This window comes from Bacillota bacterium, from assembly GCA_040757205.1.
Classification (GTDB): Bacteria; Bacillota; Desulfotomaculia; order Desulfotomaculales; family Desulforudaceae; genus Desulforudis.
In genome coordinates, this window is record JBFLXL010000003.1 from 54,107 (window position 1) to 111,777 (window position 57,671).

Sequence of the window (57,671 nt, forward strand, 5' to 3'; positions counted from 1 at the left end):
CGCACCGTCTCCAGCACGACGTCATTCTTCATCAGATCCGCCTCGTCATAGACCAGGAGGCGGGGTTTTTGCTTCAGGCTTTTAACGATCCGCTTCAGTAGCATGGCCGAGGAACCGTAATCCTTCAGGCCCAGTGCTTCCGCGGTGTCCGCCAAGATGCTGCGCTTCGTGCTGGTGGTGTCGCACGTGATGCACACCATCGGCACGGCGGCCCGCTGCTCATACTCCTCAAGCGCGAAGCTTTTGCCCGCGCCCGGGTCCCCGGTGATGACGCCCATCTCAACAGAGTCGTGGCACTTCTTGCATACGCCCCAGATCCGCTCCATGTCCCGCGTGGGCACCAGCCCCAGCTCCCGGATTGACCTCATCCAACCATCCGCCGGGAGCCTGTCCGGCGCCGTCGCCGTCTCGTCGTCAACCGTCCCATCCGTAGCGATAGCGCTATCGCCCTCTTGCCAATAGCCAGTGCTTTTGAGATAATCCCGGATGAGAGGCTCCAGCGTGCGCGCGCTTGAGTACTTGCCGCTCAGGTACAGACTTACGGCGCTCCGGTGCTTGCCGATGGCCCGGGCGACATCCGCTACGCTGGTGCCCTCTTCTTTGACGACTTTGTGCAGCAACCGCCGCTCCGGGCTCCAGCCATCCTGCTGCTGATGGATCTCCAATACGGTTTGCTCCAGCGCCTGACCCACAACAACTCCCCCTTTGATAGAATTTGGAACCTAGATTTCACTGCCCGCCTTGCGCAAGAAGTCATCGAACCGGCTTCCGGCCGCCTTCTTCCGGGTCGCCTTGGCCTCATTGGCCGGCGGCTGCCCGCCCTCAGTCCTTGGCGCATTGGCCGCGCGGCGCTCGAACCCCGTGATGTAGCGAGTGTCGGGCTTCTTGTCGCCGTCGATTTCGCCGCTGGTCATCGCCGGCCCGGCCGCCCGCCGCGCCCTGGCCACCGCCTCGACGCTTTGCTTCCCGGACTCCTTAAGCCGCCGCTTCAAGTCCTTCTTCCGGGCGGCGTTGGCCTTGCGGATCGCCGCGATATCGTCTTTGGACGCATCCCAGCTTAAGAGTTCCGCGTTGGTCGCCGTGCAGATCTCGCGGCCGGTCTTCGGGTCAAAGACCCGTATCTCCCCGAGCCGGTTGGGATCGTAGCGGATGACCACCTTCCGGCCCACGTACTTGTCCATCAGCAGTTCGTGCTTGTAGTAGCGCGGCCGCCCCCGGATACCGAACCGCTGAATGCCGCTGGCGGAAACGGTGGCCTTCTCCACATCCATCAGGCAGATGTCCAAAGCGCGCAACTCCGGCATCCCGGCCCGAGCTTTGGGTGTTGACTCGTATTTTTGGATCGGGGTCATTCCCAGGGTGCTGTGTACCGCGTTGTGGTACCGGTGGATATACATCTCAACCAAAAAGGCCGCTTCCTCAACATCAAGCAATTCACCACGTGCCGCCATTTGTTTCTCATCAAGATCGTGCGGCCGCTGCTTGTTGTCCTTGCCGCAGTAACTCGGCAGGTCGCGGTCAAACTGGTTCGCCAGCGTACCATACCAGCGCTCCATATGGGCTTTGCCCCAGGGAGAGTATTTTGTGCAGAATTGGGGCTTGATGCCCAGTGATTCGCAGGCACCGCGAACCTCGCGGGAATACTCAAAACCTGGATGTGCCGTGCCCTTCTTCAGTTTTGCCTTGTAGTCTTCGCCATTGTCGATGTACAGCACAGAAGGCAGGCCGCTGAAGGGTAGCTCCTGGCCGGCACAGCCGGCGATTTCATCCCAGTCCCAGTCCAGGCTGTCCAGGTGCAACCGCAAGGCCGGGCTGATCTCCCGGTCCCAGCGCGGCAGCCGTTTGTGCCAGATACCGTGCCGCAGTGCCAGAGCAATGGTCCGGCCGTTCGCCTGAATAGAAAGAGACCAGCCAACGATCACCCGCGAGCAAACATCCATCCAGGTTGTCAGCCAAGGGCGCACCGGCCGGCCGTTGTAAATGACAAAGAAGTCCATCCGCCGGTGGTCGCCCATCCACACTTGGTTCACAAAGTCCGGCTCCTTGCGGATGACCTTCTCGCTAACCCTCTTGTTGTATTCCTCTTCGCCTTCCTCGATCAGGCAAATCAAGCCCGGGTCCTCGCCGCGTTTTTCGCTTATGAGCCGATAAACGGTCGCCCGGCTGGGGGGCTTGATCCCCTGTTGATCGCAGAACTTCACGCACTTGTCATACACTTTGCTGACCTTGAGCGTGCCCCGCCCCGGCCTGTCGCGCCGGAGGTGTGTAACCCAGGCGTACTCTTCCACTTCCGCCGGCACCGACCTGCGGACGGTGCCCACGTGCAACCTCGGGGGTGCCTCCATAAGTCCCACCGTCCCTGCTTCCTGATATGCGTCCACCCAGCGGTAAATCGTTTGCCACGTGACGCCGTGCCGTGCGGCGATTTCCACCGCCGCCTGCTTCTTCTGGCCGCGCATGTCAACCGCCAGCAGCCCCCGTGCTGCTTCGGCCTTCATCTCCGCTGCCGCCAAGAGCACCTGGAAGCGCTCTTCGCCCACGAGCGCCTTGACCTCGGCCAGGTTCACCGGCCGGGCCGCCGGGGAAGCCGGTGCCGGCACCGATTCCGGCCGGTTCTGACTTTCCGGTTCTTCCGCCGGTGCCGGCACCGGTCCGGCCCCGGCTGCCCGCTCGGGCTCTTTAGCGTACCGCTCATACCAGCGCTGCCGCGCCACCACCGAGAGAGAGGAGAGTGCAATCAGATAGCGCTGGCCGCCGTTACCGCCGCCCCGACCAGCCCTTTCGGTTTTGACTGTCCAGGCACCGGTCTTCGCCCTAGAGTGCGCAGCCTGGCGAGAGATCCCTTCAAGCTCCGCCGCCTGGCTGGTGGTCAGCCACGTCTCCCGCGCTGTCGGTTGCACCCATAACCCTCCTCTCCGCAGGTAAGTAGGTAAGTGCTGGCCTGATTAGTCTTCTAACCCGAAGTACAATTTGTTGATTTTAATTGCTGCGTAGAGGCTTTCAGCCAGTCGGGCCACAGCGTCTTCATCCAGCCCGATTGCGCATTGTTGGTCGATCTCGTGCAGTATCTCGTGAAGCAGTGATTGTTCCTGGCGGCTGTGACTCATAGCATCATTAATTCGTATCTTGTTTTCCAAATGATCTATCTCCGCCCGCCTCGGAACATGTTTGTTGACAATCTCCACTATAGACACCTGAAATGAATGACCGCCAATTCTTACATGTTGAGGAATTTTCATCCGCATTCCCCCGAAAAACATGTATAATTACTTCTAAGGAGGTGATTTCGTTGTCGAAGAAACCCGTGCACAAACCGGGAGAAAAAGTCCCGCGCTCCGGTCAAGCTGAGATCGTTGGGCCTCGTGGCCGTCGGACCGGAGTTGAAAGAACCGTGGTCAAGGGTGAGCCTTTCCCGCCTACCCCGAAGCCTGGCCAAGGATACCAGATCGTTGACCCGACAAAACATAAAAAACCGTGAACCTGAATTTGCACAACCTCGGCCCCGGCAACGGGGCTTTTTGTTTTGTCGGCAAAGGGATCGCCGCATTCTCATTGCCCCCTTAAAGTCGGTAACGGTCATTCTCACAGCTCCGCTGGTTCACTGCCGTTCCGCCTCACCCCCTTCCGGCGGGGGAACATACAGCCGCTTGCCCTGCCGCAGCTTCGCCACCAGCCTATAGATCGTCTGATACACCCCGATCCGCCAGCCCTGGGCGGCCGCTTCGCTCTGCAGCGCCCGGACCAACTGCGCCGTCTTCCACCCCGGATTGTCCGCGTACAACGACTCCAGGTAGGCCAGTGCTTCCGGATCGAAGCCGGGATGGCGGCTTTGCTGGCCGGCGCTGGCCTCCCGGATTACCTGTTCCAGCGCCAACAGGCTGTGCTCAAGGTTTCTGATCCGCCGCTGCATCCGCTGCAGTTCAGACAAAACCGGACGAGCGGGAATCAGTATTTCCCGCTGGCCGGAACCGACTTTGTCCGAATCAAACAAGCTGACCTGCACTGATTGTCACACCCTTTAAATCCGAGCCTGGGCTCACTGCCTTCTGGTCTTCGTGGGCAATTTTATCCCCAATTCCGTTGCGATCAGCTCTTTGTGTTTCTTGCCAGATACAGCTCCATAGAGTGCCTCAGAAACGCGGATTTCGCTAATGCCTAGCTTTTCGGCCAGTTGCTTCTGGGTCATGCCCCGCTCCAGTAGGCGTCTTTTCACCGCCAGGCCGAAGGATGTCAATGTTCGCCTGCCCATCCCGCGCTCCGCCGCCTCCTCCCGACAATTTCTCCTACTTGGAAGGCCGTTACGTTCGTGCTACAATCAAGTGTAAGTTATTACACAGTATACTGAATCTTTTCAGCAATGTCAATTGCAATCCTGAAAAAGTTCAGCACATGAACCCCTGGTAAACTTGGTTTTTATAGTGTATCCTGCGCAAGTGCTGATTCTATTCAGTGATTTGGGGAAGTGTTTACTTGGATACGATTGGGAAGCGAATACGCTACCTTCGGCGGCGAGAGGGTCTATCAACTGCAGCGCTAGAAGAGGCTATAGGTTCATCATCAGGCAGCGCCACAAAATGGGAAAAGGACCTGAGCATGCCGGGTGGGAAGTTCATCCTTGCGTTGGCGAACCTTTTCGATGTGAGCACAGATTGGCTGCTGACAGGCAAGGATCAACCAGCCACTGCATTGTTTTTGAGAGGACTGACTGATGAGGAAAGGTACGATGTGGAACGATATGCTGGGTACCTCGTGTGGAGACGCAAGCGAAGGGGCGTAGCGTTAAAGAAACGACACGCCGAACTAACCATCAAAACAGGGTATGGGGTCGCCGAGGAAAGAGAGCCTTGGGACTATAAAGATACTGATGTTTTTCTCCCTGTTCTGGGCAGCGCTCCTGCTGGTGTGCCTATATTTGTTGATGAGATTCTGGAAGGCTATATTCCAGTTAATCAGCGTATGGTCCGGGGTGCCGCCTTTTTGGTCAGAGCTAAGGGAGACAGCATGGTCGGTGCCGACATCGCAGATGGTGATCTAGTCCTTATACGCCGCCAGGCCCAAGTTGAGAGTGGCGACATAGCCCTCATCCGAATCGGCGAGGATCTAACTATTAAATATTGCCACTATCATGGCGATGCTCTAGTCTTAAAACCAGCAAACCCGCATTATTCCTCAATGACGGTTAAAGATGGAGCTGTGGTCATCGGCCGTGTGGTCGGCACCATTAAACGAGCGGATGCCGATCAGGGATTGCGCCACTTCATGGGAGATGAGTGAGTTTATGCCATGGCTTACATGGAAATGCGCAAAAAACTCTTTCCCAATACCTTTTATCACCCTCAAGCCCTTGTGCCACCTGACTTTAACGCCAGCCTTTACCACTTGACCACTTTACCAATACGGCTTTACCAATCCGGGGACGGTACTTCGCTACCACACCGTTCGGATCGCGCCCCCCGAACGCCTTATTCTCTTAAAGCGTTAAGTCTTCTAACGCCTGTTATTACTGGCTTGTAACGCCAACACCACTTTTCGTAACGCCTACAAAACGGCCCATCGTTACAAACCGTTATCTCCACCGTTGCACGCCGGCCAAAACCAAAAAACGGCCGCAAAAAATCTCACAGCCGTTCAGTTTCCATGTTGCCCGCCCGGGCCGCCCGCCCCCTGGTATGTCTCACTTTAACCGGGCTAACAGGGGGTTTTCCGTCGGTTTCCCGGGTAGTGGGTTATTCGCATTCCCTGTGAGAACTGACACCAGGATCGCCCGGTCGAGCGCCGCCAGGTAGTCCTCAACGGTCGCTTCCGGGTCGCGGACGCTCACGTCGTACCCGGCCTTGCCCCCGATTCTCCGCATAATGACGGCCACTTTGTTCCCCGGTGCGTTTTCGCTCATGTTGGTATTATAACGCTGCAGGTCGGCCACCGGCATCCCCGGCTTCCTCAGGTGCGCCCGGTGAAGATGGACTTGAGGAAGGCCGTGTTGCTGGTCAGGGCGAAGTACACGTGCCCGGCGATGGAGGCGGCGAGCAGGACGCTGCACAGGTAAATCATCCGGCGGATGTTGTTTAAGCCCCCGAAAAGGTTGATCCACCGGGCGAAGAACCGGGGGAAGTACAGGAACCAGCCCAGGAGCAGGGCGTAGGGGATCAGCACCAGCCAGAAGGTGTACAAAAATTTCTGGAACGGATTGTATTTGGGGAACTTCGGTTTCCGGGGGGTCAGGAAGAACTCGTAGGCCAGGAACTTCTTCAGCCGGGGGCCGAGGTCCTTAGGCTCCGGCACGATCTCGGTCTTGTCCCGCCCGTAGAGGTAGGCGGCGAAAAGCGCCGTCAGCAGGTAACCGGCCACAAAATGGATCTTTTTCGCCGGGCGCATGCTCCGGAAACCCCAGCGCCGCGACGGGTTGGTAAGGTAAAACCCGGTGGCCACCTCCAGGGCCAAGGTGGGCACCAGCAGCCAATGAAAGAGCCTTATCGGCAACGGATGCCGCAGTTTACCCACTATTCTTCACCCCTTTTTCGTCGACACTTTAAGCCCGACCTACCTCCCTTGAAAAATAGGGGACTGTCCCCCTTTTTCTTTTTCATCGAGGACAATCACGTGGGCCACGCACGACATGCAGGGATCGAAGGAATGGAGCACGCGTGCGATCTCGACCGGTTTTTCAGCGTCGGCCACCGGAGTGCCGATGAGGGCCTCCTCCACCGGGCCCAGGCCCCCTTGGTCGTCGTGGGGCGAGAAGTTCCAGGCCGTGGGGGTGATGATCTGGTAGTGTTTGATGCGGCCGCCCTCCACCTCGAGCCAGTGTCCCACCCCCCCGCGCATGGCCCCGGTCAATCCCACCCCGGCGCCGGATTCGGGAACCCGGTAGCGGTTGAACACCGGCTCGCCCGGGATCAAGGCCGTCAGCCATTTCCGCATCAGCACGGCCACCTCGCGGGAGATCAGGGACCGGGCAATCAGGCGGTCCATCACCGAAACGCCCCGGCGGTAGTCGCCCCGTGCCCAAAGCTGGGCCAGCGGCCCGCCTTCCAGCGCCCGGCCGCGGTAGCGGGGCGCCTTGCACCAGGAGTAGCCCCCTGGTTTGTCGGGGTCGGGCCGGGTTTCACCCCGGGCCGGGTGGGCGGCCTCTTCACCGTCGAAGTGGCTGTAGCGCAGGTGTTCGGTGATCTCCCCTAAATCAACCGCCTCCATGCGGCCATCGATCACGGCCGCCCCCGGGAAATAGTCTTCCGAAGTCTCCGGGTCCAGGGGAAACAGCCCGAAGCTCAAGAAATCGGCTCCCCGTACGCCGATCTCAAAATAATCGGGATAGTGCTCGGCCAGGGTGTGCACGTCCGGCAGCATCCGCTCCTCGATAAACTTCTGGATCGACTTTACGATCGAAAGCAGGTTCAAAACGGTGATGGCGGTCACCGGGACGCTTGAGCCCCCGGGGATGATGCCGTGCGGGTGAGGCGCCTTGCCGCCCAGCAGGGCGTTGATCTCGTACGCCTTCCGGCTCACGTCGACGGCCTGAAAGTAACTGTCGACCAGCCGCTCGTTTTTCGCCCGGGGCAGGCGGTAGTCGGTGGTCGGCGGGGGAACCAGGGGCCGGAGCTCCGGTAACCGGACGTAGTCCGGGACGGCAAACAGGTAGAAGTGCCGGATATGGTTCTGGAGCATGTCGCCGGCGAAGATGAGGTTTCGCAAGAGGTTGCCGTTGTGCGGCGGCCGTACCCCCGCCAGGTCCTCGACCGCAAAGGAGGCGGCGACGGCGTGCGCCGTGGGGCAGATGCCGCAGATGCGCTGAGTGATGTAGGCCGCGTCCCGCGGGTCCCGGTCCCGCAGGATCAATTCGAAACCCCGGAAGACGGTGGCGCCGCAGCGGGCGTGGATCACACGTCCCCCTTCGACCCGCGCCTCGATCTGACTGGCGCCCACGGTGCGGGTGGTGGGGTTGATCACGATCTTTTGCCCTTTTTCCGCGTCTGCCGCCAATGGACACGCCCCTTACTTCCGCTTCAGGCGAAAGGTTTTCCCCGCTTTTCCAAGGCTTTTCCCCCACTCTTTCTGCAGCCGGCCGGTGAGCAGTTTGCCGGCCAGGTGCAGGCCGATCCCCAGGGCGGCGGCCAGCCCGGCCCCCACCCCGATCCGGTCGGCCCCCACCCGCACCCCCGGCAGCCGCACATCCGGCAGGTGCTCAAAGAAAGGCGCGGTCCGTTCCAGGAACTCCGGGCTGGTGCAGCCGATGCAGGGCGTGTTGGCGCCCACCGGCCAGTTCAGGTGCTCGCCGCACCACTGGCGGCTGGGGCAGTCGGCGTAGGTCACCGGCCCCTTGCAGCCGATCTTGTACAGGCACCAGGGCTCCCCCACCTCTTCGGCGAAGATGCCGCTCTCGAAGTAGTGCCGCCGCTGGCACAGGTTGTGGATCGTCTCGCCGTAGAACACCACCGGCCGGTTCAGGGCGTCAAGCTCGGGCACCCCGTACCAGACCAGGTGGGCCAGCGTGCCCAGGATCCAATCGGGATGCGCCGGGCAGCCGGGGACGTTGATCACCGGCCGGTCCACGACGGCCGAGACGGGTTTACTGCCGGTCGGGTTGGGGTGCGCCCCGAAGGGCAGCCCCCAGGCGGCGCAGGAGCCGACGGCAACCACGTGCCTGGCGGCGGCGGCCAGTTCCACCACCGCGTCCCACGCCGTCCAGGGCTCTCCATTCCCGCGCAGACCGACATAGGCGTACCGGCCTCCGGCCGCGGTCGGCACCGTGCCCTCCACCACCAGGATGTACTCGCCCGCTCGCTCGACCACGACCTTTTCCAGGACGGCGACGGCCTGGTGCCCCTTGGCCCCCATCAGGGTGTTGGTCCAGTAAATATCCAGCAGTTCCCGCAAAACCGCCCCGAAATCCGGATGCCGGCCGTTCAGCGCGGACAGGATGTCCCCGTGGCAAGTGTTAGTCTCCAGCCAGACCAGGGGGTGTTTTCCCGGGCGCTCGGAAGCGGCGGCCGAAGGCTCGGGCGCACGGATGTCCCCGGCCCGCAGCCCGCCCAGGGCCTCGCCGGTCCCCGGAACACCAGTGTCCCGCATCAACAATCTTCCTTTCGGGGAAGAACATTTACCGAATCTAGTATTGTCTGAATCTCCCGGGCTATGCGAACCAGCTGGTTTGGGTGGTGGATTGCCGCGTTCGGATCTCTAATATTCCCCGGGTTCCCGGTGTTATGCACCCCCGGGCGGTTGGGGTTGGGCGGTGCATTGCCGCCGCAGGCCCGGGGAATGTTAACCGTATCCAGGATGGGGGGTTTGAAGGGGAAATGTGGTTCGGCAACCGTTTTCGGGGCGGGGTTTTTTATGTCTAGCGGGTCGCCGCGGGTGGGCTTCGGCGAGGCCGTGGCGCTCCTCGTTGTTTTCCTCAGCATGAAGGTCTTGATCTCGCACCTGGCCCTGATCTTTCCGCTCGGGCTTTCGGCCTCCTGGATGATTCCGCTCATGCACCTGCCGGTGGGCCTGGTGGGTGTCGCGGTTATCGTGTGGCTTTTAAACCGGTTTCCCGGCCGGACCATCGTCGAGATCGGCGAGGAACTGGTCGGCCCGGTGGTGAACGGCTTCTTCGTCCTGCTCTACTACGCTTTCTTCGTCGTCTTTACCGCCCTGGTCCTGCGCCAGTTCGCCGAATTCGTGCTGATTGGTTTCTTCCCCGAGACGCCGCTCAGCATCGTGGTGCTGGCCTTTGCGGCCAGCGCGACCGTGATCGTTTTTCTGGGGCTGGAAACCCTGGCCCGGACCGCCCGGGTGCTGTTCTACCTCTTGGGGTTTAGTTTCGTGCTCCTGCTCCTGCTGACCTCGAACGTGTGGAGCCAGCACGGGATCTTCCCGCTCTGGGGTCCAGGGGCGCCGGAATTATTCTGGGCCGCTTTTTCCACCCTGGGGGTGGGGGTGGAGATCTTCCTGTTGACTATGCTGGCGCCGTACCTGCCCCGGGGCCGGATGCTCGCGGTCGGCCTGGTTTCGGTCCTGGCGGCGGGCGCGGCCGTGGCGCTGGCGATATTGGTGTCCCTGCTGGTGTTCACCTACCCTGCGGTCCGTGAACCGGTGCTGCCGATGTTCGAGTTGGCGCGCATCGTGATGTGGGGACGGTTCTTCGTGCGGATGGAGACCCTGTTCTTACCGCTCTGGATCTTCTCAGCCCTGATCGGGCTCGCGGCGGCCCTGTACATTTGCACCGCCGTCGCCGCCCGGGCCCTGAAGCTACCCTACCACCGGCCGCTCATCCTGCCTACCATGGTGCTGATCCTAGCCGGGGCCTTCGCTCCGCCGAACTACTCCACCGCGGTGGAACTGGGCTTTGCCGTCACCGCCCGCTGGTCGTTCATCCCCCTGGGAGCGATTGTCGGCGTCCTGGTGGCGGCGGCTTGGCTGCGCGGGCGGAGGAGGCAGCGAGAATAGGAGTCAGAATTCAGGAGTCAGAATTCAGGAGTCAGGAGTCAGAATTCAGAATCCAGAATTCAGGAGTCAGGTACTGCCAAAGCCTTACCGGTGCCCTGTTTGCAGCAGCACGGACTGTCGGCCCCGGACCGTGAATTCCATTGGCGGCACATACTCGGCGCGGTGCGGGGAATGTTATCCTGAAAACCGCATGTAGCGCCGGCATCGGAGGGACCAACCGACGTGTCTTTGTTGGAGACGTTGAACCGGCTGCTCGTTTTCCGCGAGCCCCAAGAACCCCGGTACGAGTTTGAGTCCGGTCGTGAGGACCGGCCTGCGGCGGAAAAACGCGCGCCGTCCGGGACGGGCCAACAGGCCGCCGGCACCCCCGGGGACGCCTCTGCTTTTGAAAGAAAACAGGCCCAAAGCCGGCGTTTGGAGGCCATCCTGAAGGAAAACCGGCCGCTTTGCACCAACTTGGATGAGAACGAGCGCCTGCTCAAAGAGATTTTCCGTGAACCCGACAATAAGGACATCGTGTTCCGGCCCTTCTCCATCGGCACCGAGCGGCCCCGGCGGGCGCTTTTGGTCTTCTTCGACGGGTTGGTCGACACCAACCGGCAAAATCTGTCCATCCTGCAGCCCCTGATGCTCTTCGCCCGCCTGCGCCCGGACCGGGAACCGGCGCAGGAGAATGGACCCGGGACGGCCGGCATAGAGGCGCGGGAAGAGTTGGCCAAAAGAATCAGCGAAGCGCTCCTCCCCGGGAACGAGGTCAGTTCGGTGGGCACCGTCCGGGAGGTGGTGGAGGACGTGTTGAACGCCAACACCGCCCTCCTGGTCGACGGCCTGGACACCGCCCTCCTGATCGAGACCAAGGCCTGGGCCACCCGGGGGGTGGGCACGCCGCAGGTGGAGGCGGTGATCCGGGGACCCCAGGAGGCATTCACCGAGCAAGTCCGGATCAACGTCACCCTGGTGCGCAAGACCCTGCGCCGCTCGAGCCTGGTAACCGAGTTCCTCCCCGTGGGCCGGATGAGCCCGCTGCAGTGCGCCGTGATGTACCTGGACGACACCGCCAACCCCGCCCTGGTGGCCGAGGTGAAACGCCGCCTCAAATCGATCAAAGCAGACTACGTGAACGAGAGCGGGATCCTGGAGCAATTCATCGAGGACACGCCCGGCGCCCCGGCGCCGCAGACTCTGGCCACCGAACGTCCCGACCGGGTGGTCGCCGGCCTGGTGGAGGGCCGGGTGGCCGTCATGGTGGACGGCAACCCCTGGGCGCTGATCGTTCCCACTACCTTCTTCTCCCTGATGCAGGCGGCCGAGGACGCCTACGACCGGTGGCCGTTCGGAACTTACACGCGTTTCGTTCGCTACCTCGGCGCGGGGCTGGCCCTCCTGCTGCCGGGGAGCTACGTGGCGCTGGTTACCTATCACACCGAGTTTCTTCCCACCGAGCTGCTGCTGGCCTTCACCGGCGCGCGGGAGCCGGTGCCTTTCCCGACGGTGGTGGAGGTATTGTTGATGGAAACGGCGTTCGAACTGATCCGGGAGGCCGGGGTGCGCATCCCGGGCGCGGTGGGCACGACCCTGGGGATCGTGGGCGCCCTGATTCTGGGCCAAGCGGCGGTGGCCGCCAATATCGTCAGCCCCATCCTGATCATCATCGTCGCCCTTACCGCACTCGGATCGTTCACCATCCCGAACTATCCGTTCTCCAACACGGTCCGGATGTATCGTTTTTTCTACATTGCCCTGGGTGGGGTGCTCGGCCTGTTCGGGATCCTGATCGGGCTCTTCGTGCACCTGGCGCTGGTGGCGCGCATGACCTCCTTCGGGGTGCCCTTCCTGGCCCCGTTGGCCCCCGTGACCCGCGGCGCGCCCGACTACCTCCAGCGGGGGCCGGCCTGGGAACAGGAACAGCGCCCGGATTATCTCGACCCGCTACGCCGGCGCCGGCAACCGCGCATCAGCCGGGGCTGGACGCGGCGCCGGCGGAAGGATGACGACCGGCCCGGCGGCCGGTGATTTCCGGCCGCCGGGCAGCCGCGGAGGGAGTGTAAACGTGCGCTCGGTACTGACAATCACGTTCCTGATCCTGGCGGTCCTGTGCCTGCCGGGCTGCTGGGACTACCGCGAGCTGGACGAGACGGCCTGGGTGACGGCCGTCGGCGTGGACCGGGGCCGGGAAAACCTCCTCACGGTCACCCTGCAGATCGCCGTGGCGAGGAACATCGCCGGGGTGGGAGACGGAGCCAGCGGCGGCGCGAAGCAGACGATGCTGGTGACCTCCATGGAAGCGCCGAGCCTCATCAGCGCGCTGGAGTTCGCCCACGCCTGGATCGACCGCCGGGTGGACCTGTCGCACACCAAGGTGATCGTTATCGGCCGCGAACTGGCCGAGACCGATTTCGTCACCAATGTGAGGCCGTTAGTCCGGTTTAGCCAGTTCCGCCCGACCATTCGGGTGTTGGTGGCCAACGGCCGCGCCGAGGCTGTGCTGCGGGAGGCCGCCCCGGTTCTGGAGGCCAGCCCGGGCAAGTTCTGGGAGCTCCAAACCGGCGGCTGGGATGTCACCGAATTCATTCCCCGGGTCGACTTCCACGTGGTCCACCGCGACATCATTTCGCCAGGGTCGGCGGGCGTGGTCGGCCTGGTCGCCGTGCAACGGCGGGAGGAAGGGCCGCCTGACCCGTCAAAAAAGGCCAAGGGGGTCCATATGGCCGGGACCATCCCCCGGCGCGGCGGGCCGGGGATCGAGATGATGGGCGCGGCCGTGATCCGGGGTGGGCGGATGGTGGGAGTGCTGAACGGGGACGAGACCGGGATCAAGAAAATGGTGCGGGGGACCTTCCGGGAAATGATCAAGACGATCCGCGATCCCCAGCACCCCGGCCGGTTCTTCGTGGTCCGGGTTTTTCCGCAGGAGCCGCCGGCGGTGAACGTTCGGATCGGAGCGGACGGGATGCCCCGGGTGGCGGTGCTGATCCCGCTGGAGGGGGACGTCCTGGCCATCCAGAGCGGGGAGCGCTACGAGCGGCCGGAAAGGGTGCGCCAGGTGGAGCGGGCGGTGGAGGAAAGCTGCATGACCGACGCCCGCGCCGCCCTGGACAAGGCCCAGAACGAGTTCGGCGTCGACTTTTTTGCCCTGGGCTACCATGCCAAGCAGCACTTCCCCACCTGGCAGGCCTGGGAGGCTTACGCCTGGGACGAAAAATTCCCGGACGCCGAGGTCAGCATCGACTTCGACTTTCGGGTGCGCCGCTTCGGCATCACACGCGAGACGCCCCCCCAGCGCTAGCGAGATCAGAACCGGGGGGAATCCGGAACCGAGTGGCGATCGAAACGAAGGAGTGAACGTCTTGTTGATCAAGGTGATGATTATGCTGGTGGTACTTGGGATCGCCATGCACACGGCGAGCTACGGCCTGTGGGCCTGGCGCCGGGGAAACCGGCGGGGCGCTTTCGGGGCCTTCACCCTGGCGGCTGCGGCGGTGTCGGCGCCGCCCCTGGTCTGGCTCACCGCCGCGTAGGGGTGCCGGGAAAAGATAAAACCCCTTTTCGGGGTCTTATCAAGCTCAAGCCCTAGTGTGTTCGGACGCTAGTCGTCCAGCGAGAACAACCAACGGACGATCATATTTCCGGCGGCGAGGATCAGGCAGGTAAAAATACCTACCAGCAGGGACACCATGAAAGGCGGCGCGGCAAAGTCCTCCAGTGAACTGAAGTAAAGGAACGAAAACATGACGGCGCCGGCCGCAGTAATCCCGAAGAGCATGACGTAGGTCATTTCCCGGAAGCCGATGTCCGATTTCGCGAAGGGTTCCACCTTGGAGTCCTCGTGATGATGCGCCAAGTTTTCACCTCTCCCTGCCTTTTGCAGATTATTGTGGTTGGCTTTTCATATACCTTACCAAATAATCGACGGATAAGTCAACTCATCCCGGCAGACTTTTCTTCCAGAACCCGAGTTAACTTAATTCGTACTGCATTCGTACTGCCGGGAAGGCAGGATAAGTTGGGACGGCCCCGGGTTTTTCCCCGGGGCCGAAATCCGCTGCTACTTCACCAGCAGCACGGGGCAGGAGGCGCGACTGACCACCTTTTGGGCGACGCTGCCCACCACCCAGGCGCTAAAGGCTCCCGCGCCCCGGGTACCCATAATGATCAGATCGAAACCTTCCTCTTCGGCGTACCTGGCGATCTCCGCCCCGGCGTCACCGCCCCGGTAGACCACCTGGGCTTTCAGGTCGGCGTTCTCAAAGAGGGCAAGCGTCGTTGCCGTGATCTTCTCGGCCTCCCTATCCAGCATCTCCTGATAAGACTCCGCGGAAAAAAAGCCTTCGGGATTCACAGTGATCACCGGGTAGACGTTAATGATCTCCACTTCAACCGGCTGAACACCTCGGGCGAAGTCCACGGCCAGATTCGCGGCCTTCATAGCGTTGTCGGAACCGTCCGTCGGTACCAGGATCTTGTTGAACACGGCTATCCCTCCCCAATTAATTGAATAACCTTACGTCCCGTGGAATTCCGCGAAGCGCGAACACACCGTTAGTGGTCCCACCGCCCTTCTGTGTTCGGCATGCGCCGATCGTTGCAGGCAATGTCACTTGTGCTTATGTTAGCAAGATCACACTGTGATGTCAATTGCTTCCCGGATACTCACGACCGGGAAATCAAGTTCAATCAAAGGGCATTTGCGACTGTCGATCTATGTTGCAGAGCCTATTCGCCGGAGGCGCGGACTTATTCGCCAAAGAGAGGAAACGGCCCTTTTCTTGTCGAATTCTCGAAATACGAAAACCGGTTGGGGGGTGAGCGCATCGGGCCGATCGAACTGCCGCCGCCGGCGGCGTACGTGCTGGACGGGTTTTTAATCCTGCTGATCGCCTATAAGATCTTCACCCTGGTCCGCGGCACCCAGGCCGTCAGAGTGATCAAGGGCCTGGTGGTCCTGGCGGCGCTGACCGCGGTCGCCCAACTGCTGAAGCTGCCGCTCTTGTCCTGGACGCTGGAGAAAATCTGGACGATGGCCTTCGTGGCCCTGCCGGTCATCTTCTGGCCGGAATTGCGGCTGCTCCTGGACAAGCTGGGCCGGGGCCGCCCCTTCGGCCGACTGGTGCCGGGCAACTCGCCGCTGAAGGCGCTGGTGGGCGAAATCGCGGCCGCCGTGGAGACCATGTCGCGCGACCGCCTGGGCGCGCTGATCGTGATCGAGCGGGAAACGGGGCTGAAAGAGTACGTGCAGACGGGCACCTCCCTGGACGCCTTGGTCTCTCGGCTCCTCTTGCTCCAACTGTTCGCCAAGCATACTCCCCTGCACGACGGGGCGGTGATCATCAAGGGCAACCGGGTAGTGGCGGCCGGCTGTTACCTGCCGTTGAGCCTCGACGAAAGGTTGGCCCGGGAGCTGGGGACCCGCCACCGGGCCGGGATCGGCCTCAGCGAGCTGACCGACGCCCTGGTGGTAATCGTCTCCGAAGAGACCGGGACCATCTCCCTGGCCGAAAACGGCGCGCTGACCCGCTATCTGGATGCGGCGGCGCTGGCGGATTTGCTGGAAACACGCCTGGCGGTGGAACAGCGCTTCCCGTGGCGGGTTTGGGAATGGGAGACCCCAAAAATAAAGAAAGAAAAATGAAGAACCGACCTCGGTGTAGGCCGCCGGTCCATCTCCGTCTCTCCGTCATTTCCTGCGGTTCCCGCGCGGGCCGAAGCCGGCGGCGGCCATTCTGCGGCGGACGTAAGCCAGTTGGAGCTGCAGGGGCAGGTCTTTAGGGCAGTTGTCTTCGCAGCCCATGAGGCCCATGCAGCCGAAGATACCGTCCTCGGAACCCAGCACCTCGAAGTACTGCGCTGCGCTGCGCTCGTCCCGCGGGTCCAGCATGAAGCGGGCCAGGCGGTTGATGCCCGCGGCCCCGATGAAACCCGGCTGAATGTGAACCTTGGCGCAAGCCGCAAGGCAGCAGCCGCACTCGATGCACCGTTCGGCCTCGTAAATCTGCAGCGCCGTCTCGTTGTCCATGCGCTCCTCCGGGGCGCTTGACTCAAAGGCCCGGGAGGTGTGCAGCCAGGCCCCGGTTTTCAGGGTAACGTGCCGGAACCACCCCCCTGTATCCACAGACAGATCCCCGACGAGCCGGAAGACGGGCAGCGGGTACAGCGTGATCCGGTCGGGCAGCCGGCCGGTGAAAGTCTTGCAGGCCAACCGGGGCCGCCCGTTGATCAGCATGCCGCAGGAACCGCAGAGCGCCATCCGGCAGACAAAGTCGAACATCAGGGAGGGGTCCTGTTCTTCCCGGATCCTGGTGAGCGCCGCATAGATGTTCATTCCCGGCGTTTCACGCAAGTGAAAGGTCTGCATCCGGGGCTCCGTTCCGGCTGTAGACGGATGGTAGCGGAAGATGTCGAAAGTCAGGCGGCGACCCATACCTTATCCTCCTTGACCTTGACCGGCTAGGCCGGGGTGGCGCGTTTTCCGGGAGTCAGTTCGGTGATCCGCACCGGTTCGTATTTGAGCACAGGCTTCTCGGCTCCGGGCGGCCAGTAGGCCAGCGTGCGGTTCAGCCAGTTGACGTCGTCCCGGTTGGGATAGTCCTCACGATAGTGCGTACCCCGGCTTTCGGTTCGGGCCAGCGCGCCGCAGGCGATGCACAGGGCCAGGCGGACCATGCCCGGCAGCCGCATGGCGGCGCCCAGCTCCGGGTCGGCGCCGCGGCCGCTGGAAACCAACCCGACCCGCTGCGCCCGCTGGTGCAACTCTCCCAGTGCGGCCACCGCCGTCTTCAACCCGGAGCCGGTCCGGAATATACCTGTATGTTCCGTTAAGATTTGCCCCATTTGTTTCTTGAGGGCATAGACGTTTTCGCCGCCGTTTTGGCCCGCGATGAGGCGCCGGACGCGGTCTTCCTGGGCCGCCAGGTGTTGGGCGACCAGGGCGCTCGAGTAGTGGAGAGCCTCTCCGAGGGCGAACTCGGCGGCCTTTTTCCCGACGGCCATGCCGGCCACGATGGTTTCGGCCAGGGAATTGCCGCCCAGGCGGTTGAACCCGTGCAGATCCCAGCACGCCGCCTCGCCCACGGCAAAAAGCCCTTTTAAGCCGTAGGCCGCCCCGTCGATGTTTGTCCTCACCCCGCCCATGACGTAATGCTGGACGGAGCGCACCGGAATCAGTTCCCGGGCGGGATCGATTCCCGCGAAGTCCCGGCAGAACGCCGCCAGGCTCCGGAGCTGCCGTGCGATGTGTTCCGCCCCCAGATGGCGCACGTCCAGCCAAAGGTGCGGGCCGTGGGGGCTTTCCACTCCCAGGCCGGCGCGGATGCGTTCCTGCATAAGGCGGGCCGTTACGTCCCGGTACGGTTGCTTGTTGTTCTCCGGCTGGTAGTGGGGCATGAAGTAGTCCAGGTTGCGGTCCAGCAAATAGCCGCCTCCCTCGCTGACCGGAATCCAGGTTGGCGGCAGCGTCTGGGGATGAAACTGCACGGCCTCCATGTTGCCCAAACAGGCCAGCCCGGTGTCCAGGGCCAGGGAAAGACCCGTCCCCTCGTTGATCACGGAGTTGGTGGACAAGCCGTAGAGGCGTCCGCAGCCGCCGGTGGCGATGACGACGGCTTTGGCCAGGTAGGCCCGGAGCTCCCCGGTGCGCAGGCACCGGGCGACGGCGCCGAGGCATTTTTCGCCGTCACGGATGAGCGCGACTGCTTCCGTGCGGTCGTGAACGGTGATGCCCAAACTGAGCACCATCCCGTCCAGGGCGTACTGCAGGGCGTGCCCGGTACCGTCGGCGGCGTAGCAGGTGCGCCACTTGGTGGTGCCGCCGAACTTTTTGGCGTTGATCAGCCCGGCGGCGGCTTCCGGCTCCTCGACCACGGTAAGGTCGGGCAGGCGGCGCTCGCCGGCCGTAATGCGGCTCCACGGCACGCCCCAGCGCGCCATCTGGCGCACGGCCGCCGGTGCGGTGTTCACGAACAGGCGGACCACGTGCTGATCGCAGCCCCAGTCGGCCCCCATCACGGTGTCCGCGAAGTGAAGGTCCGGGCTGTCTCCCTGGCTCATGACGGAGTTCCCCAGGGCGGCCTGCAGCCCGCCCTGCGCCACCGTGCTGTGGGAGCGCCTGGGCGGCACCAGGCTGAGGATGACCACCTCCAGTCCCCGGGCGGCGGCCTCAATGGCCGTGCGTTCGCCCGCCAACCCGGCCCCCAGGACCAGGACGTCGGTGATGTGGGTGCGGCCGGCGCTCACCGGACGCCTCCCAGATGGAGAAGCGCCCACAAAGCCGCCAGGTTCACCGACAGGATGAAGACCGCGGCTGTGCCCACGGCGTACGCCAGGGACCGGCGCCGGAACCGGGCCCACTTGACCAGCAGGCGGTAGATGCCGGCGGCGGCGTGGTATTCCGCGACCAGCAACAGGATGAGGTAGAAGACCAAATAGTCCGTCTGGACGCGCAGGGCGCTCTTCGCCGCCTGGAGGGGCCAGTCGGCCAGCACGACCCAGAGGTGGACGGCGGCCGCAACGAGAATGACCGGTCCGGTGACCGCCTGGAAGGCCCAGACATAGGTATCGGTGTGCCGCATCCTTCCGGCCGTCCGCCACACCGCACGCTGTTCCCGGTAACCGGTCGGAATCCGGCGGGCCACGCTAGCCACGTGGACCAGGCCGATCAAGAGACCCAAGCCGATGCCCGCGTAAGAAAGGTAATGCTTTTCGAGGAACCGGGCCGTGCCGTCGAAGGCGGCGGGGCCGAAAACGACAATGGCCACCAGAAACGCGTGAATCCACAGGAAGGCCACCAGCAGGATACCGGTGACCAGCCCGGCAGCTTCCAGGTACAGGTCGGTCCTGGGACTATGGCCCGGGACTTTCGCGTTTTTCATCTTTTGCGGTCACCTCCGACCACCGGATGGACCGGTTTCAGGTATGGGGTCGAGTCCCTTCCGGGCCTAGGGGGAAGGGGGATTGTCCCCTTTGGGCCTTAGGGGGCAAGGGGACATAGGGGGAGAAAGGGGACAGTCCCCTTTGGGCCTTAGGGGGACTGTCCCCCTAGGTTACCCTGTCCCCCTACTAGGGTACCCTGTCCCCCCCCCCTGGGGTACCCCTTTAGCCGGCCGGCGGGTCGGCGCGCCGGGTTTCTCAAGTAGCCTGGTTGAGCGCGTAGACTCGCCGGCCCTCCTGGTGGAGGTCCCCCCCGTGGATATCGTTGATGACCACCACCGGAAAATCGGCCACCGTGTACTCGTAGACGGCCTCCGCGCCCAACCCGGGGAAGGCCGCCAAGCGTACGCTGGTTACGTACCGGCTGAGCAGGGCGGCCGCGCCGCAGACGGCGCCGAAATAGACGGCCCGGTGTTCTCGCATGGCCTGGGCCACCTCGGCGGAACGGTAGCCCTTGGCGACAACGCCCTTCAAACCCTGGGCGAGCAGGGCCGGGGTGTAGCAATCCATACGTGTTGCCGTCGTGGGGCCGACCGAACCCACAATGCGTCCCGGGGGCGGTGGCGTGGCCACGGCGTAGTAGATGACCTGGTTCGCCAGGCTAAAAGGCGGCTGCTTTCCCTGTCCGATGCGCTGTACCAGTTTCTGGTGGGCGGCATCGCCCACCGTGTACAGCTTGCCGCTGAGCAAGGCCCGGTCGCCGGCACGCAGGCCGTCGACCGCCTCGTCGGTTAGAGGCACGTTGATCTGTTTCATATACACTTGCCGCCCTCCAATCCGGGGAGAATGCTGCAAAACCAGAAACTGAACAAGTAACTCAGTATGAGGCACTTTGATGGCTAACGTTCCAAAACCCTACCCTGAAAATCCCCTCTCCCTCTGGGAGAGGGTCAGGGTGAGGGGTATTTTCATCCATCCGATGGTGCCGCAAGCGGTATGGTTGTCTAAAGAAAAAAGACAATCTCAAGGGGACAGTCCCCCGGGACCCCAGGAGGACAGTCCCCCGGGACCCCAGGGGGACAGTCCCCCTAAGGCCCAAAGGGGACTGTCCCCTTTTGTCCCTAGATTTCCATGGTTTTGTAACGTGCGGCGCAGCACAGCAGATTGACCGCCACCGGCAGAGACGACATATGAGTCGGAAAGACTTCGATGTGTACGGCCAGCGCGGTAATCCGGCCCCCGCGGCCCATCGGGCCGATGCCCAGCCTATTGACGGCGTCCAGCAGCTCTTCTTCCAGGTGCGCGAGAATCTCCGCCCGGTTTCTTTGTCCCACGGGGCGGAACAAGGCTTCCTTGGCCAGCAGCGCCGCCTTCTCCAAGGTGCCGCCTATGCCGACCCCGACGATCACCGGGGGGCACGGATTAGAGCCGGCTTGATCGACCGTATCCAGTACGAAGCTTTTGATTCCCTCCCACCCGTCGGCCGGATTGAGCATCAGGGCGGTGCTCATGTTTTCGCTCCCGGCGCTCTTGGGCATGAGCGAAATCCTGATTCTCTCCCCGTCCACGATCCGGCAGTGAATTACGGCCGGTGTGTTGTCCTTGGTGTTGGTCCGTTCGATGGGGTCGTTGACCACCGATTTGCGCAGGTAGCCGCGCTGGTAGGCCTGACGCACTCCCTGGTCGATCGCCGCGTAGAGGCCGCCCCCCGTGACGTGCACATCCTGTCCCAGTTCGACCAGCACGAGCACGATGCCCGTGTCCTGGCAGATGGGCAACCTGTTTTCCGCGGCCAGGGCGGCATTGGCCAGGATTTGGGCGAACACGTCCTTCCCAAGGGGTGAAACCTCCTCCATCAACGCCTTTTGCATGGCGGAATGCACACTCGGTTCGAGAATGAAATTGGCCTCCTCGCAGAGTCCGGCCACCACCTCGGTGATCTTGGCCGCGTCGATGGTGCGCAAAAGAAAAGACCTCCTGAAGTGTGCGTGATGCTCAATCCTAGTCTTTTCTACGGAGGCGAGGCATTATGCACCGGTTTCGAAAACGGGCGAAGCGCCCGGGAGATCAGCCGCCGGGCCGAAAACGGCGGCGCCCCCGGACGATCCGGGAACGCCCTTTCAACACCCCAGGGGGACAATCCCCCGGGACACCAGGGGGACAGTCCCTCTAAGGCCCAAAAGGGACTGTCCCCTTTTGTCGCGGTGTGCGGCCTCTTTGCGTCTTCGGCGGCGGCCTACTTGGTTCCGTAGTCCTTTTGAACCAGACCTTCGATGAGCACCCGGGCCTGCGCCGCGGCCAGGCGGGCGATCGGCACCCGGTAGGGGGAACAACTGACGTAGTTCATCCCGACCTGGTGGCAAAACTCGATGGACCGGGGCTCTCCCCCGTGCTCGCCGCAAATCCCGACCAGGAGGTCCGGACGGGTGGAACGCCCCAGTTCAATGCCCATGGCGATCAACCGGCCCACGCCCTTGCGGTCCAGGACGGCGAACGGGTTGTCGGGCAAAAGTTTCAATTCCAGGTAGCGGTGCAGGAACTTGCCCTCGGCGTCGTCCCGGGAGAAACCGAGGGTGGTCTGGGTGAGGTCGTTGGTGCCGAAGGAGAAAAACTCGGCCTCCCGTGCGATTTCGTCGGCCAGGAGGGCCGCCCGGGGCAGCTCGATCATCGTGCCCACGCTGTACTCGAAATCGACCCCGGTTTCCGCCCGCACCTCGGCCGCCGCCTGGTCCACCTGCTGTTTCAGGAACACGAATTCACCCGGGTCGATGACCAGGGGGATTTCCACCTCGGGAATCGGGTTGTACCCTTCCCGGAGCAGGTCGGTGGCGGCCAGGAAGACGGCGCGGGCCTGCATGGCGTAGACCTCGGGGTAGGTGATGCCCAGCCGGCAGCCCCGGTGCCCCAGCATCGGGTTCGACTCCGCGAGAGCGCGGACCTTGCGCAGGAGTTCCTCTTTCTTGCGCAGCTCGGGGGTGTCGCCCACCGTGAACTGTAGCCGGGTGATGTCTGCGTGCAGTTCCTCGAGGTCGGGCAAAAATTCGTGCAGCGGGGGGTCCAAGAGCCGGATGCAGACCGGCAGGCCGTCCATGGCCTTCAGGATGCCGTAAAAGTCTTCCCGCTGCATTGGCAGGAGCTTTTCCAGAGCCTCGCGCCGGGTGTCCGCGTCGTCGGCCAGGATCATCTGCTGCATAATGGGCAGCCGGTCGGCGCCCATGAACATGTGCTCGGTGCGGCAAAGCCCGATGCCCAAAGCCCCGAACTCGCGGGCCTTGGCGGCGTCTGCGGGGGTGTCCGCGTTGCCGCGGACCGCCAGCGTTCGGATTTCGTCCGCCCAATCCAGCAGCCGTTGAAACTCCGGAGACAGTTCCGGGTTGATCATCGGCGCCTCGCCGAGGATCACCCGGCCGGTGCCGCCGTCGATGGAAATCAGGTCGCCCTCCCGGACGGTGATGCCGTTCACGTTGAACACCGGTTCCCGGCCCCTGATGCGGATGGCTTCGCAGCCGCAGACGCAGGGCTTGCCCATGCCGCGGGCGACCACCGCGGCGTGGCTGGTCATTCCACCCCGGGAGGTCAGAATTCCCTGGGCGGCCACGATGCCGTGGATGTCGTCCGGGGTGGTCTCGTTTCGGACCAGGATCACCTTTTCCCCTTCCTGGGCCATCTTTTCGGCCGTGTCGGCGTCGAACACCGCTTTCCCGGCGGCCGAGCCGGGTGAGGCCGGGAGGCCGGTGGCGATCACAAAAAGTTTCGCTTGCGGGTCGATGTGCCGGTGAAGCAGGTGGTCGAGCTGTTCGGGTTCGACGCGGACCACCGCGTCCTCCCGGGAGATGAGCCCCTCTTCGACCATGTCCACGGCGATCCGGATGGCGGCTTGAGCGGTCCGCTTGCCGTTCCGGGTCTGGAGGATGTACAGGCGGCCCCGTTCGATGGTGAACTCGATATCCTGCATATTCCGGTAGTGCCGGTCCAGAAGCTCGCAAATGTCCCGGAACCGCGCGTACACTTCCGGCAGGTCGGCGGCCAGGTCCTCGATCGGCTTAGGCGTGCGGATGCCGCCCACCACGTCCTCGCCCTGGGCGTTGGTGAGGTACTCGCCGTAGACCTCGCGCGCCCCGGTCGAGGGGTTGCGGGTGAAGGCCACGCCCGAGCCGGAGTCCTCGCCCATGTTCCCGAACACCATGGCCTGGATGTTCACCGCCGTGCCCAGGTCGTCCGGAATCCGGTGGACCTTGCGGTACACGATCGCCCGGTCGTTGTACCAGGAATCGAACACGGCCCGGACGGACATGGTGAGTTGCTCCAGGGGGTCCTGGGGGAAGGGCCGGCGGGTTTCGGTCTCGATCAGGCCCTTGTAGCGGGCGATGACCTCCTGCCAATCGGCGGCGGTCAACTGGTGGTCGTGCCGGACCCCGCGCCGGTCCTTCTGGGCCTGGAGAACGCTCTCGAACTGGTAGTGCTCCACGTGCATGACCACGTCGCCGAACATACCGATGAAACGCCGGTAGCAGTCCAGGGCGAACCGCTCGTCACCGGTGGATCGGGCCAGTCCCTCCACGGTGTGGTTGTTCAGTCCCAGGTTCAGGACGGTGTCCATCATCCCGGGCATGGAAACCGGGGCGCCGGACCGGACCGAGACCAGCAGGGGATTCTCTTTGTCCCCCAGGACCTTCCCCAGTTTTTGCTCCAGCAACTGGACGTGCTCCCGGATTTCGTCCATCAGACCGTCCGGCAACCGGCGTCCCTGCCGGTAAAACTCCTTGCAGGCCTCCGTCGTTACGATGAACCCCGGGGGCACCGGCAGGCCGATGTTGGTCATCTCGGCCAGGTTGGCGCCCTTCCCGCCCAACAGGTTCTTCATCCCGGCGTTGCCTTCGTCAAAGCGGTAGACGTACTTCGTCGGCATTGTATTCCTTCCTCCCGGATTCAAAGTGGCGAACACGTCGCCCGGTACGGCCCGTTTTTCCTTGAGTGACCGAAAACGGTCCCCGGAGACGAACCGTTTCATAAACTGGTTTTCTGCAAAAGGATGGAGATTCCTGCCCGTTAAGGCCGCGGGAGCGAAATATACGGGAGTACAAGCAACCGGACCGCCGAAAAGACGGTACCGGGGCGCGAAAGCCAAACGTCAAAGGATACAGAGCAGCGGTTTAGGTGATTTTCATAGCCGTTTGGCAAGATAGAACCGCACATCGCCTCGGGCGCGGGAAGGCCGGAGGGACCCTGGTTACGGGTCCCTCCGGCGTCACTCCCGCTGCCCGGCCCGGATGTTTATCCGGGTGGTCGGGGGCTATCCACCGGACGCCCCCCGATCGACCAAAACAGAAGATTTTCCGCCGGCCGCTTTTCCCCGGCTTTCACCTCCCGGCTCCCGAGACTCGTGTCGTATCTTAGTAGATACTTACGGCCCCGCAGGGCACAATATTTCTGAAATCGGCGTGGAAGTTTCACCCTCGGTTGGGATTGAGGCGAGCCTCCGGCGCTAAGGCTTCGCGGCACGTTATTGCGGAATCGGGATCCTGTTCGGAGATTTGCCGTCACACACCGAAGGCGCGTCGGTCGAAACCGCCCCGCCGCCCGCATTGCGGGAACCGCAGCGGGGAAGGCTAGGATTCATGAACGCGGAAGAACGCAACTACCTGGTGCTGGACAAAATCATCGAGCGGTACGGCGAACGGCCGGGCGGGTTGGTCCGCGTGCTCTACAAGGCCCAGGAGCTCTTCGGGTATCTCTCGCCCGACGTGCAGACCCACGTGGCCGAGAAGATGTGCCTTTCGGTGGGGCACGTCCACGGCGTGGCCACTTTCTACGCGCAGTTCGTCACCGCCCCGCAGGGCAAAAACGTGGTCCGGGTGTGCATGGGCACGGCCTGCTACGTGAAAAACGCCGAGGACATCCTGGACCGGTTCCGGGAGCTTTTGGGGGTGGAGACGGACGCGACCACCGCGGACGGCCGGTTCACGCTTTCGACCACCCGCTGCATCGGGGCCTGCAGCCTGGCCCCGCTCCTGACGGTGAACGAGAAGGTGCACGGCCACCTCTCGGTGGAGGGCGTGGCCCGGCTGGTGGAGCTTTACCGGGAAGACGATCTGGACACAGACGAGGAGGTGAGCCCGGTTGAGCGTGAGCGTGAACGTGAGCGTCAGCGACCTGCAAGCGATCAGGGAGCGGCACCGCCCCCGCATTGAAGAACGGCTCCAGGACGGGCGGCTGGCCCCGCCCACCCAGGTCCTGGTCTGCGACAGCACCGCCTGCCGGTCGTCCGGCGGCGAGCAGCTTTTCAAAGTGCTGCGGGGGGAAATCAAGGACCTCGGCCTGGACGTGCGGGTGGTCAAAACCGGGTGTTACGGTTTTTGCGGCCTCGGGCCGGTCGCCGTCGTCCACCCGGGCGCGGTGCTTTACTGCCATGTCGACGAAGACGGCGCGGGCGAGATTGCCCGCACCCACCTGCGCGGCGGGCGGCTGGTGCAAAGGTTGCTCTACCGTTCGATGAACGGCGAGGGCCGGCGGAACTTTTTGCATGAGATTCCCTTTTTCGAAAAGCAGCAGCGGGTGGTGCTGGAGAACTCCGGCTTGATTGATCCCGAGGACATCAACGAGTACATCGCCCGCGACGGCTATTTCGCGCTGGCCGAAGCGCTTCGCTCGCGCGCCGGTCCGGCGGGCGTGGTGGACGCGGTGCTGCGGTCCGGCCTGCGCGGCCGGGGCGGCGCCGGCTTTCCGACCGGCCGGAAGTGGTCTTTCGCGGCGGCCCAGGAAAGCCCGGAAAAATACATCATCTGCAACGCTGACGAGGGCGACCCCGGCGCTTTCATGGACCGGAGCATCCTGGAGGGGAACCCGCACGCCGTGCTCGAGGGCATGCTCATCGCGGGCTACGCCGTCGGGGCGCGGGAGGGCTACGTGTACGTCCGGGCCGAGTACCCCCTGGCGGTGAAGCGCCTGGAAATCGCCATCCGCCAGGCACAGAAGCTGGGCCTGCTGGGCAAGAACATCCTCGGCTCCGGCTTCAACTTCGACGTCGACATCGCCCTGGGGGCGGGGGCCTTCGTGTGCGGCGAGGAGACGGCGCTTTTGCGCTCCGCCATGGGCTTTCGCGGCGAGCCGCGGGTCCGCCCCCCCTACCCGGTGGAAAAGGGGCTCTACGACAAGCCGACCATCATCAACAACGTCGAGACCCTGGCCAACGTCCCCGTGATCATCCGGTGCGGGCCGGAATGGTATGCGGCTTTGGGCACCGGGGGCAGCAAGGGTACCAAGATCTTCTCGCTGGCCGGACAGATCAGGAACACCGGACTCATCGAGGTGCCGATGGGCATCAGCCTGGCCGACATCGTGTACGACATCGGGGGCGGACCGCCGCCCGGGCGCCGGATCAAGGCGGTGCAGACCGGGGGGCCTTCCGGGGGCGCGGTGCCCGCCGAACTTTTAGACGTGCCGGTCGACTACGAATCGCTGCAAGCCGTCGGGACAATTATGGGTTCAGGGGGCTTGATCGTCCTGGACGACACCGACTGCATGGTCGACCTAGCCAAGTTCTACATGCAGTTCGCGGCCCACGAGTCCTGCGGCGCCTGCACGCCCTGCCGGGTCGGCGTGGTGCACGTGGTCGACATCCTGGAGCGGATCACCCGGGGCGAGGGGACCATGGACGACCTGCACGAGCTCGGGGAGTTGGCCGACGACGTGCGGGAGGCCTCGCTTTGCGGGCTCGGCCAGACGGCGGCCAACCCGGTGCTGTCGACCATGAAATACTTCTGGGACGAGTACCTGGCCCACGTCAAGGAGCGCCGTTGCGCGGCCGGAGTCTGCAAAGCGCTTTCCCACTGACATGACAAGGCTGTTTATTGGTTGGGGTTTCTAAGCGCCCGGAGTCTGCAAAGCGCTCTCCCACTGACCCCGCCCCTTTGGTTCATTCGGCGCCTTCGGCGCATGCACCGTTGACGGCCTGGGCCGCCGGCCATATTATCTAACTAGAGACAGGATTTTACGGGAGGGTTTTGCCATGAGCATGTGGGACCGGTTGCGCAAAGGGACCCAGACCGTCTCCGAGAAGTCCGGGGAACTCCTGGAGATGGCCCAAACCCGGGCGGCGATCACCAAGCTCGAGACCGAAAAGATCAGGAAGTTCACCGAACTCGGCGAACTCACCTACCGGGTCTACAACCGGGAAGACGTGGCGGACGCCGAAATGGAGCGGCTGTGCGACGAGATCCGGGAGCTGGACCGCGAGCTGGAAGCGCACCGCGAGCGGCTGGAGGGCGACGCCCTGGTCTGCCCGGGCTGCTCCCGGCCGGTGAAGCCGGAGGCCAGGTACTGTTCCGAGTGCGGTCAGTCCCTCCGCCCCGTGCGGCCTTAGTAGCGGGGGAAATTATCGCGCACCAGCCCCTGGAAACCTTGATATGGCTCTCGTTATAAAGGCCATGCGTCAGTTCTGGGCGCCGAAAGCTGGGTACACGGCGTAGAAAATTCGGCGCGGCCCTAGCAGTCCTTTTTTAGGAGCCGGGTGAATGAGTGATGGATGAGGCCGGGCGGTTCATTTTGTTTTTGTTGGTCGGACTGGCCGTTGGGGCGGCCGGGGTGTGGCTGGCTTTGCGCGGGCGGGCGGCGGCGGCCGCGGCTGAAGCCCGGTCGGCCGGCGAGGCCGAGCGGTCGGTGCTGGCGGCCCGCCTGGAGGGCGCGGAGCGGCGGAGCGCGGAGCTCGCCGCCGGCATCGCGGAGCGGGAGGCGCGTCTCGGCGGGCTGCAGCAGGAATTGTCTGCCGAGTCGGCGCGGCGGGCGGCCGCCGAGGAGTCGTCCCGGCGGATACCGGCCCTGGAGGCGGAGATCGAGGCGCGCGAGGCCCGGCTTGCGGCGGCGAACCAGTCAATCAGCGAGCTAAAGGCCCGGGTGGCGGAACTGGAGACCACGGTGGCCAAAGAGCGCCAGGCGGCGGCGGAGAAGCTCGCGCTTTTGGACGAGGCGCGCGCAAAACTCGCCGACGCCTTCAAGGCCATGTCGGCCGAGGCGTTGGCCGGCAACAGCCGGGCCTTTTTGGACCTGGCCCGGACCAGCCTGGAAAAGTACCAGGAGGCCGCCCGGGGCGATTTGGAAAAACGGCAGCAGGCGATCAACGAGCTGGTCAAGCCCGTCCGGGAGTCCCTGGACAAGGTGGACACCGAGATCCGCCAGCTTGAGAAGGCGCGGGTGGGGGCCTACGAGGCGCTGCAGGAGCAGGTCCGTTCCCTGCTCGAGACCCAGCACCAGTTGCGTTCGGAGACCTCGAACCTGGTGCGCGCCCTGCGCACGCCCACGGCGCGTGGCCGCTGGGGCGAGATCCAGCTCAAGCGGGTGGTGGAAATGGCCGGGATGCTTGAGTACTGTGATTTTTACGAGCAGGAGAGCGTAGATACCGGCGAGGGGCGGCTGCGTGCGGACTTGCTGGTGCGGCTGCCCGGCGGCAAAAACATCGTGGTGGACGCCAAGGCGCCGCTCGGGGAGTACCTGGAGGCCGTGGGCACGGAAGACGACGCGGCGCGCCGGGAAAAGCTCCAGAACTACGCCCGCCTGGTGCGCAAGCACATGGCCGAACTCGGGAAGAAGTCCTATTGGGACCAGTTCCAGCCTGCTCCCGAATTCGTGGTGCTTTTTTTGCCGGGGGAGATGTTTTTCAGCGCGGCGCTCCAGCACGACCCGTCGCTCATCGAGTTCGGGGTGGACCAACACGTGATTCCGGCGACCCCCACCACCCTGATCGCGCTCCTGCGGGCGGTGGCCTACGGCTGGCGGCAGGAGCGGCTGGCCCGAAACGCCAAGGAGATCAGCGACCTGGGGCGCGAGCTGTATAAGCGGCTCGCCGACATGGGCGGCCACATGGCGCGGCTCGGCAAGAACCTGGGGAGCGCCGTGGAAGCCTACAACCGGACGGTCGGCTCGCTGGAATCCCGGGTGCTGGTCCAGGCCCGCCGGTTCAAGGACCTGGACGCGGCCTCCGTGGGGGTGGAACTGGGCGAATTGAGCCCGGTCGAGCAGTCGGCCCGCGCCGTTCAGGCGCAGGAACTTTTGGCCCTCGCCGACGGTGTGGACGGAAAAAAAAAGGGGGACAGTCCCCTATTTTCCAGTGGTGTGGACAGTGGCGCGGACGAGGTGGCCGCGGCCGGGGAGGACGACTAACCCGGACGTCCCCTGACGCCGAACCGCCGAACGCCGCCGAACCGGGATTATTGACCGCGCCCCGCGCCGGGTAGTATAATAAAGTACGGCGCACTTTTGGAGTGCGCCCCTCTGTATCACTTGCCGGAGTGGCGGAATAGGCAGACGCAAGGGACTTAAAATCCCTCGGGTGTTTCACCCGTGCCGGTTCGACCCCGGCCTCCGGCACCAATAATGAAATCAATATGCTGACCCAATGGATCCATCCCTTTCGCGGCCTGTGGCGAGGGGCTTTTTTGTTTGCGGTCCTTTGGGTTTGACAATCCAGCCGCCCGGCAGGGAATTAGCAGTTTCTGGCGAAGTTGCCGGTGAGGACGAAATGAGGCACGACCACAAAGCAAGGAGAGGGCGGGGGAACTTGGGAAAGTACAGGCGTCTGCTGCCGGTTGTCTGTGTGGTGTTGGTGCTGACGGCCTTTTGGGCCGCTCCGGGCAATGCGCAGACCGGGACGGGAACGCTGCGTGAAACCGTTGAGCACGCCCTGCGGCTGGACGGTATCGCCGAGCCTTTTCGAACCATCATCTTGTACGGACTTCTGGGACTGGCGGCGGGCGGCCTTTATGGGGTGATCAAGACCCTGATTGCCCAGCAGAGGAAATAGGTCCGGGACTCAGAACTTCGGGCTCGAGGAATTCCAGCGCCGGATTTTGGGCTAGCGGGAGCGGACGGGGGCCGGTCCGGCGGCACTGGGTGAGGCCGTGTCGCGCCGGCGCCCCTGGGGGCAAGCCCCCACGCAGATGCCGCACACCGGCAGAATTGGGCTCCGGTCCGGCCGTTTTGCCGCTTCACGGCAGCGGGTGGTGTCCAGGAGTGCCCGGCGTGGCAGGCCGGCCTTCCAGGCAGTGCCGGTTAGGGCCCCGGTTGGACAGGCCTGGACGCATTCGGTGCAGCGGCCGCAGCGGGAGGCCTTGAAGGGGTTGCCCGCCGGCAGGTCCAGGTCGGTGAGGACGGTCACCAGGCGCACGCGGGGTCCGTAGGCGGGGGTGATCAGAAGGACGTTTTTGCCGATCCAGCCCAGCCCGGCCCGGGTGGCCGCCGTCTTGTGCGGAAAGAGCCCTCGCAGTTCCTCGGCGCTGGCCCGGACCGAGGCGGGCACGACCAGGGCGCGGCCGCCGGCGCGCCGCAGGTGCTGGGCGGCCAGGCCGGCTGTTTCATCCAGCTTCTCATTCGCCCGCCGGTAGAACCTTAAATACGCCGGGGTCGGGCCGGAGACAATCTCCCGGGCGACCTCGTCCGGCAGCCGAACGGCAATGGAGACGGCGTGCGGGTACGGTTCCAGGCCCGGAGGCAGGAGCCCCGTCAAATCGGCGAACCCGACGAGGCATGCTCCGGCCGCTTCCAGGCGTCGGCTTAGGCGGTCGGGATTCAGGCCGGACACTGCGTCCACCCCCTGTCGCAGGAATGCTGTCCCTGGCGCACGGCAGTTATTCTTGGCCGGTGCGGAGCACCGGGCGGACCCGGTCCATCAGGTTGCCGCCGAAGGCGGTTCCGGGTTCGGCTTCACTCACCTGTTTGGCTCGCGGGCCGTACCCCAGGACCGCGGCCAGGTCGGTCAGGACCACCTTCACCGCCAGCAGCCGGCGCCGGTAAAACTCCTCGTGGTCCACCGCGCTTTCCGGGATGTTTAAGCGGACGCGCAGGATTTCAGGAGCAAAAAGGAACGGGATGATCATTCTGGCGGTGTCCTCGTGCAGCCATTCCCGGGAACGCAGGGTGTCCGCCGCGTAGTGGACCAGTTCCAGGTGCAGGTCGGAGAGTTGGTGGTAGGGCTCGAGTTCCGAATCAGCGATCCACTCATCCATGGTCCAGCGCCGCTCGCCGCCGTGGCACAGGCATCCGGGGTTCGGCGGGAGCAGAAAAAGCCGCTCCTCTTTCCGGGGCGGGTAACCGGGCGTGAACCGGACGGCCCGGCCTACGGGGTGCGCCCGGCAGTTTCGGGGCCGGGCCGGATACACCCGGCACAGGTTGTCGTCCTTAAGGAAAGCGCAAGGCCCTTCCGCCGCGTGCCGGAACTTGACCACCGGCCAGTTCCACTCGGGCACCATTTCCAGTAGACAGTACGTACGCACGAACTCCTGCCCGGCAACCCCGAGGTGGCGGCTGAGCGTCTCCACATCCCAGGGATCAAGGAAGATCTCGATCTCCTGGCAGCAAAGGCCCATACACTCTTCCCGGCACTCGAAGTTGAAAACGTGGTCCTGGCCGACGCCCCGCAGGGCGCCGGCCTCGAGCTTTTGCAGGTATTCACGGTGCACCTTCCCGATGAACGCAAACCAGCTCCCTTCCTTAACAGATCGATGAGTCGGCAAGTGTGACACTCCTAATCCCCTGAAGGGGATGGGCTTCTAGGCGATTCCCGCAGCGGAATTGTTTTTGGTCAATCAGTTCGGCAGGCTTTCGACGAGAATCAGGCCGTGAAGCCGTCCCTAGCGCCGGGGGCCGTCACCGCCGAACTGGCCCCGCAGCCAGCGGAATTCGCAACTGCGGCAGTAGTACATTTCGAGCCGCTCCGCAGGCACCAGAAGGACCACGCCGATAACCGCCAGTCCGCCCAGCCAAACGTACAAGGCCCCGGTCATCAAGGCCGGAGACAGGAAATAGCCCAGGAAGAAGAGCAGGGCGGTCAGAATGCCGGTCACCATAACCAGCCCCTTGGTCAGGATGCGTTTCCCGCGGACCGTCACTCTGGCGGACCGGCAGTTGGGGCACTCAAGTTTCTCTTTCCCCATGGAGGCACTCCTTCCGGCGGAATTCCGCCAGCAATACTATACCCTTTTGATCACGTTTGTTACAACCCCGACAATTTCGATCTCCCCGGCCTCCAGCCGGAGCGGGTGAAACCGCCGGTTGGCCGGTTCCAGGGAAATCATCCGGCCGGTGTGGTAGTACCGCTTGCAGGTAACCTCGCCCTCCACCCTGGCGATAACGACCTGCCCGTTTTCGGCGGTGGGCTGGACCCGCACCAGCACATAGTCCCCGCTGTCGATGCCCAGGTCCTGCATGCTTTCTCCCCGCACCTCCAGGCAGAAGGTGTCCTCCGAGGCCAGCTTGCGGGGCAGCGGCAGGTAACCCAGGATCACTTCTTCGGAAACGACGGGGCCTCCGGCCGGGACGCGCCCCAGGACCGGGACCTGAACCACCTGGCTGGAGAACTGGTCCTGCCCCTGCAGCAACCGCCCTGGTGCGGTCTGCAGGGCGCCGGCCAGTTTCTCCAGGCTTTTCAGGCTGGGCGAGGTGCGGCCGACCTCAATATCACTAAGGTACTGGGACGAGAGCCCGGCCTTCCGCGCGAGCGCGCGCTGGCTCAGCCCTGCTTCCTCCCGCAGGCGCCGGATGGTTTCCCCCACTCCCTGCATCGGCTCAAACGCCTCCTTCCGAAAATTACGTATTATTACCAGCATACCAGACAAAAGGGTTCCTGCCAAGCGCCTTGGAGCAGTTATTTACAGATGTTTGGGGAAAAGCGTGCGCCAGCGGATCGGCGCCCCGGGAGCGCTGGGGGTCCCGTACAACCGCGAGGAACGTTAACGACTCTCGACCCAATGCTCATACGGCTGAAACACCAGCTCTTCCGCCATTCTTCGATCTTTTCTCCTAAAGGAATTATGTAGGTTTTAGTCCAATAGACTAAAAGTTACAGAATCGACCTGACATGAGGAGGCATTGCCGAATGCCGGAGTACACCCCGGGACTCATGGACCTGCCCCCGGGCAGCCATACGGTCCTTTTGACTTCCCGCTCCAACTTCAATTACGAGCCGATCGCTGATTTCGTCGCGGCCGGCCTGGCCGGCGGAGAGCGGTGCCTGGTGCTCACCGGCGACAGGCGGTTTGCGGACCGTTTCTCCCACCGGTTTCAACAAGTACGCGAACGGGGAGTCCTCGGCCTGAAACCTCTTTACCAGTACGTTGCGCGGGAGCAGTTCGGCTTTCGGGCGTCTGACGGCTTTTACCTGCAGGAGGGAACCTTCCGGGCCGATGTGGTGCTCCAGCAGTGGCGGGACTTGCTGGCCGAGGCCCGGGTGGCGGGCTACCGGGGGCTGCGGGTGGTCGGGGAGGTCGGTTGGCTGCGGCACAGCCTGAATATCCGGGACTTCCTGCGCTACGAAGAAGAAGTGTCCCGGCGGTTTTCCGACGGGGACTTCACGGCCCTGTGCGTGTACTATGCCGAGGACTTGCAGCCGGCAGACCTTGAACAGCTGATCCAGTCTCATACCGGCGGCTTCTTCCAGACTCGGGAGGGGTTGGTGCCGGTGCCGGCCGAAGAGCGTTTGCGGTCGGTGGTCCACAGCAGCCTGACCAACACCGCCCGCCTGGAGGAGGCCAACCGGCAAATAACCTTTCTCAGCCGGCTCGCCCGGGCTATTTCCTACAGGCACGAGCCGTCGGAGATTGCGCGGATCTCGTTGGACCTGCTGGTGCGGTACCTGGAGGCGCGGGCCGGTTTCCTGGTGGAGGTCGACCTCACCGCCGGCGGGTTCGGGGAAGTGGTGTCGGTCGGCCTGAAGCCTGCCGAGGTGGACAGCATCCGGAAGCTCAAACCCCCGGACTTGGGCCGGAGCTGCTACTACCAGGCGGTGGTGAACGGCCTGCCGGTGATTCGAAGCCGCAGCGAGTGTCCCTTGTGTTACCGGTTCTTCGGGTGTGACGGCGGACGGCTTTGCCTGGTTGTTCCGTTGAAGCACCAGCAGGAGAGGATCGGGGCGTTGGCGATCGTCTGTGACAACACGGCGGATCTGGTGAACCTGGGGGCGGATTGGCTGCTCGCGGTCGGGGACACCATCGGCACGGCCTACGAGTATCAGAAGCAGCACAGCAGATGGAACCAGGAAAACTCCCGGGCCGAAAGACTGCGCTCCCTGGGGATTCTGACCAGCGGCATCGCCCACGACTTCAACAACCTGCTGGCGGTTATTATCGGCAACCTCCAGTTGGCTCAAGCAAAAACCACTGACCGGTTTTTGCAGGCCAACCTGGACCAGGCGCACGCGGCGGCCCGGGACGCGTCCGCGCTGGTGCGCCGGGTGCAGGAGTTCTACCGCCCGGCGGCGCGTGAATTCCGTTTGGTGCGGATTTCGGAACTGGTGCAGGGCACGGTGAACCTCACCCGCAACCGTTGGCACAACGCCGCGCCCGCCGCGGGGGTCCACATCGAGGTCGTTCAGGATTTGCGTTCCGCGGCTTGTGTCTCCGGGAACGCGGCCGCCCTGCGTGACGCCTTGGTGAATATCCTGATCAACGCTTTTGACGCGGTGAACGACCGGGGTGGCACGGTCACTATCCGGATCTGGGATAACGGATCCTCGGTGAATGTTTCGGTTAGTGACGACGGTTGCGGGATACCGCCGGCCGCCCTGCCGCATGTCTTTGACCCCTTTTTCACCACCAAGGGGGAACGGAGAAGCGGTCTCGGCCTAGGGATCACCCACAACATCATTACCGCCCACGGGGGGAGCATCAGGGTACAGAGCACACTGGGACACGGCACCACCTTCGACATCGTCCTGCCGGTGGCCCGGCCGGAATCCCAAGCCCCGGAAGAGTCCGGGGAGCCGTCCGAATCCTGTGCTCATGCTGAGGTGCTGCTCATCGACGATGAGCCGACGGTGCTGGATACTTTAAAGAGCCTTCTGTCCACGCTCGGCTGCCGGGTGCAGGCGGTGTCCGGCGGGAATGAGGCCCTGGAACTGCTGGCGCACAACCGGTTTGACGCCGTCTTCTGCGACCTGGCCATGCCCGGTTTGAGCGGGCTGGAGGTCGGCGTCAGGGTTAAGTCGGCGTATCCGAACCTGCCGTTCGTGCTGGTGACCGGTTGGGTGGATTCCACCCTGGACGAGGTGATTAAGGACAACGTGGACCTAGTGCTGCGTAAGCCGGTTGTGCTGAGCGACCTGCGCGACGCCCTTCAGGGTGTGGTGCGCCTGCCCGCCCCCGGGGGGGGGGGGGGGGGGGGCTAGACGTCCCGCGGCCCGTTGCGCATAAAAGCCCGGCAGGTGCAAAACGCCGGCCCGGCGATGAAAAGCCCCAGAGCGCCGCCGCCCAGGATGTCCAACGGGTAGTGCACGCCCACGTAGACCCGCGAACAGCTGATCAGCACCGCCAGTGCCGTGAAGGTCGCCCGGGCCGCCGATACAAAAAGCTAAAGGCCCGGGAGCACTTACGGCGGCATATTTGGGCTTTTAGGAACGTGTTTTCTTAGCCCGGCCTGTGCTATGGCGCTTCGCGGCAGGGGCCGGCCGGGCAAGCGGTATAAATGCGCCGCGTCCGGGTCAGCGGTCGTACTTCAACACCTGTTCCGGTTTCCGGGGGTTCCACAGGTGGTCGCAGTCGTCGCAGCCAAGGAGCGGCCGGGAGAGGTAAAACCACAGGCTGATCAACCAGAAGAACGGCAGGACGATCCAGAATACGGGGTAGGCGATGGCGGCCGCAATCAGAAGGACGCAGCCGGTCAGGCTGACCTTTATGAACTTGGCGTACTGGCCGACCCGGACCACGCGGAACGAACGGCACTTCGGGCACTGCCTATGCAAATGGGAGCCCCCCTTCTAGATATGGTCACCGGGTGCTTGTCCAGTTAATTATACGCCAAACAAAAAAATTTTGCGAATCGGGTGGGAATTCGGCAATTAGCCGGGCGAGCCGGACGTGCCGGACGTTTTCCGGTTGACAACAGGCTTAAGTCCTGGTATGCTGTTTTCCAGCAACTTGATCACGCAAAGGCCGTGACGGGGAAAAGTAAGCGGTGTTTCAGCCCTCCAGGGAGAAGGCGTCGTCGACTGGAAGCGCTTTCAGGGTCTGGTCCGTTGAAGTTCTCCCCCGAGCCGCCCGGTTGAAAACCGCCGCAGGCGGGCAAGTAGGCCGGAACGGGTTTCCCGCCGTTAAAAGGGAGGGGTATCGGGCGCGTGCGTCCCGTACCCGGCGCAGAGAGCGGGTCCCTTGACCAACCAGGGTGGTACCGCGGAAGGCCCAAAAGCCTTTCGTCCCTTGTGGGATGAAAGGCTTTTTATTTGCGCCGGTTTTGGGAAAGCGCTCCCGTGCCTTATCGAGCGGACTCACGTCGTGGGTCTATTGGGGTGGTACCGCGGAAGCCCGGCTTTCGTCCTGAGAGGGAGGCCGGGCTTTTTAATTTTATACAAAGGAGATGCTTAGGAATGATGGGGACGGAAATGGTGGCCGGAACGCTTCCGGCCGGGGCGGCGGGGCGGCCGTACCGGCTGGCCGGCAGGGGGCGCGGCGGCGCGAACACGGTGGTCCGGGTGGGCCGGGCGGAGTTCGGCTCCGGTGCGGTGAACGTGATCGCCGGACCGTGCGCCGTGGAGAGCCGGGGACAGATGGCGGCGGCGGCCCGGGCGGCGGCGGGGTTTGGGGCGAAGGTCCTGCGGGGCGGCGCCTACAAGCCCCGGACTTCTCCGTACAGTTTCCAGGGTCTGGAGCGCGAGGGGCTCGAGTTGCTGGCCGAGGCCGCGGCGGCGGCGGGCCTGGCTTCCGTAACCGAAGTGATTGACGAGGAAAGCCTGGCGGCGGCGCTGGAATGCGTGGATATGCTCCAGGTCGGCTCGCGGAACATGCAAAACTTCCACCTGCTGCGGGCCGTGGGGCGGACGAACAAGCCGGTGCTTTTGAAGCGCGGGTTCTCCGCCACGATCGAGGAGTGGCTGATGGCGGCCGAGTACATCCTGGCCGGCGGGAACAGCCAGGTGGTGCTGTGCGAGAGGGGTATCCGCACTTTCGAGACCTACACCCGGAACACGCTGGACTTGAGCGCCGTGTCCCTGGTCAAAGAATTGAGCCATCTGCCGGTGATCGTCGACCCGAGTCACGCCACCGGAAGACCGGAGCTGGTGGCCCCGATGTCCCTGGCGGCGGTGGCGGCCGGGGCGGACGGAATCATCGTCGAGATGCACCCGGAGCCCGACAAAGCCCTCTGTGACGGCAAACAGTCCCTGGACCCGGCCGGGTTCGGCCGGCTGATGCGGGAAGTGGAAATCATCGCCCGGGCGTTGAACCGGGGCCTTATGGATTGAGACAGCCATACCGTACGCGGCACCACTTAGGATGAAAATCACCTAAACCGCCGCTATGTATTTTCGGAGTAGGGGTGACAACAAATGGAAACCATCGCTTATCTTGGGCCGGAGGGCACCCATTCGGAGGAGGCTGCTTCCCGCTGGGCGGGCGGGCGGCCGATGCTGCTCCGCCCACTGCGGTCCCTAGTCGAGGTGTTCAAAGCGGTGGACGGCGGGGATGTGGAGTGGGGGTTGGTGCCGGCGGAAAACTCAGGCGAGGGTTCGCTGGGGCTGACTCTGGATCTTCTGGCCCATGAGGCCGGCCAGGTCCGGATTTGCGGGGAGGTGGTGCTGCCTATCCGGCACCATCTGCTGGCCCGCCCGGGGGTGAGCCCGGAGCGGGTCACGCGGATCATCTCCCATTCCCAGGCGCTGGCGCAGTGCCGGGCGTACCTGGCCGAGGGCTTTCCCGGGGCCGAGCTGGTGGAGGCCACCAGTACCGCCGAGGCGGCGCGGGTGGTGGCGGAATCGGGCGAACCGTGGGCGGCGTTGGGCACCCGGAAAGCGGCGAAACGGCACGGCCTTTCGGTGTTGGCGGATGACGCGGCCGACTACAAGGAAAACGCCACCCGCTTTTTGGTGATCGGGCGGCGGGGTTGCCGGACCGGGCCCGATGACAAGACCTCGGTCCTGGTCGCGGTCGACGGCCGCCGCCCGGGTTCCCTGTACCGCCTGCTGGGCGAGTTCGCACGCCGGGGCATCAACCTGACGCGCATTGAATCACGGCCGGCGAAGACCCGGCTGGGGGAATACGTGTTCTTTATCGACCTGGAGGGACATCCCGGCGAACCGGAAGTTGAGGCGGCACTGGCGGGTGTGCGGGCGCAAAGCAGCTCTTACAAGATCCTGGGTTCCTACCCGGCGGACGGCGCCCCCCGGGGGCCGCGGGACCCGTTGTCTTCGGGCCTGGAATCGATCCGGGCCGAAATCGACGTGACGGACAGCCAGATTGTGGCTCTCTTGGCCGAGCGGGCCGAACTGGCGCGTCAGGCAGGCAAATACAAGAACGGCAGGCCGGTGCGCGACCCGGAACGGGAAGCGGAAATCAAGGAACGCCTGCGGGCGCTGGCCGTCAAAAAAGGACTCGACCCCGGTATGGTGACTGGAGTCTATGACTTGTTGCTGCCTTATTTCGTGGAGCTGCAGGGCGGTCCCGGTTAGTAGCCTGTGTGAGAAATCAGGCTTCTCAAAAGCGTTCCCCACGGAGGCCCTTCTGGATATGTTGTTTGTGCAATGGTTACATCGCTCGGGTGGCATTTTGAACCGGCATTCACCACTTGCGGCACACAATCGCTGTAGAAAAGTATATTCCCAAAGGCGGCTAGTCCTTGCGGCCCCGCAGCACCGGCTTGGGTGCACTAGCGGCCCTTGCGCCCCCGGGGGCGCCCGTACGCGCCGGCCCGGAACATCGCGAACGCGAGTCCGACCAACAACCCGAGCGACAAACCGATGAGAATCGGCCCGATGCCGACATCCATGACGAAGATCCCGTAAACAGCCAGCGCCATAATGGCGAAAACCACGACGATGGTTCTGGACATTCGGAATTACCCCCCCTCTCTCCCCCACGATTCCGGGCGGATCTTCTTTCCTCAAAGCATATGCTAACACAACGAGTTGGAGACGGGCAAACTCATTTGCCCCGCTTTGCGGCTGTGCAGATTGAATGCTGAACTGCGTAACACAACGAGTCGGGGGCGGGCAAACTCATTTGCCCGCCCCCGTTCATCCACCCTGATAATCCCCTCTCCCTCTGGGAGAGGGTTAGGGTGAGGGGTATTTTCATCCTTCCGATGGTGCTGCCAGGGCGGCATGGTTGTCTGCTTTACACTTACCTACCGCCCGCCCCCGGGGCCGAAACACCCGAGCCTATCCAGGCGACCGGGCGGAAAAGCCGGTCAGTCCTGCACGTCCCCGGCATTTGGTTGCCCGGCCGGCGGTTGGGGCTGGGCCGGCGGTTGGGGCTGGGGCTGCGGTTGGGGCTGCGCCGGGGCCCGGGGTACTTGCACCGCGGGCTGTCCGATCTCGGCCAGGATGAGCGGCCGCAGGCGCGGGTCGCGGGCCATATCCCGGATCAGGTCCCTCATCTGATTCTGGGCCATCATGTCCAGCACTCCCTGGCGGGATTCGGATTGCCTGAGGATGTTGCCGGCCGCCGATTGGAACCGGGGCAGGGTGAACAAGCGGTGCGTGGCGTTGACCGTGTTGGTGTTCACCATAATGTCGGTCACGTTGTCCTGCATTCGGGGTTCGTCGAGCATCGCGGCGAAAGCGGCCTGCATCCGGGCCGTGGACATGATGCCCATCCAGGGCTCGCGCATCTGCGGTGAACTGAGGATGTCGGCCACGCGGTCCCGGTTGGCGGGATCGGTCAGGTACGCGGCCACCTGCGCCTGGGTTGGCTGCCGGTCGGCCGGGGGGCCGGGGCGCGCTTCGGGCCCGGGGCCAAAGCGCGCACCGGACCAGAAACCGATTAGCAACGCGACCGCGATGGTGCCGACCAGGAGCACGATCCACCAGCGGGTGTCGAGACCTCCGGGCAATCTCGGCCGCCTGGTCCGCTCAAATCTTTCATCCTGCTCTTCGGGCATTATTGGACCCACCTTTCCTGCTTTTTAAGGCTATGGTTCCTCTCCCTTCCCACACTTATACCACCCCAAAAAGGGGAACAAGAGGGACAATCCCTCAGCGGGAAAAAGGTGGTGAAAAAGGTGTCTAACACCTTTTTCTCGTCCTGGGGGGTGGGGGTTGACTTTCGCCGGGCCGGGCAAAATGATAACCTGATAGGGTGAAAGCGGGGCGTATTTCTTTGAATTGGCGCCGGGTGCTGGTCATAACCTTGATACTGGCCGCAGCCGGGGCAGGCGGCGGGCTAATCTTTAAGGAGGGGCGGCCGACGATGGCGGATGTCCGGGTGCCGGAAGTAACGGCGGAACCCGGCGGCTTGGCGCGCGCCTTTGAGGTTTTGCCGGGCGAACGGTTGCGGCAGCAGGATGTCCGGGAGATCGAGCTGGCCTTTGGGCTGGGGGCCGTGCATTACCCGGAGGCTCCCGCGGACATGTTCATCCTGGGGGGCACGGCTTACGTCGCCGGCCTGGGAGAGTCGGCCCGCACGGCCGGTGTGCTGGTGAACACCAAACACGCCCTGGGATTGTACCGGGGTGCCGCACCGAGCACAATTCTCCACCTGCCGGAGGGCGGGTCCGGCGTGCCGCTGGAGACAGTTCTAGATCACGCGGCGGGCGATTTCGAGGGAGCGGTGCTTATTTTCGGAGTGGGCCGCTTCCCGGCCGGTCCGCCGGAGCGGATCCGGCCCGCGCTCCCTGACGAAGGGCTTGTTTTTCTGGCCTTCCGGCCAGGGCCAGGTGCGCCGGCGGAGTCCTGGCGGCTGCAAGGGATGCGCACCACGCATCTCCCCGGAAGGGGTCCCGCCGGTACGGCGGGCGAAGTGCTGGCGCGGGCCCGGGAAGCGGAACCGCAGGCTTTTACCGGGCTGTCCGCGGACCGCCGGGCGGTGGAGTCGGTCTTAATCGTCTACCGGCTGGAGGCCGTGGAACCGGCCGGCGGCTTTATTGAGCCGCCCCTGGTGGACCTGGCCGCCCTCGACCCCACGATCCACCTGGACATCCGCTACGCTGGAACGCGCAATTTCGCAGGCTTCCCCATATACAGCGCCCCGCGGGCCTACCTGGTACTGCCGGAGGCCCAGCGCTTGACGCGGGTCAACGCCCGGCTGCGGGAACAGGGGTTCGGATTGAAAATATACGACGCCTACCGTCCGCTTTCCGCGCACGCCAAGCTGTGGGAACTGGCTCCGGACAAGAGGTTCTGGGCCGATCCGGAACGCGGGTCCCGGCACAGCCGGGGGGGAGCGGTGGACTGCACCCTGGCGACCCTGGACGGCCGCGAACTGGAAATGCCGAGCGATTTTGACGATTTTACCCCCCGGGCCCACCGGGATTACCGGGACGCGCCGGAGGCGGCGCTCCATCACCGGGCCGTTCTGGAACAGGCCATGTCCGCGGAGGGTTTTGTGCCGCTGGCCAAGGAATGGTGGCACTTTGACAGCCCGGTCTGGTGGAAGTATCCGCTGCGGGACGTGCCATTGGCCTCTAGTAGTGCCCATTCGGTTTGACACCGGCGGCCGGGTGAAAATATACTTTTGTGGTAGTGTTTTGTTGAGCAACAGGCAGCCGTTCCCGCGAGCTGCTTTTTCCATGACTCCGGACACGGAAAAAGGGGCCAGGCCCCTTTTTCCCAGCGCTTATGCGGGGATGAAAATATCATCCAAGATTCTATTTTCGGAGGAGTCACTCACGACGATTCATCGTCGCTCATGCGGGGATGAAAATATCATCCAAGATTCTATTTTCGGAGGAGGGACGGCGTGGTGGAGGCCTGGACCGGCATACTGCTGGGGTACCTTCTAATCTTTTTCGCCCGGGTGGCCGATATGTCCCTGGGCGTCATCCGGATTCTCCTGTTGACCAGGGGGGGCAAGTGGCAAGCCAGTTTGATCGGCTTTCTGGAAGTCACCATTTTCATCATGGTCCTGAACTTTGTTTTACAAGATGGACTGACCGATCCGGGGAAGATCGTCGCCTACGCCGCCGGGTTCGCCACCGGGAACCTGGTGGGTGCCTTCGTAGAGGAACGGTTGGCGATGGGCTTTGTGAGCCTGCAGGTCTTTCCACCGGTGACGCAGGTGGACGAACTGACCGCATTGTTCCGCAAGGAGGGGTTCGGGGTTACCCTGGTGACCGGTGAGGGCCGCGACGGCCACCGCAAGATCCTGTTTCTCTTCATGCAGCGCAAGAACCTGCCCCGCGCCTTGAAGGTTTTGAACGGGCACGATCCCAAGTGCTTTTTCAGTGTTTCCGACGCCCGGAGCATGCGCGGGGGGGTCATTCCGGGCAAAAGCGTCATCCCGGGGCGGTAGCGGCCGGGAGACCGTGCGGGTATGGACGCAAAATGCCTGTAATCAGCCGGACAACAACGCCCCGCGTGGCACTTATTATAAGTTATGGCCCTGGCCCTTCGTTTTCCGCGGCCGGGAGGGTGAAGGAAAAACTCGCGCCTTCACCCGGGCTGCTTTCAACCGCCACCTCGCCGCCTTGCGCCTCGACGATCTGCCTGACGATCGCGAGTCCCAGACCGGTGCCTCCGGACTCCCGGGCGCGGGATTTCTCGACCCGGTAGAAACGCTCCCAAACGTGGGGCAAGTCTTCCGGCGGGATGCCCGGCCCTTGGTCCCGGACGGTGACCGTGATCCGGTTATCCGGCCGCCGCTCGGCCGTGACCGTGATCACCCCGCCCGGCGGGGAGAAACGGGCGGCGTTTTCCACCAGGTTGGTCAGCACCTGCTCCAGCCGGCTCTCGTTCGCCGGGAGCGGCGGCAGGTCCGGCGGCACCTCCCGCCTGACGGCGAGCCCTTTTTCGGACAGCGGGGCCTGGAGCCGGGTCTCCAGCCGGTCCAGGATTTCCGGAAGCTCCACGGCGTGCAGTTCCCAGTCGGTGCGGCCGGCCTCCAGCGCCGCCAGGTCGAGCAGGTCCTGCACCAGCCGGTTCATCCGCAGGCTCTCCCCGTGCGCGACCCGCAGGTAGCGGCCGGCCTCGGCTTCCGAAATTACCCCGTCGATCAGCCCTTCGATGATCCCCTGGATGGCGGTCAGCGGCGTGCGCAGTTCGTGGGAAACGTTGGCCACGAAATCGCGGCGCATCTGTTCCAGCCGGCGCAGGGCGGTAATATCTTGGATTACGGCCACAGCGCCGAAGACCGCGCCGTCTCCATGGCGGAGCGGCGTGCACTGGGCCAGCAGGTGAACTCCGTCCAACTCCATTTCAAGTGCGCTCCGTTCGCCCTTGGCGAGCACTGCTTCGAAAAGGGCGGTCAGTTCGGGGACGGTGCCGTTTTTCAGGTAGCTCCGGGCGGGAGCATTGGTCAGGATCACTTCGCCGCCGCTGTCCACGGCCACCACGCCCTCGGCCATGTTGGCCACCACGCTCTCCAGTTTCCCTTTCTCGCGGGCCAGTTCGCCGATTGAGCGGTCCAGGGAGCCGGCCAGCAGGTTCAGGTTTTCCGCCAGTTGCCCGATTTCGTCCCTTCTTTGCAGCGGCACCCGCCGGTCGAAACGACCCCGGGCCATGTCCACCGAGACCCGGCTCATTTCCAGGATCGGTTCCGACAGGGAGCGGGACAGCCGGAAGCTTAAGCCCATGGCCAGGAGCACGGCCACCCCGGCCGCGGAAAGGGTGATCCGGCGCACGGCCGTGACCGTGGCGTCCAGGTCGGACACGGGCGCGAACACCAGCACCGCCCCGGTGACCTCGCCGTCGTGGCGGATGGGTGCCGCCACCGCCAGGACTTCCTTGTCGATGTGGGGCACGTACCTTCGGGTGGCCGTGGTCTCACCCGCCAGGAGCCGGGAGCACTCCTCGGGGCCGAGCCAGGAACGGGGACCCGGGCCGCGGCCGGGGTGCCGGGCTTCAATCTGCCGGCGGTCGAGCACCACCAGCCGTTCTTCGAGCATACTCAGCAGATGCCCGCCGGGACGCAGGCGCTGCCGGTCCTCCTCCGCGGCCAGGATCCCGGCCCGGGCTTGCGCCTCCCGGAGCAATTCCGTTTCCCGGGCGGCGAAGTAGTAGTCGGCGAACAGGTACGCGGTCGCCAGGTAAACTACGACGAGCGTAACGACGATTACGGCCAGGTACGAGCCGAAGAGCCGGCCAAAAATGCTGGACACTTGTCTTACACCTCAAATTTGTAGCCGAGTCCCCAAACCGTCTTGAGGTAGCTCCGCCCGGTGCCCCGGAGCTTTTCCCGCAGCCGCTTGACGTGGGTGTCCACGGTGCGCGTGTCTCCCGGGTAGTCATAATCCCAGACGCCGGCCAGCAGGTGCTCCCGGCTGAAAACGCGGCGGGGCCGGGCGGCCAGGAAAACCAGCAGCTCGAATTCCTTGGGTGTGAGCGCGACCGGCTGCCCTTCGACCTCGACTCGATGGGCCTCAGTGTCGATAGTCAGTCCGGGGAAGCGCAGCGCCGGTCCGGTCCCTGCGCCCGCCGGGGCGCTGCTCCGGCGCAGGACGGCTTTGACGCGGGCCACCAACTCCCGCGGGCTGAATGGTTTGGTGACGTAGTCGTCGGCGCCGAGCTCCAGCCCGAGCACCCGGTCGTACTCCTCGCCCTTGGCCGAAAGCATGATAATCGGTACGGCCGTTTGCCGCCGGATCTCGCGGCAGACGCTCCAGCCGTCTTTTTTGGGCAGCATGATGTCCAGGAGCACCAGGTCCGGGTTCACTGCGGCCAGTTGCTCCAGGGCCTGTTCCCCGTCGAGGGCCGGCACCACCCGGAATCCCTCCTTCTCCAGGTACAGCCGGGCTACGTCCCGGACCGCCGCCTCGTCCTCAACCATCAAAATCACGCCGGCGTGCAAGTCGGATCACCTCGAAAAGCGTATTCTTTCGCAGTCACGCGAAGCCGAACCCCGTTTTATTACGTTTCAGTGTACATTATTAGGCTCCTTAGCACAAAACGCGACAAGGTCCTGCGACAGGGGACGGTTCTCTGTCGCACCAACTGTCAGTCAAGAACTCGGCCTTGAACCGTTCCAAAAAAATGTCCAAACACAAAGCGAGCGGGACCAGGCGCTTGGGGCCTGGTCCCGTCTGTGTCGGATGCGATCCCTATTGCGCGGGGCCGCCCCGACCACCCGGCATCTTCGAGAGGCCACGCGGGCCGTCCGGGTTCGGGCAGACTCCCCCGCCGCGCAGTTCGGACCATTTGGCCTGTTGTTCGTCAGTGAGGATTCCCTGGAGCTCGGTCCGGAAAGCGGTTGCCTCCTGACGCATCTGCTCCCGGAGTTCACCGGCCTTATCGATCCGGCCTTGAACCTGGGCCTGATCGACACCGCGCTTAAAGCGCAGTTGGCGCATTTCCTGGTGGATAGCCCGCAGTTGATCCCGGAGCGGGTTCATCTTTTCGAAGTGGCGGGCCTGAAGCTCCTGGATTTTCGCCGATTGCTCGCCGGTCAGGTCCAGTTCTTCGGCCAGATTGACCCAGCCAAAGGTACCGGCGTCCCGGCCGCCGTGTCCCGCCCCGACGCCCCAACCGGCCGCGGCGATCTGGGCCGCGGCAAAGACCAGCACCAGGGTGAGGGCCAGAGGTATGATGGCGCGACGCACTGTGAATCACCTCCTTTGCCGAGAGATATTGGCATCTTGAAAACTTGCCCTAGATATGAGTGTAACCGGCAGTTTTGACCAAATTGTGAACGGCCCCCGACAAAAATATGAAAATAAAGCAACATGAAAAAGTTTGACCCATGATGCCGGGCAACGGCAGGGTTTTTACATCAATCCAAGAATTTTTTTGGTCATGTGATTCTCCGAGTGTACGGACCTAACGCCTCTAAGGGGGTTACGGCCGTAGATCGACAGGGTGTGCCGGGAAACGGGCATGCCTCCCGTTGCGGAAAGGGGAACGGCTGGGTGCTGGGTTTTTTTGGGTTGAACCCGGGCTTGTGCCTACCGTGCGGCCCGGGTTTTTGTGCGGTGTCGGGGGTAGAATACGGCAGGATGAGGTCACAACTGTGGAGCGGGGGGAAGGTTCATTGGACCTCTTCAGGGCGTTCGTGATTGCGGACGCGCTGTCAATGCTGCGGGACCGCGTGCGTCTGGAGACGCCGGCGAAAGAACGGGGGCTGCGGGAAGTTTTGCACCGCACCCTGGACGAGGACGTCTTCGCCCCGGAAGACGTGCCGGGCTTTGACCGGTCGACGATGGACGGTTACGCCGTGTCGGCGCGGGACACTTTCGGGGCGTCGGAAGGGCTGCCGGCCTACCTGGAGGCCGCCGGGGAAGTGTTGATGGGACACTTCCCCCCCGGGCGCCTGGAGGCGGGGCAGGCGTACCGCATCGCCACCGGCGGGATGCTGCCGGAGGGCGCTGACGCGGTGGTGATGGTCGAGCATACCGAGGACCTGGACGAGCGCACCGTCGGGGTCACCCGCCCGGTCGCGCCGGGCGAGAACCTGGTCCGGCGGGGCGACGACCTGGCCCGGGGCGCGCTCCTTCTGCCGCGGGGTCACCGGCTGCGGCCCCAGGACGTGGGGCTCCTGGCGGCGGCCGGGGTGAGCGTGGTCCGGACCCGCGAACGGGTGCGGGTGGGGATCATCACCACCGGGGACGAGGTGGTGCCGGTGGACCGGGCGCCGGGGCCGGGGCAGGTGCGGGACGTCAATTCCTACACGTTGAGCGGCCAGGTGCGCGAGTGTGGCGCCGAACCGGTGGTTTATGGAATTGTGCGGGACGACTTCGACGCTTTAGCCGGCGTGATGCGCCGTGCTCTGGACGAGACCCAGGCTGTCCTGATTTCGGGCGGGAGTTCGGTGGGCCGCCGGGACGTGACGGTGGACGTGGTCGCGAGCCTGGGCGCGCCGGGGGTGTTGTTCCACGGCCTAGCCGTGCGGCCGGGAAAACCGACGATTGGCGCGGCCCTCGGCGAGAAGCTGGTGGTGGGGCTTCCGGGCCACCCGGTATCGGCGATGGTGGTTTTCGCCCTGCTGGTGCGTCCCCTGCTGGACCCGGGTTACCGGGCCTTTCCGGTGCGGGCCGCGGTCACGCGGTCGCTGACCTCGCCGGCCGGTAAAGAGGACTACGTGCGCGTACGCCTGGAACGGGACGACCAGGGGCGGCTTGCGGCCGACCCGATCCCGGGGAAGTCGGGCCTGATCGCGACCATGGTCCGCGCCGACGGGCTGGCGCGCATCCCGCTCGAGAGCCGGGGCGTGGCCGCCGGCGAGGAAGTCGAGGTCCTCCCCTTCTAACCCCCAAAAAGGGGGACTGTCCCCCTTTTCCCCAGGGGACTGTCCCCCTTTTTGGGGGCGCCAGGAAAGTCAAAGAAGGTAAAATGGGGGTAAAATAGGGGACTGTCCCCCTTTTCGGGAGGGTGAGCGTTGAAGAGGAACGTTTATTTGTCTGAGCGGCCGCTGGAGGAGGCGCGGCAGGAGTACCTGGCCTTTCTGGCCGCCGCGGGGGCGCTGGCGCCCGGTCCCCCGGAGGAGGTCCCGGTCATCGGGGCGGCCGGCCGGGTGACGGCCGCGCCGGTGTTCGCCGCCGTCTCCTCGCCCCACTTCCACGCCGCGGCGATGGACGGGCTGGCGGTGCGTGCCCGGGACACATTTGGAGCGGCTGAAATCTCCCCCCTGACGCTACGGGTGCCGGACCAGGCCCAAGTGGTGGATACCGGGGACCCGCTACCCGAAGGCGCGGACGCGGTGATCATGATCGAGGACGTGCATCAGACGGCGGACGATGCCTTTGAGATCACCGCGGCCGCCCCCCCCTGGCAGCACGTAAGGATGATCGGCGAGGACCTGGTGGCGACCGAAATGATCATCCCGGCGAACCACGTGGTGCGGCCGGTGGACATCGGCGGGCTGCTGGCCGGCGGGGTGACGCGCCTCCAGGTGCACTCCCGCCCCCGGGTCGCTTTCATTCCGACCGGGACCGAGGTCGTCGAGCCGGGCGGTCCCTTGCGCCGGGGGAACATCGTCGAATACAACAGCCGCGTCCTGGGGGCGCTGGTCCAGGAATGGGGGGCGGACTTCGTGCGGCACGACATCGTGCCGGACGAGTACGACCGCCTGCGGGCGGCGCTTGAGCAGGCAACCGCCGCGGCGGACGTCGTGGTCATCAACGCCGGCGCTTCGGCCGGGCGGGAGGACTTCAGCGCCGCCCTGATCGGTGAACTCGGGCGGGTCGTTACCCACGGGGTGGCGATCAAGCCGGGTAAACCGGTGATCCTGGGCCTGATCCAGGGTAAACCGGTGTTGGGCATCCCCGGGTACCCGGTCTCGGCGGTTCTAAACGCCGAGCTTTTCCTGCGCCCGGTGGTCTACGCCCGGCTCGGGCGGGTGGTGCCCCCCCGCCGCCGCGTTTCCGCGCTGCTCTCCCGCCGCGTCGTCTCCCCCATGGGGGTGGACGAGTTCGTGCGGGTGAAGCTCGGCCGGGTGGGCGATAAGGTCGTCTGCACGCCCCTCGGGCGCGGGGCCGGCCTGATCCTGACCCTGATTCGCGCCGACGGCCTGCTGGTGGTGCCCCGCTTCAACGAGGGCTTCGAGGCCGGCCAGACGGTGGAGGTCGAACTTTTGCGGCCGCTTTCCGAGATCGACGAAACCGCGGTGGTCATCGGCAGCCACGACATCGCCCTGGACGTGCTGGCCAACCACCTGAAGGTAAAGTACCCCGGCGCCGGGCTTTCCTCGGCGCACGTCGGGAGCCTCGGGGGGCTTTTGGCGCTACGGCGCGGCGAGGCTCATCTGGCGGGCACCCACCTCTTGGACGAGGCCACCGGGGAGTACAACGTTTCCTACATCCAAAAGCACCTGCCCGGGCACGGGGCGGTCCTTCTGAACCTGGCCTACCGGGAGCAGGGTTTCATCACCGCCCCCGGCAATCCCGACCGCATCACCGGCTTCGAGGATCTGGCGCGGGAGGAAATCCGGTTCGTGAACCGGCAGCGCGGGGCCGGCACCCGGGTGCTCCTGGACTACCACCTCCGGCTGGCCGGGATCAGGCCCGAACAGGTGGACGGGTACGGGCGCGAGGAGTACACCCACATGGCGGTAGCCGCCGCCGTGGCGAGCGGGACGGCGGACTGCGGCCTGGGGATCCGCGCCGCGGCCTCGGCCCTGGGGCTGGGTTTTGTGCCGGTGGCCGAGGAGCGTTATGACTTGTGCATTTTGAAGGAATACTGGGACAAACCGCTCGTGCGGCGCCTGCTGAACGTGGTCGACGACCCGGGCTTCCGGGCGGCCGTGCAGGCCCTGGGCGGGTATGATTTGCGCGACTGCGGCCGGATAATGTGGGAGCAGGAATAGCCCGTCCGGGTGTCGAAATCCAGCGGTAGTATTTTCCGGGGTGGTATGCCGAACATGTCCGGATTCACCCACGTCGATGAGCGGGGCAAGGTGAAAATGGTGGAGGTGACCGCGAAACCCGTCACCGTGCGGGAGGCCGTGGCCCGCGGTGCCGTCGGCATGCGCCCCGACACCTTGCGCTTGATCCTTGATAACCGTGCCGCCAAGGGCGAGGTGCTGGCCGTGGCTCGCACGGCGGGCATCATGGCCGCCAAGGAGACGGCGCGGCTCATTCCCCTCTGCCATCCGCTGCTCCTGACGGTGGCGGAGGTGGACTTCCGGGCCGATACGGAGCGCTCACGCCTGGAGATCGAATCACGGGTGAAAACGGCCGGGCCGACCGGGGTGGAGATGGAAGCAATGACGGCCGTGGCGGTGGCCGCGCTGACCGTGTACGACATGTGCAAGGCGGCCGACCGGGAGATGGTGATCGGGGAGATCAGGCTCGTCGTCAAATCCGGGGGCAAGAGCGGCCGGTTTGACAGGGAGGGGGAAGCACCGTGGCCGGAAAGGTTGTAGCGGTTTGCACCAGCGAAGTGAAGGGCGTGCGCAAGGATAACGTCGAGCGCGCCTACCTGCAGGAAGGAGTGGGCCTCGTCGGGGATGCCCACGCCGGCCCCTGGCACCGCCAGGTGAGCCTTTTGGCGGTCGAAAGCATCACCCGGATGCGGGAAAAAGGCCTGGAAGTCGGGCCCGGAGATTTTGCCGAGAACCTGACCACCGAGGGGATCGAACTGCACAGCCTGCCCATGGGCACCCGGCTCCGGATCGGACCGGATGTCCAGGGAGAGGTTTCTCAGATCGGAAAGAAGTGCCACGTGGGCTGTGCCGTCTTCCAGCAGGTGGGGGACTGCATCATGCCCCGGGAGGGCATTTTTGTGAAGGTAGTGAAAAGCGGTTATGTCCGGGTCGGGGACGCAATCGAGGTGCTGAACGGTGTTTAGGGTGGCCGTCGTCACGGCGAGCGACAAGGGTTCCCGGGGAGAGCGGGAAGACGAGAGCGGGCGCGTCATTGAGGATATTATCGTCACCCTGGGCTGGGAATTGGTCGGTACCCGCATCGTTTCGGACGACATCGAAGTGATCATCGAGACTCTGGTCGAACTGTGTGACGACCGGGCCGACCTGGTGCTCACCACCGGCGGCACCGGGTTCGCGCTGCGCGACAATACCCCGGAGGCGACCCTGGCCGTGGTTGAGCGCCAAGTGCCCGGCCTGGCCGAGGCGATGCGCGCCGAGACCGGCAAGAGGACGCCCCGGGCGATCCTGAGCCGGGGGGTGGCCGGAATCAGGAAGCGGACGCTGATCGTAAACCTGCCCGGAAGCCCGAAGGCGGTGCGGGAGTGCCTGGAGGCCATTCTCCCGGCCCTGCCGCACGGGCTGGAGGTTCTGACCGGCCGGGCCCGGGACTGCGCCCGGAAGTGATTAAGGCATGTTGGCCGCCGGAAGCAATGCCGGCTTAGTCTGGAGTGGTAAAGAGCCGTGTATCCCGTCTTGTTTCAATTAGGGCCGCTTGCCGTCACCAGTTACGGGGTGATGGTGGCGGTCGGGGTCCTGGTGGGGCTGTTTGTCGTCTTGCGGGCCGGCCGGCGCGCGGGGATCGACACCGACACCCTGCTCGACCTGGCGCTCTACATGGTCGTCGCCGGGGTGGTCGGGGCGCGGGCCGCCTACGTGTTCCTGCACTGGGACAGTTTCCGGGAGGCACCCTTGGAGATCCTGCGGATTTGGGACGGAGGCGGGCTCTCGTTCTTCGGATCCCTGGGCCTTTGCCTGTTGGTGGCCATCTGGTTCACCCGGCGCCGGCGGCTGAAGCTGGCCCGCATCGGGGACCTTTTGGTCCTGGGGGTGGCGGCCGGCTACCCGTTCGGGCGGATCGGCTGCTTTTTGAACGGGTGCTGTTACGGGTTCCCGACGGACCACGCGTTCGGGGTCGTCTTCCCGTTTGACGAGGTGGCCCGGCACCCGACCCAGTTGTATTCTTTCGCCCTTGGCGCGGTTATTTTTCTGGTGCTCTGGCGCTCAAGCCTCAGAAAGCCGTTTGACGGGTACCTGATGGGCCTTTTCTTGATCCTGTACGCCGCCTACCGCTTTGTGATCGATTTTTGGCGGGTCTCGCCGGCCGGCAACATCATGGAACTGACGGTGGCGCAGTTGGTGAGCCTGGCGGTGATCGCGGCGAGCGCCGCCTTCCTGTACGCCGCCCGGCGCCGGGCCGCTTCGAGCCCGTAACGGCCGTATGCGTACTTTGTGGCCCGGCGCGGCGATTGCCGCGCTCGGCAGTTGAAGGAACGAGGTTTGGACTTCAAGACCCCCAGCGGCCGCCCGCAGCGCCCGCGCGGCTACTTGTGAACTGTTGTCTTTCGTGGTAGTTTAGAGATTAACCGGTAGAGATTGTACCTAAACATCGTAACATCGTTTCAGCGCGGCTAAAGCCTGCCACTAATTGGGATCGAGATTCTCCTGCCTGCAGGCAGGATTTGGCCGGGTTTTTGTTAATATTAACTTATTGAGGAATGTATGTGCCCCTGAGCCGACCTGGCAGTGTTCGCCGACCCGCGGGGAGGTGATTTTCGTTTCCGCAAAATCAGGGTACGCGGGGGCAGTTTTTTATCCTTGACTGTAATTTAAGGAGGGAGAAGCGGAGTGGCACGCGAGCGAGTTTACATCGACGCCGACGTTTTGATCATCGGCGGCGGCACGGCTGGTTGCCTGGCCGCCTGGGAGGCACGTCAGTCCGGTGGGGAGAACCTGAAGATCGTGATCCTGGAAAAGGCCTTCATCCGTAACAGCGGCGCCCTTTCCGCCGGGATGAACGCGCTCAACATGTACGTAAACCAGGGTAAACCCGAAGACCTGGTGGCCTACATCCGCTATGACGTGTGCGGCGCGCCGGTGCGCGAAGACATCCTGCTCGGCGTTGCCGGGCTGGTCAACGAGACGGTGGCCATGATGGAAAAAGAGGGGCTGCCGATCAAGAAAAAGGCCGACGGCAGCTACCTGAACCGCGGCAAGTGGAACATCGAAATCAACGGATCGCTTTTAAAACCGATCACCGCCAACATGGCCATGAAAGCGCGGGCCAAAGTCTACAACCGGGTTTACGTGACCGACCTGATCACGGTGGACGGCCGCGTGGCCGGGTGTGTCGGCTTCGGCGTCCGGGACGGCAAGTACTACGTGGCCCGGGGCAAAACCGTGCTGGTCTGCGCCGGCGGGGCCGCCGGCCTCTGGCGCCCCCGCGGCCAGGGAGACGCCCACCACCGCATCTGGTACTACCCGTTCAACACCGGTGGGTCCTATGCCATGTGCAAGCGGGCCGGGGCCAAGATGGTCGGGTTTGACAGCCGTTTCGTGCCGGTCCGGACCAAGGACACCTACGCCGCGACCGGGGCCATGTCCATCGGGATGTGGGCGCCGATGATCAATGCCAAGGGCGAGGCTTTCATGCGCGAGCGCGAGGAATACGTGAAGCTCGGCGGCCACACCGCCCCCACCCCGATCCGGGTGCTGGCGTACTGCCGGGAGATGCAGAACAACCGCGGCCCCTGCTACATGGACACCACCAGGGGAGACCCGCAGCGGGTGGAGGGTCTAAAATCCCAATATCTGGACATGTCCCCCATCCTCGTGCTCTATTGGGGCTGCAACGACATCAACCCCAGCCGGGAGCCGGTGGAGATCGACGCCGACAACCCGTCGATCGTCGGGGCGAACGCGGCCTTTGCCGGGGCCTGGACGCTCGGCACCTCCCGGATGACCACGGTGGAGCGCCTGTTCGTGTCGGGAGACGCGCTGGGTGCCGCGCCGTCACGCTTCATTTCCGGGAGCTGGACTTGCGGCCGTCTGGCTGGACGCAGCATGGTCGGCCACATCAAGGAAAAGCGGCCCGAACTCCTGGAGCTTGACCCCGCGGTGCTTTCGGACCTGGAAAGAAAGATTTTCGCGCCCTTGGAGCGGTACGAGAAGTGCAGTTTCTTCACCAGCGGGGACCCGGTGGAAGGCGTGTTCCCCAACCAGATGGAGTGGCGGATGCAGCACATTATGGAGGAGTATTGCGGCGGCCGTTCCCGGTGGTTCTACGTGAACGAAACCAACCTGGGCATCGCCCGCAAGCTGATCAACCGGATGCGGCGGGAACAGTTGGCCTACCTGGTGGCGAAAGACATGCACCAGCTGCAGCTCGCCTGGGACGTAATCAACCGGCTGGACGTCTGCCAACTGGTGATCGACCATATCGACCACCGGAAGGAGACCCGCTACCCTGGTTACGTCAACCGGACGGACTACCCCGAGGTGAACGACGCCAATTTCGACTGCTTCGTCACCTCGCTCTGGGATGCGGAGAAGGACGAATTGACCTTTGACAAGGAGCCCTACGAGCAGATCATTCCCGGCGACCGCAAGGCCCAGACCATATGACCGCGAGACCGCGAAAAACAAGCATGGCTTGATGCGGCGAAGCCTGACAAAGCCAAGCGCGAGTTTTTTGCAACGGTCTCACCGGCAGCTTTGAATACCGAGAGGAGGTACCAAACCAATGCCGCCGTATGTTATTCCCGACCAGTGCGACGGGTGCCAGGGCGAGCGGGAACCGCTCTGCGAGCTGGTCTGCCCGGGCAACCTGATGGTGATTGAAGAACCCACCGGTAAGGCGGTTTGCCGGGATGTGGGCGACTGCTGGGACTGCATGACCTGCACCAAGTATTGTCCGCGGCAGGCGATCCAGACCAGGATTCAGTACCAGTTGGCCTTTGTCCCCGGGAAACTCGTCCCCGTCGTCGGCCCGCACAGTGTCACCTGGACCCTGATCGATTGCCACGGCCACGTGGAACGCTTCATTATGCGGACCCTGTCCGGGGACGACGAGGAAGAAGATTTGTAGGCATAGATTTCGCTAAGACGGTGAAAAACCGCCGGTGCAGGCGACATTGCGAAGCGTCGCTACAGCGGTCAGCGCAGGGAGGACGGCACTGCCGCCGGCGAGGACGCCGTGCCAACCTTTGCTGAACAGCCATCAATACTGCTGGGCGGCACTGGAAGGCTGAACCTGAACATCCTTCGCTGGCAATCCGCAGGCGGCGTGCAGTGCCCCGAACCAAGCTGAATCCGCTGTTGACGCGGAGCACGGAGCCAAGCGGCGGTTTCACTGCGGCGGATACAGTGACCGGAGATAATGCCCCGGCGCACACCGGCCTCATGAAGATATAGCGGTGACAACGGAAACCGCCCCGCCGATTCGGCAGGGCGGTTCTTTGCGGTCGGCCGGCGGGCCTACTGGTCCTCGTCGTCCTCTTCCCGGCCTTCCTTTGGAATGGAGGCGAAGTCCGGAACCTGCTCCTTGAGGATGTCCAGTTCCTGGTCTTCTTTCTGCACCTTGAGGATCAGTTCGAGCACCTTGTTGATCAGTTCCTGGTACCGGCTCTGAGATTCGTGAAAGGCCCGGATGGTCGGGTGTTCAGCCACCTTGAGTTCCATCTGCTCCAGGGCCCGAATCTCGTTGGGGGACAGGTCTGTGTTCTGGGACTGCTTTCTCTGGGCCATTTCCTGCATGCCGTGAAAAACCTTCAGCATTTCCAGCGCGCTGTTGTCGTTGAACATCACCTTCTGCTTCGCCTTTACTTCCCGGTATTCGGCGCATTGCGTAAGCACCCGGCCCAACTCCCGGGCTTTGTCGAGGACTTCCTGCGACACTTTCAAAAACCTCCTGTGTGTGGGGAATGCGGCAATTTCCCTGCCGGTGGCTTGGCCGACTGGTCTTCAGAATTATACCACGGGTATCTCCCGTACCACAAACCTGTGATTGCAGAGTCAACCTTTTGCGAGCCGCCCGCACAAGGTCCGCCTCCAAAGATCGACAGTATTTGTGCCCATTTCAAAGCGTAAGCCGGCAATGTGCCCGCGATTTGCCAATTTAAAGCACAGAGCGGGTATCCGGGCGGAAGAAGCTGAAAGCGGTAATTTTTTGAGGCAGACGGGACTTGTCAGTGCCGGTGGGACATGCTATATTTAACACAATCTCAGTCCGGCACCTTGGGCGGCCTCTGGTTGTCGACGCCATATGTGCCCAACTTCACAATACTTCGCCAGCGGGTTAATCAGGGAGCGATTATTACCAAACATCGTAATAACCATTCCAAAATCCTAAAATTAATTTTTTCAGGCAGGAAAACCGGTGGTCACGTAGAAATAAGTTTCTCGAAGTCTGTGGTAAATCGGCGCGGTTAGGCATTGCGGTGCCGCCGGTGCGGTACGCAGGCCTTTCAATGCGGATGGAACCCCTGAATAGTTTCACTCACGCCTCATCCGGGTTCCTCCTTGGGCGGGCGTGGGGAAACCGTTACTACGCAGTCCGTGTCTTGGGCGGAGAAGGGAGTGGTGCTCCGGAGAACAAAGCCGCCAAAGGGTTCGTTACGGTCCGAATGGTTCCAGCCACAATCCTAATTTGGGAGGTTAGAATTAATGCCGACATTTGTAATGACCGAGAAGTGCGACGGCTGCAAGGGGCAGGACAAAACCGCGTGCATGTACATTTGCCCCAACGACCTGATGGTCTTGGACAAGGAAAAGATGAAGGCCCACAACCGGGCTCCGGACGAGTGCTGGGAGTGCCTCTGCTGTGTCAAGATCTGCCCGCAGCAGGCGATGGACATGCGGGGTTACGCCGACTTTGTCCCGATGGGCGCGGCTTGCGTGCCGCTCAGAGGTTCACAGGACATCATGTGGACCGTTAAGTTTCGGAACGGCGACATCAAGCGCTTCAAGTTCCCCATCCGGACCACCGATGAAGGCATGGCGGCACCCGATGGCGGATACGGCGCGGGCACGGACGATATCGCCGACGTGGTCCATCTGTTCACCGAGCCGGCTTCGCTGGGCGTGGCTGTACCCACCCCTAAGTAAGCACCGGATTAACGGAATAAATTCGTAATTTGGAGGAGGTTACATAGAATGCCGAATTTCGAAACTGTAGAAGTCACCACTGATTTCCTTATCATTGGTGGCGGCATGGCGGCCTGCGGCGCGGCCGTTGAAGCGGCGCACTGGGCTAAAAAGCACGGCCTGAAAGTCACCGTGGTCGACAAGGCGGCCATGGACCGGAGCGGTGCCGTGGCCCAAGGTCTGTCGGCCATCAACCTGTATGTCGGCCTGCGCGACAATGAGAACACCGTGATGGACTACGTGGAATACGTCCGGAACGACCTGATGGGCGTCGCCCGCGACGACCTCGTCTACAACATCGCCCGCCACGTCGACTCCACCGTGCACCTGTTCGAGAAGTGGGGTCTCCCGATCTGGCCGAAAGGCGATGACGACCCCTTCCGGATCGGCCCGTACCAGCGGGGCGGCCGCTGGCAGGCCATGATCAACGGTGAGTCCTACAAGATCATCGTGGCCGAAGCCGCGAAGAACGCCCTCGGCGTTGACAACATCTACGAGCGCGTGTTCATCGTGGACCCGATCGTGGAAAACAACCGGTTCGTCGGCTGTGTCGGTTTCAGCACCCGCGAGGAGAAGTTCTACGTGTTCCGCGCGAAGGTAGCCCTGTGTGCGATGGGCGGCTGCGTGGGCGTGTTCCGTCCGCGGTCCTCCGGCGAGGGTCTCGGCCGGTCCTGGTACCCGCCGTTCTCCACCGGCTCCAGCGCTTACTTCACCATCAAGGCCGGCGCCGAGATGACCTGCCAGGAAGTCCGGTTCATCCCGGTCCGCTTCAAGGACGCCTACGGTCCGGTCGGCGCGTGGTTCCTGCTCTTCAAGTCCACCGCGACCAACGCCTTCGGCGAAGTGTACATGCAGACCAACGCCCACATTCTCGACAACTGGGGCAAGTACGGCAAGGTGAAGCCGATCCCGGCCAACCTGCGTAACTACCTCGGCATGATCGATGTCTCGGCCGGCAAGGGCCCGATCTACATGCAGACGGCCGACGCCATCAAGCGCCTCGCCGCCAAGTACGAGGGCGACGAGAAGGCCTTCAAGAAGAAGATGAAACACCTCCACGACGAAGCGTGGGAAGACTTCCTCGACATGACCATCTCCCAGGCCCTCCTGTGGGCGGCCTGCAACATCCACCCCGAGCAGAAAGAGTCCGAAATCGCCGCCGCCGAGCCGTACTTCATCGGTTCGCACTCCGGTGCCTCCGGCGCCTGGATCAGCGGTCCGGACGACGTGGCGCCGCCGGAATACTTCTGGGGCTACGCCAAC

Annotated in this window: 56 protein-coding genes, 1 tRNA gene and 1 riboswitch (2 of these 58 running past the window's edge); of the genes, 28 read left to right on the forward strand and 29 right to left on the reverse strand. The window is 63.8% G+C overall.

The window, feature by feature from the left end:
- The 3 genes in view from AB1402_03165 to AB1402_03175 are tightly spaced (at most 57 nt apart) and all read right to left on the reverse strand, a layout consistent with a single transcriptional unit that may run on beyond the window.
- Positions 1-665: the 5' portion of an AAA family ATPase gene (locus tag AB1402_03165; protein ID MEW6540604.1), read on the reverse strand. It extends 349 nt beyond the left edge of the window; 665 of the gene's 1,014 nt are visible here — the first part of the coding sequence; it begins with the start codon at positions 663-665; the stop codon falls past the left edge of the window.
- A gap of 57 nt (positions 666-722) precedes the next feature.
- On the reverse strand, positions 723-2,900 hold the full coding sequence (locus tag AB1402_03170; protein MEW6540605.1) for a Mu transposase C-terminal domain-containing protein: 2,178 nt from the start codon (positions 2,898-2,900) through the stop codon (positions 723-725).
- A gap of 45 nt (positions 2,901-2,945) precedes the next feature.
- Positions 2,946-3,137, reverse strand: coding sequence for a hypothetical protein (locus AB1402_03175; GenBank protein MEW6540606.1), 192 nt, complete (start codon positions 3,135-3,137; stop codon positions 2,946-2,948).
- Between the two features lie 152 nt (positions 3,138-3,289).
- On the opposite strand from AB1402_03175, the gene AB1402_03180 reads away from it, so the two are divergent.
- Positions 3,290-3,478, forward strand: coding sequence for a hypothetical protein (locus AB1402_03180; GenBank protein ID MEW6540607.1), 189 nt, complete (start codon positions 3,290-3,292; stop codon positions 3,476-3,478).
- Positions 3,479-3,598: 120 nt separating this feature from the next.
- On the opposite strand, the gene AB1402_03185 is transcribed toward AB1402_03180, so the two are convergent.
- Entirely contained in the window at positions 3,599-4,003 is a 405-nt protein-coding gene (locus AB1402_03185; GenBank protein MEW6540608.1) for a hypothetical protein, read from the reverse strand.
- A 33-nt stretch (positions 4,004-4,036) separates the two neighbouring features.
- On the reverse strand, positions 4,037-4,249 hold the full coding sequence (locus AB1402_03190) for a helix-turn-helix transcriptional regulator (GenBank protein MEW6540609.1): 213 nt from the start codon (positions 4,247-4,249) through the stop codon (positions 4,037-4,039).
- A gap of 221 nt (positions 4,250-4,470) precedes the next feature.
- Between AB1402_03190 and AB1402_03195 the strand changes: the two genes are divergently transcribed.
- Complete coding sequence (locus tag AB1402_03195) at positions 4,471-5,274, forward strand: S24 family peptidase (protein ID MEW6540610.1); 804 nt, start codon at positions 4,471-4,473, stop codon at positions 5,272-5,274.
- Between the two features lie 400 nt (positions 5,275-5,674).
- On the opposite strand, the gene AB1402_03200 is transcribed toward AB1402_03195, so the two are convergent.
- From AB1402_03200 to AB1402_03215, 4 genes are read right to left on the reverse strand one after another with little or no spacing between them, the layout of a single operon-like run.
- Complete coding sequence (locus AB1402_03200) at positions 5,675-5,929, reverse strand: hypothetical protein (GenBank protein ID MEW6540611.1); 255 nt, start codon at positions 5,927-5,929, stop codon at positions 5,675-5,677.
- 11 nt (positions 5,930-5,940) lie between these two features.
- Positions 5,941-6,501 carry a cytochrome b/b6 domain-containing protein gene (locus tag AB1402_03205; GenBank protein ID MEW6540612.1) on the reverse strand — a complete coding sequence of 187 codons (561 nt, stop codon included), beginning with the start codon at positions 6,499-6,501 and terminating at the stop codon, positions 5,941-5,943.
- Positions 6,502-6,540: 39 nt separating this feature from the next.
- Positions 6,541-7,980 (reverse strand): nickel-dependent hydrogenase large subunit, encoded by a 1,440-nt coding sequence (locus AB1402_03210; GenBank protein MEW6540613.1) that lies wholly within the window; start codon positions 7,978-7,980, stop codon positions 6,541-6,543.
- A 12-nt stretch (positions 7,981-7,992) separates the two neighbouring features.
- Positions 7,993-9,069 carry a hydrogenase small subunit gene (locus tag AB1402_03215; GenBank protein MEW6540614.1) on the reverse strand — a complete coding sequence of 359 codons (1,077 nt, stop codon included), beginning with the start codon at positions 9,067-9,069 and terminating at the stop codon, positions 7,993-7,995.
- A 264-nt stretch (positions 9,070-9,333) separates the two neighbouring features.
- On the opposite strand from AB1402_03215, the gene AB1402_03220 reads away from it, so the two are divergent.
- The 4 genes from AB1402_03220 (at position 9,334) to AB1402_03235 (ending at position 13,946) form a co-directional block, all read left to right on the forward strand.
- Entirely contained in the window at positions 9,334-10,428 is a 1,095-nt protein-coding gene (locus AB1402_03220) for a GerAB/ArcD/ProY family transporter (GenBank protein MEW6540615.1), read from the forward strand.
- Positions 10,429-10,650: 222 nt separating this feature from the next.
- The gene (locus AB1402_03225; protein ID MEW6540616.1) at positions 10,651-12,441 is read left to right on the forward strand and encodes a spore germination protein; all 1,791 of its coding nucleotides are present in this window, start codon (positions 10,651-10,653) and stop codon (positions 12,439-12,441) included.
- A gap of 37 nt (positions 12,442-12,478) precedes the next feature.
- On the forward strand, positions 12,479-13,714 hold the full coding sequence (locus AB1402_03230; GenBank protein MEW6540617.1) for a Ger(x)C family spore germination protein: 1,236 nt from the start codon (positions 12,479-12,481) through the stop codon (positions 13,712-13,714).
- A 61-nt stretch (positions 13,715-13,775) separates the two neighbouring features.
- The gene (locus AB1402_03235; GenBank protein MEW6540618.1) at positions 13,776-13,946 is read left to right on the forward strand and encodes a hypothetical protein; all 171 of its coding nucleotides are present in this window, start codon (positions 13,776-13,778) and stop codon (positions 13,944-13,946) included.
- A gap of 68 nt (positions 13,947-14,014) precedes the next feature.
- Here AB1402_03235 and AB1402_03240 read toward each other — a convergent pair whose 3' ends face one another.
- Both AB1402_03240 and AB1402_03245 read right to left on the reverse strand, forming a co-directional pair.
- Positions 14,015-14,269, reverse strand: coding sequence for a hypothetical protein (locus tag AB1402_03240; GenBank protein ID MEW6540619.1), 255 nt, complete (start codon positions 14,267-14,269; stop codon positions 14,015-14,017).
- Positions 14,270-14,473: 204 nt separating this feature from the next.
- The gene (locus AB1402_03245) at positions 14,474-14,899 is read right to left on the reverse strand and encodes a universal stress protein (GenBank protein ID MEW6540620.1); all 426 of its coding nucleotides are present in this window, start codon (positions 14,897-14,899) and stop codon (positions 14,474-14,476) included.
- A gap of 324 nt (positions 14,900-15,223) precedes the next feature.
- Here AB1402_03245 and cdaA point away from each other — a divergent pair, with 324 nt between their 5' ends.
- The gene (gene cdaA / locus AB1402_03250; protein MEW6540621.1) at positions 15,224-16,057 is read left to right on the forward strand and encodes a diadenylate cyclase CdaA; all 834 of its coding nucleotides are present in this window, start codon (positions 15,224-15,226) and stop codon (positions 16,055-16,057) included.
- 45 nt (positions 16,058-16,102) lie between these two features.
- On the opposite strand, the gene AB1402_03255 is transcribed toward cdaA, so the two are convergent.
- The 6 genes from AB1402_03255 to ppdK form a co-directional block, all read right to left on the reverse strand.
- Positions 16,103-16,846 carry a fumarate reductase iron-sulfur subunit gene (locus tag AB1402_03255; GenBank protein MEW6540622.1) on the reverse strand — a complete coding sequence of 248 codons (744 nt, stop codon included), beginning with the start codon at positions 16,844-16,846 and terminating at the stop codon, positions 16,103-16,105.
- 26 nt (positions 16,847-16,872) lie between these two features.
- Entirely contained in the window at positions 16,873-18,657 is a 1,785-nt protein-coding gene (locus AB1402_03260; GenBank protein ID MEW6540623.1) for a fumarate reductase flavoprotein subunit, read from the reverse strand.
- Positions 18,654-19,292 (reverse strand): succinate dehydrogenase, encoded by a 639-nt coding sequence (locus tag AB1402_03265; protein MEW6540624.1) that lies wholly within the window; start codon positions 19,290-19,292, stop codon positions 18,654-18,656. Before AB1402_03265 ends, AB1402_03260 begins: the two co-directional genes overlap by 4 nt.
- A 256-nt stretch (positions 19,293-19,548) precedes the next feature.
- Positions 19,549-20,106: a fumarate hydratase C-terminal domain-containing protein gene (locus AB1402_03270; protein MEW6540625.1), complete on the reverse strand. Its 558-nt coding sequence runs from the start codon at positions 20,104-20,106 to the stop codon at positions 19,549-19,551.
- 305 nt (positions 20,107-20,411) lie between these two features.
- The gene (locus tag AB1402_03275) at positions 20,412-21,254 is read right to left on the reverse strand and encodes a fumarate hydratase (protein ID MEW6540626.1); all 843 of its coding nucleotides are present in this window, start codon (positions 21,252-21,254) and stop codon (positions 20,412-20,414) included.
- A gap of 272 nt (positions 21,255-21,526) precedes the next feature.
- Positions 21,527-24,199, reverse strand: a complete 2,673-nt coding sequence (gene ppdK, locus AB1402_03280) for a pyruvate, phosphate dikinase (protein MEW6540627.1) — start codon at positions 24,197-24,199, stop codon at positions 21,527-21,529.
- A 709-nt stretch (positions 24,200-24,908) separates the two neighbouring features.
- Here ppdK and AB1402_03285 point away from each other — a divergent pair.
- The 6 genes from AB1402_03285 to AB1402_03310 all read left to right on the forward strand — a co-directional run bounded on the left by AB1402_03285 (position 24,909) and on the right by AB1402_03310 (position 30,085).
- Complete coding sequence (locus AB1402_03285) at positions 24,909-25,481, forward strand: NAD(P)H-dependent oxidoreductase subunit E (protein MEW6540628.1); 573 nt, start codon at positions 24,909-24,911, stop codon at positions 25,479-25,481.
- A gap of 22 nt (positions 25,482-25,503) precedes the next feature.
- Complete coding sequence (locus tag AB1402_03290; GenBank protein MEW6540629.1) at positions 25,504-27,123, forward strand: NuoF family protein; 1,620 nt, start codon at positions 25,504-25,506, stop codon at positions 27,121-27,123.
- Between the two features lie 175 nt (positions 27,124-27,298).
- Positions 27,299-27,652: a zinc ribbon domain-containing protein gene (locus tag AB1402_03295; GenBank protein ID MEW6540630.1), complete on the forward strand. Its 354-nt coding sequence runs from the start codon at positions 27,299-27,301 to the stop codon at positions 27,650-27,652.
- A 158-nt stretch (positions 27,653-27,810) separates the two neighbouring features.
- Positions 27,811-29,445: a DNA recombination protein RmuC gene (gene rmuC / locus AB1402_03300; protein ID MEW6540631.1), complete on the forward strand. Its 1,635-nt coding sequence runs from the start codon at positions 27,811-27,813 to the stop codon at positions 29,443-29,445.
- Positions 29,446-29,567: 122 nt separating this feature from the next.
- Positions 29,568-29,655, forward strand: a tRNA-Leu gene (locus tag AB1402_03305).
- Positions 29,656-29,842: 187 nt separating this feature from the next.
- Positions 29,843-30,085 (forward strand): hypothetical protein, encoded by a 243-nt coding sequence (locus AB1402_03310; protein ID MEW6540632.1) that lies wholly within the window; start codon positions 29,843-29,845, stop codon positions 30,083-30,085.
- Between the two features lie 51 nt (positions 30,086-30,136).
- Here AB1402_03310 and AB1402_03315 read toward each other — a convergent pair whose 3' ends face one another.
- The 4 genes from AB1402_03315 to lexA all read right to left on the reverse strand — a co-directional run bounded on the left by AB1402_03315 (position 30,137) and on the right by lexA (position 32,840).
- Positions 30,137-30,862 (reverse strand): 4Fe-4S double cluster binding domain-containing protein, encoded by a 726-nt coding sequence (locus AB1402_03315; protein MEW6540633.1) that lies wholly within the window; start codon positions 30,860-30,862, stop codon positions 30,137-30,139.
- 46 nt (positions 30,863-30,908) lie between these two features.
- The gene (locus AB1402_03320; protein MEW6540634.1) at positions 30,909-31,793 is read right to left on the reverse strand and encodes a YkgJ family cysteine cluster protein; all 885 of its coding nucleotides are present in this window, start codon (positions 31,791-31,793) and stop codon (positions 30,909-30,911) included.
- Between the two features lie 117 nt (positions 31,794-31,910).
- Complete coding sequence (locus tag AB1402_03325) at positions 31,911-32,213, reverse strand: hypothetical protein (protein MEW6540635.1); 303 nt, start codon at positions 32,211-32,213, stop codon at positions 31,911-31,913.
- A 36-nt stretch (positions 32,214-32,249) separates the two neighbouring features.
- Positions 32,250-32,840 (reverse strand): transcriptional repressor LexA, encoded by a 591-nt coding sequence (gene lexA, locus AB1402_03330; GenBank protein MEW6540636.1) that lies wholly within the window; start codon positions 32,838-32,840, stop codon positions 32,250-32,252.
- A 314-nt stretch (positions 32,841-33,154) separates the two neighbouring features.
- Between lexA and AB1402_03335 the strand changes: the two genes are divergently transcribed.
- The gene (locus AB1402_03335) at positions 33,155-35,440 is read left to right on the forward strand and encodes an MEDS domain-containing protein (GenBank protein ID MEW6540637.1); all 2,286 of its coding nucleotides are present in this window, start codon (positions 33,155-33,157) and stop codon (positions 35,438-35,440) included.
- Here the strand turns inward: AB1402_03335 and AB1402_03340 are convergent.
- Together AB1402_03340 and AB1402_03345 are read right to left on the reverse strand one after the other, a co-directional pair.
- Positions 35,437-35,580 (reverse strand): phosphatase PAP2 family protein, encoded by a 144-nt coding sequence (locus AB1402_03340; GenBank protein ID MEW6540638.1) that lies wholly within the window; start codon positions 35,578-35,580, stop codon positions 35,437-35,439. The genes AB1402_03335 and AB1402_03340 overlap by 4 nt on opposite strands.
- 172 nt (positions 35,581-35,752) lie before the next feature.
- Complete coding sequence (locus AB1402_03345; protein ID MEW6540639.1) at positions 35,753-36,013, reverse strand: hypothetical protein; 261 nt, start codon at positions 36,011-36,013, stop codon at positions 35,753-35,755.
- 621 nt (positions 36,014-36,634) lie between these two features.
- On the opposite strand from AB1402_03345, the gene aroF reads away from it, so the two are divergent.
- A complete protein-coding gene (gene aroF, locus AB1402_03350; protein ID MEW6540640.1) occupies positions 36,635-37,507 on the forward strand; it encodes a 3-deoxy-7-phosphoheptulonate synthase in 873 nt (290 codons plus the stop codon).
- Positions 37,508-37,591: 84 nt separating this feature from the next.
- Positions 37,592-38,710, forward strand: coding sequence for a prephenate dehydratase (pheA, locus tag AB1402_03355; GenBank protein MEW6540641.1), 1,119 nt, complete (start codon positions 37,592-37,594; stop codon positions 38,708-38,710).
- A 197-nt stretch (positions 38,711-38,907) separates the two neighbouring features.
- Here the strand turns inward: pheA and AB1402_03360 are convergent, their stop codons facing one another.
- Positions 38,908-39,090, reverse strand: a complete 183-nt coding sequence (locus AB1402_03360) for a hypothetical protein (GenBank protein MEW6540642.1) — start codon at positions 39,088-39,090, stop codon at positions 38,908-38,910.
- A gap of 357 nt (positions 39,091-39,447) precedes the next feature.
- On the reverse strand, positions 39,448-40,140 hold the full coding sequence (locus tag AB1402_03365; GenBank protein MEW6540643.1) for a hypothetical protein: 693 nt from the start codon (positions 40,138-40,140) through the stop codon (positions 39,448-39,450).
- A gap of 308 nt (positions 40,141-40,448) precedes the next feature.
- On the opposite strand from AB1402_03365, the gene AB1402_03370 reads away from it, so the two are divergent.
- Together AB1402_03370 and AB1402_03375 are read left to right on the forward strand one after the other, a co-directional pair.
- Positions 40,449-41,684, forward strand: a complete 1,236-nt coding sequence (locus AB1402_03370; GenBank protein MEW6540644.1) for a M15 family metallopeptidase — start codon at positions 40,449-40,451, stop codon at positions 41,682-41,684.
- Positions 41,685-41,939: 255 nt separating this feature from the next.
- On the forward strand, positions 41,940-42,488 hold the full coding sequence (locus tag AB1402_03375) for a DUF5698 domain-containing protein (protein ID MEW6540645.1): 549 nt from the start codon (positions 41,940-41,942) through the stop codon (positions 42,486-42,488).
- A gap of 82 nt (positions 42,489-42,570) precedes the next feature.
- Here AB1402_03375 and AB1402_03380 read toward each other — a convergent pair whose 3' ends face one another.
- The 3 genes from AB1402_03380 to AB1402_03390 all read right to left on the reverse strand — a co-directional run bounded on the left by AB1402_03380 (position 42,571) and on the right by AB1402_03390 (position 45,729).
- A complete protein-coding gene (locus AB1402_03380) occupies positions 42,571-44,292 on the reverse strand; it encodes an ATP-binding protein (GenBank protein MEW6540646.1) in 1,722 nt (573 codons plus the stop codon).
- A 5-nt stretch (positions 44,293-44,297) separates the two neighbouring features.
- Complete coding sequence (locus tag AB1402_03385; protein MEW6540647.1) at positions 44,298-44,981, reverse strand: response regulator transcription factor; 684 nt, start codon at positions 44,979-44,981, stop codon at positions 44,298-44,300.
- Between the two features lie 250 nt (positions 44,982-45,231).
- A complete protein-coding gene (locus AB1402_03390; GenBank protein MEW6540648.1) occupies positions 45,232-45,729 on the reverse strand; it encodes a Spy/CpxP family protein refolding chaperone in 498 nt (165 codons plus the stop codon).
- A gap of 189 nt (positions 45,730-45,918) precedes the next feature.
- Positions 45,919-46,042: riboswitch (molybdenum cofactor riboswitch) on the forward strand.
- Between the two features lie 115 nt (positions 46,043-46,157).
- Here AB1402_03390 and glp point away from each other — a divergent pair.
- From glp to AB1402_03430, 8 genes are all read left to right on the forward strand, one after another.
- On the forward strand, positions 46,158-47,372 hold the full coding sequence (gene glp, locus AB1402_03395; GenBank protein ID MEW6540649.1) for a gephyrin-like molybdotransferase Glp: 1,215 nt from the start codon (positions 46,158-46,160) through the stop codon (positions 47,370-47,372).
- 129 nt (positions 47,373-47,501) lie between these two features.
- Positions 47,502-49,427 (forward strand): molybdopterin biosynthesis protein, encoded by a 1,926-nt coding sequence (locus AB1402_03400; protein ID MEW6540650.1) that lies wholly within the window; start codon positions 47,502-47,504, stop codon positions 49,425-49,427.
- Between the two features lie 54 nt (positions 49,428-49,481).
- Entirely contained in the window at positions 49,482-49,985 is a 504-nt protein-coding gene (gene moaC / locus AB1402_03405) for a cyclic pyranopterin monophosphate synthase MoaC (GenBank protein ID MEW6540651.1), read from the forward strand.
- A complete protein-coding gene (locus AB1402_03410) occupies positions 49,967-50,410 on the forward strand; it encodes an MOSC domain-containing protein (protein ID MEW6540652.1) in 444 nt (147 codons plus the stop codon). Before moaC ends, AB1402_03410 begins: the two co-directional genes overlap by 19 nt.
- On the forward strand, positions 50,403-50,891 hold the full coding sequence (locus tag AB1402_03415; protein MEW6540653.1) for a MogA/MoaB family molybdenum cofactor biosynthesis protein: 489 nt from the start codon (positions 50,403-50,405) through the stop codon (positions 50,889-50,891). Before AB1402_03410 ends, AB1402_03415 begins: the two co-directional genes overlap by 8 nt.
- Positions 50,892-50,948: 57 nt before the next feature.
- Positions 50,949-51,698: a prolipoprotein diacylglyceryl transferase gene (lgt, locus tag AB1402_03420; protein MEW6540654.1), complete on the forward strand. Its 750-nt coding sequence runs from the start codon at positions 50,949-50,951 to the stop codon at positions 51,696-51,698.
- Between the two features lie 414 nt (positions 51,699-52,112).
- Positions 52,113-53,888, forward strand: a complete 1,776-nt coding sequence (locus AB1402_03425) for an adenylyl-sulfate reductase subunit alpha (protein ID MEW6540655.1) — start codon at positions 52,113-52,115, stop codon at positions 53,886-53,888.
- A gap of 118 nt (positions 53,889-54,006) precedes the next feature.
- Positions 54,007-54,351, forward strand: a complete 345-nt coding sequence (locus AB1402_03430; GenBank protein ID MEW6540656.1) for a 4Fe-4S ferredoxin — start codon at positions 54,007-54,009, stop codon at positions 54,349-54,351.
- A gap of 389 nt (positions 54,352-54,740) precedes the next feature.
- On the opposite strand, the gene AB1402_03435 is transcribed toward AB1402_03430, so the two are convergent.
- Positions 54,741-55,160, reverse strand: coding sequence for a YlbF family regulator (locus tag AB1402_03435; GenBank protein MEW6540657.1), 420 nt, complete (start codon positions 55,158-55,160; stop codon positions 54,741-54,743).
- A gap of 768 nt (positions 55,161-55,928) precedes the next feature.
- Here AB1402_03435 and aprB point away from each other — a divergent pair.
- Positions 55,929-56,369 carry an adenylyl-sulfate reductase subunit beta gene (aprB, locus tag AB1402_03440; protein MEW6540658.1) on the forward strand — a complete coding sequence of 147 codons (441 nt, stop codon included), beginning with the start codon at positions 55,929-55,931 and terminating at the stop codon, positions 56,367-56,369.
- Between the two features lie 48 nt (positions 56,370-56,417).
- Positions 56,418-57,671: the 5' portion of an adenylyl-sulfate reductase subunit alpha gene (aprA, locus tag AB1402_03445; GenBank protein ID MEW6540659.1), read on the forward strand. 636 nt of this gene lie beyond the right edge of the window; 1,254 of the gene's 1,890 nt are visible here — the first part of the coding sequence; it begins with the start codon at positions 56,418-56,420; its stop codon lies beyond the right edge, outside the window.

Coding starts and splice junctions, on each gene's coding strand:
- AB1402_03190 (MEW6540609.1), bottom strand. CDS start 4,249: ATGGGCAGGCGAACATTGACATCCTTCGGCCTGGCGGTGAAAAGACGC.
- AB1402_03200 (MEW6540611.1), bottom strand. CDS start 5,929: ATGCCGGTGGCCGACCTGCAGCGTTATAATACCAACATGAGCGAAAAC.
- AB1402_03215 (MEW6540614.1), bottom strand. CDS start 9,069: ATGCGGGACACTGGTGTTCCGGGGACCGGCGAGGCCCTGGGCGGGCTG.
- AB1402_03220 (MEW6540615.1), top strand. CDS start 9,334: ATGTCTAGCGGGTCGCCGCGGGTGGGCTTCGGCGAGGCCGTGGCGCTC.
- AB1402_03255 (MEW6540622.1), bottom strand. CDS start 16,846: ATGGGTCGCCGCCTGACTTTCGACATCTTCCGCTACCATCCGTCTACA.
- AB1402_03265 (MEW6540624.1), bottom strand. CDS start 19,292: ATGAAAAACGCGAAAGTCCCGGGCCATAGTCCCAGGACCGACCTGTAC.
- AB1402_03270 (MEW6540625.1), bottom strand. CDS start 20,106: ATGAAACAGATCAACGTGCCTCTAACCGACGAGGCGGTCGACGGCCTG.
- ppdK (MEW6540627.1), bottom strand. CDS start 24,199: ATGCCGACGAAGTACGTCTACCGCTTTGACGAAGGCAACGCCGGGATG.
- AB1402_03285 (MEW6540628.1), top strand. CDS start 24,909: ATGAACGCGGAAGAACGCAACTACCTGGTGCTGGACAAAATCATCGAG.
- AB1402_03295 (MEW6540630.1), top strand. CDS start 27,299: ATGAGCATGTGGGACCGGTTGCGCAAAGGGACCCAGACCGTCTCCGAG.
- rmuC (MEW6540631.1), top strand. CDS start 27,811: ATGGATGAGGCCGGGCGGTTCATTTTGTTTTTGTTGGTCGGACTGGCC.
- AB1402_03325 (MEW6540635.1), bottom strand. CDS start 32,213: ATGGGGAAAGAGAAACTTGAGTGCCCCAACTGCCGGTCCGCCAGAGTG.
- lexA (MEW6540636.1), bottom strand. CDS start 32,840: ATGCAGGGAGTGGGGGAAACCATCCGGCGCCTGCGGGAGGAAGCAGGG.
- AB1402_03335 (MEW6540637.1), top strand. CDS start 33,155: ATGCCGGAGTACACCCCGGGACTCATGGACCTGCCCCCGGGCAGCCAT.
- aroF (MEW6540640.1), top strand. CDS start 36,635: ATGATGGGGACGGAAATGGTGGCCGGAACGCTTCCGGCCGGGGCGGCG.
- pheA (MEW6540641.1), top strand. CDS start 37,592: ATGGAAACCATCGCTTATCTTGGGCCGGAGGGCACCCATTCGGAGGAG.
- AB1402_03360 (MEW6540642.1), bottom strand. CDS start 39,090: ATGTCCAGAACCATCGTCGTGGTTTTCGCCATTATGGCGCTGGCTGTT.
- AB1402_03365 (MEW6540643.1), bottom strand. CDS start 40,140: ATGCCCGAAGAGCAGGATGAAAGATTTGAGCGGACCAGGCGGCCGAGA.
- AB1402_03370 (MEW6540644.1), top strand. CDS start 40,449: ATGGCGGATGTCCGGGTGCCGGAAGTAACGGCGGAACCCGGCGGCTTG.
- moaC (MEW6540651.1), top strand. CDS start 49,482: ATGTCCGGATTCACCCACGTCGATGAGCGGGGCAAGGTGAAAATGGTG.
- AB1402_03430 (MEW6540656.1), top strand. CDS start 54,007: ATGCCGCCGTATGTTATTCCCGACCAGTGCGACGGGTGCCAGGGCGAG.
- aprB (MEW6540658.1), top strand. CDS start 55,929: ATGCCGACATTTGTAATGACCGAGAAGTGCGACGGCTGCAAGGGGCAG.